The sequence below is a fragment of the Pandoraea terrigena genome, assembly GCF_902459705.1.
Taxonomy (GTDB): Bacteria; Pseudomonadota; Gammaproteobacteria; order Burkholderiales; family Burkholderiaceae; genus Pandoraea; species Pandoraea terrigena.
The window spans coordinates 1-42,064 of sequence record NZ_CABPRU010000019.1 but is presented as its reverse complement, the minus strand read 5'-3'; the positions used below and the strand labels follow the sequence as shown (position 1 = coordinate 42,064).

General features: G+C 59.5%; 51 protein-coding genes and 1 pseudogene. 9 read left to right on the top strand and 43 right to left on the bottom strand.

Features of this window, described 5'->3' with window-relative positions; translation table 11 throughout:
• Positions 1-184 precede the first annotated feature (184 nt).
• From PTE31013_RS24145 to PTE31013_RS24110, 9 genes are all read right to left on the bottom strand, one after another.
• Entirely contained in the window at positions 185-1,003 is an 819-nt protein-coding gene (locus PTE31013_RS24145) for a hypothetical protein (RefSeq protein ID WP_217426263.1), read from the bottom strand.
• Positions 990-1,484: a hypothetical protein gene (locus PTE31013_RS24140; RefSeq protein ID WP_150615155.1), complete on the bottom strand. Its 495-nt coding sequence runs from the start codon at positions 1,482-1,484 to the stop codon at positions 990-992. Before PTE31013_RS24140 ends, PTE31013_RS24145 begins: the two co-directional genes overlap by 14 nt.
• Before the next feature lie 246 nt (positions 1,485-1,730).
• Positions 1,731-1,967, bottom strand: coding sequence for a hypothetical protein (locus PTE31013_RS24135; RefSeq protein ID WP_150615154.1), 237 nt, complete (start codon positions 1,965-1,967; stop codon positions 1,731-1,733).
• Between the two features lie 58 nt (positions 1,968-2,025).
• Positions 2,026-2,244 carry a hypothetical protein gene (locus PTE31013_RS24130; RefSeq protein WP_150615153.1) on the bottom strand — a complete coding sequence of 73 codons (219 nt, stop codon included), beginning with the start codon at positions 2,242-2,244 and terminating at the stop codon, positions 2,026-2,028.
• A gap of 15 nt (positions 2,245-2,259) precedes the next feature.
• The gene (locus PTE31013_RS24125; RefSeq protein ID WP_150615152.1) at positions 2,260-2,523 is read right to left on the bottom strand and encodes a hypothetical protein; all 264 of its coding nucleotides are present in this window, start codon (positions 2,521-2,523) and stop codon (positions 2,260-2,262) included.
• A gap of 127 nt (positions 2,524-2,650) precedes the next feature.
• Positions 2,651-2,779: a hypothetical protein gene (locus PTE31013_RS25295; RefSeq protein WP_281351882.1), complete on the bottom strand. Its 129-nt coding sequence runs from the start codon at positions 2,777-2,779 to the stop codon at positions 2,651-2,653.
• Positions 2,780-2,789: 10 nt separating this feature from the next.
• The gene (locus tag PTE31013_RS24120) at positions 2,790-3,428 is read right to left on the bottom strand and encodes a hypothetical protein (RefSeq protein ID WP_150615151.1); all 639 of its coding nucleotides are present in this window, start codon (positions 3,426-3,428) and stop codon (positions 2,790-2,792) included.
• 16 nt (positions 3,429-3,444) lie between these two features.
• Complete coding sequence (locus PTE31013_RS24115) at positions 3,445-3,930, bottom strand: hypothetical protein (RefSeq protein ID WP_150615150.1); 486 nt, start codon at positions 3,928-3,930, stop codon at positions 3,445-3,447.
• A 252-nt stretch (positions 3,931-4,182) separates the two neighbouring features.
• The gene (locus tag PTE31013_RS24110; protein ID WP_150615149.1) at positions 4,183-4,452 is read right to left on the bottom strand and encodes a hypothetical protein; all 270 of its coding nucleotides are present in this window, start codon (positions 4,450-4,452) and stop codon (positions 4,183-4,185) included.
• A 437-nt stretch (positions 4,453-4,889) separates the two neighbouring features.
• Here PTE31013_RS24110 and PTE31013_RS24105 point away from each other — a divergent pair, with 437 nt between their 5' ends.
• Positions 4,890-6,239: an IS4 family transposase gene (locus PTE31013_RS24105; protein WP_425495596.1), complete on the top strand. Its 1,350-nt coding sequence runs from the start codon at positions 4,890-4,892 to the stop codon at positions 6,237-6,239.
• Here PTE31013_RS24105 and PTE31013_RS24100 read toward each other — a convergent pair.
• The 4 genes from PTE31013_RS24100 to PTE31013_RS24080 form a co-directional block, all read right to left on the bottom strand.
• Positions 6,218-6,475 carry a hypothetical protein gene (locus tag PTE31013_RS24100; protein WP_150615148.1) on the bottom strand — a complete coding sequence of 86 codons (258 nt, stop codon included), beginning with the start codon at positions 6,473-6,475 and terminating at the stop codon, positions 6,218-6,220. The two genes, PTE31013_RS24105 and PTE31013_RS24100, sit on opposite strands and share 22 nt — an antisense overlap.
• A gap of 174 nt (positions 6,476-6,649) precedes the next feature.
• Positions 6,650-7,012, bottom strand: a complete 363-nt coding sequence (locus tag PTE31013_RS24095; protein ID WP_150615147.1) for a hypothetical protein — start codon at positions 7,010-7,012, stop codon at positions 6,650-6,652.
• A gap of 12 nt (positions 7,013-7,024) precedes the next feature.
• Positions 7,025-7,645 carry a hypothetical protein gene (locus PTE31013_RS24090; protein ID WP_150615146.1) on the bottom strand — a complete coding sequence of 207 codons (621 nt, stop codon included), beginning with the start codon at positions 7,643-7,645 and terminating at the stop codon, positions 7,025-7,027.
• Between the two features lie 377 nt (positions 7,646-8,022).
• Positions 8,023-8,364, bottom strand: a complete 342-nt coding sequence (locus PTE31013_RS24080) for a hypothetical protein (RefSeq protein WP_048627737.1) — start codon at positions 8,362-8,364, stop codon at positions 8,023-8,025.
• A gap of 387 nt (positions 8,365-8,751) precedes the next feature.
• Between PTE31013_RS24080 and PTE31013_RS24075 the strand changes: the two genes are divergently transcribed.
• Positions 8,752-9,276, top strand: coding sequence for a hypothetical protein (locus PTE31013_RS24075; protein WP_150615145.1), 525 nt, complete (start codon positions 8,752-8,754; stop codon positions 9,274-9,276).
• A 216-nt stretch (positions 9,277-9,492) separates the two neighbouring features.
• Here PTE31013_RS24075 and PTE31013_RS24070 read toward each other — a convergent pair whose 3' ends face one another.
• The 25 genes from PTE31013_RS24070 to phnF all read right to left on the bottom strand — a co-directional run bounded on the left by PTE31013_RS24070 (position 9,493) and on the right by phnF (position 29,439).
• Positions 9,493-9,996: a hypothetical protein gene (locus tag PTE31013_RS24070; RefSeq protein ID WP_150615144.1), complete on the bottom strand. Its 504-nt coding sequence runs from the start codon at positions 9,994-9,996 to the stop codon at positions 9,493-9,495.
• A 71-nt stretch (positions 9,997-10,067) separates the two neighbouring features.
• Entirely contained in the window at positions 10,068-10,325 is a 258-nt protein-coding gene (locus PTE31013_RS24065) for a GTP-binding protein (RefSeq protein WP_150615143.1), read from the bottom strand.
• Between the two features lie 13 nt (positions 10,326-10,338).
• Positions 10,339-10,644 (bottom strand): hypothetical protein, encoded by a 306-nt coding sequence (locus tag PTE31013_RS24060; protein ID WP_150615142.1) that lies wholly within the window; start codon positions 10,642-10,644, stop codon positions 10,339-10,341.
• 17 nt (positions 10,645-10,661) lie between these two features.
• Positions 10,662-10,949 (bottom strand): hypothetical protein, encoded by a 288-nt coding sequence (locus PTE31013_RS24055; protein WP_150615141.1) that lies wholly within the window; start codon positions 10,947-10,949, stop codon positions 10,662-10,664.
• Positions 10,950-11,415: 466 nt separating this feature from the next.
• Positions 11,416-11,661: a hypothetical protein gene (locus PTE31013_RS24050; protein WP_150615140.1), complete on the bottom strand. Its 246-nt coding sequence runs from the start codon at positions 11,659-11,661 to the stop codon at positions 11,416-11,418.
• A gap of 307 nt (positions 11,662-11,968) precedes the next feature.
• Positions 11,969-12,274, bottom strand: coding sequence for a hypothetical protein (locus PTE31013_RS24045; protein WP_150615139.1), 306 nt, complete (start codon positions 12,272-12,274; stop codon positions 11,969-11,971).
• 24 nt (positions 12,275-12,298) lie between these two features.
• On the bottom strand, positions 12,299-12,493 hold the full coding sequence (locus PTE31013_RS24040) for a YqaE/Pmp3 family membrane protein (protein WP_150615138.1): 195 nt from the start codon (positions 12,491-12,493) through the stop codon (positions 12,299-12,301).
• A 68-nt stretch (positions 12,494-12,561) separates the two neighbouring features.
• Positions 12,562-12,924: a type II toxin-antitoxin system PemK/MazF family toxin gene (locus tag PTE31013_RS24035; protein WP_150615137.1), complete on the bottom strand. Its 363-nt coding sequence runs from the start codon at positions 12,922-12,924 to the stop codon at positions 12,562-12,564.
• On the bottom strand, positions 12,924-13,178 hold the full coding sequence (locus tag PTE31013_RS24030) for an AbrB/MazE/SpoVT family DNA-binding domain-containing protein (protein WP_150615136.1): 255 nt from the start codon (positions 13,176-13,178) through the stop codon (positions 12,924-12,926). The genes PTE31013_RS24035 and PTE31013_RS24030 overlap by 1 nt, the downstream gene beginning before the upstream one ends.
• Before the next feature lie 145 nt (positions 13,179-13,323).
• Positions 13,324-16,311 carry a Tn3 family transposase gene (locus PTE31013_RS24025; protein WP_034396199.1) on the bottom strand — a complete coding sequence of 996 codons (2,988 nt, stop codon included), beginning with the start codon at positions 16,309-16,311 and terminating at the stop codon, positions 13,324-13,326.
• 56 nt (positions 16,312-16,367) lie between these two features.
• Positions 16,368-17,702, bottom strand: a complete 1,335-nt coding sequence (locus PTE31013_RS24020) for a site-specific integrase (protein WP_003118403.1) — start codon at positions 17,700-17,702, stop codon at positions 16,368-16,370.
• Positions 17,703-17,781: 79 nt separating this feature from the next.
• The gene (locus PTE31013_RS24015; RefSeq protein ID WP_023121731.1) at positions 17,782-18,630 is read right to left on the bottom strand and encodes a DMT family transporter; all 849 of its coding nucleotides are present in this window, start codon (positions 18,628-18,630) and stop codon (positions 17,782-17,784) included.
• Complete coding sequence (phnP, locus tag PTE31013_RS24010; protein ID WP_003118405.1) at positions 18,627-19,394, bottom strand: phosphonate metabolism protein PhnP; 768 nt, start codon at positions 19,392-19,394, stop codon at positions 18,627-18,629. The genes PTE31013_RS24015 and phnP overlap by 4 nt, the downstream gene beginning before the upstream one ends.
• Positions 19,385-19,954, bottom strand: coding sequence for a phosphonate metabolism protein/1,5-bisphosphokinase (PRPP-forming) PhnN (gene phnN / locus PTE31013_RS24005; protein WP_003118406.1), 570 nt, complete (start codon positions 19,952-19,954; stop codon positions 19,385-19,387). The genes phnP and phnN overlap by 10 nt, the downstream gene beginning before the upstream one ends.
• A 13-nt stretch (positions 19,955-19,967) precedes the next feature.
• On the bottom strand, positions 19,968-21,122 hold the full coding sequence (locus tag PTE31013_RS24000) for an alpha-D-ribose 1-methylphosphonate 5-triphosphate diphosphatase (RefSeq protein ID WP_003118407.1): 1,155 nt from the start codon (positions 21,120-21,122) through the stop codon (positions 19,968-19,970).
• Positions 21,119-21,844 carry a phosphonate C-P lyase system protein PhnL gene (phnL, locus tag PTE31013_RS23995; RefSeq protein WP_003118408.1) on the bottom strand — a complete coding sequence of 242 codons (726 nt, stop codon included), beginning with the start codon at positions 21,842-21,844 and terminating at the stop codon, positions 21,119-21,121. Before phnL ends, PTE31013_RS24000 begins: the two co-directional genes overlap by 4 nt.
• Before the next feature lie 13 nt (positions 21,845-21,857).
• Entirely contained in the window at positions 21,858-22,688 is an 831-nt protein-coding gene (locus PTE31013_RS23990; RefSeq protein ID WP_034396209.1) for an ATP-binding cassette domain-containing protein, read from the bottom strand.
• Entirely contained in the window at positions 22,685-23,590 is a 906-nt protein-coding gene (locus tag PTE31013_RS23985) for an alpha-D-ribose 1-methylphosphonate 5-phosphate C-P-lyase PhnJ (protein WP_003118411.1), read from the bottom strand. Before PTE31013_RS23985 ends, PTE31013_RS23990 begins: the two co-directional genes overlap by 4 nt.
• Positions 23,587-24,708 carry a carbon-phosphorus lyase complex subunit gene (locus PTE31013_RS23980; protein ID WP_034396212.1) on the bottom strand — a complete coding sequence of 374 codons (1,122 nt, stop codon included), beginning with the start codon at positions 24,706-24,708 and terminating at the stop codon, positions 23,587-23,589. The genes PTE31013_RS23985 and PTE31013_RS23980 overlap by 4 nt, the downstream gene beginning before the upstream one ends.
• Entirely contained in the window at positions 24,708-25,295 is a 588-nt protein-coding gene (phnH, locus tag PTE31013_RS23975) for a phosphonate C-P lyase system protein PhnH (protein WP_079263529.1), read from the bottom strand. The genes PTE31013_RS23980 and phnH overlap by 1 nt, the downstream gene beginning before the upstream one ends.
• Complete coding sequence (gene phnG, locus PTE31013_RS23970; protein ID WP_003118414.1) at positions 25,285-25,764, bottom strand: phosphonate C-P lyase system protein PhnG; 480 nt, start codon at positions 25,762-25,764, stop codon at positions 25,285-25,287. Before phnG ends, phnH begins: the two co-directional genes overlap by 11 nt.
• 26 nt (positions 25,765-25,790) lie before the next feature.
• Positions 25,791-26,822: a phosphonate ABC transporter, permease protein PhnE gene (phnE, locus tag PTE31013_RS23965; RefSeq protein WP_080747452.1), complete on the bottom strand. Its 1,032-nt coding sequence runs from the start codon at positions 26,820-26,822 to the stop codon at positions 25,791-25,793.
• Between the two features lie 11 nt (positions 26,823-26,833).
• Complete coding sequence (gene phnC, locus PTE31013_RS23960) at positions 26,834-27,631, bottom strand: phosphonate ABC transporter ATP-binding protein (protein WP_034396216.1); 798 nt, start codon at positions 27,629-27,631, stop codon at positions 26,834-26,836.
• 87 nt (positions 27,632-27,718) lie between these two features.
• Positions 27,719-28,633: a phosphate/phosphite/phosphonate ABC transporter substrate-binding protein gene (locus PTE31013_RS23955; protein WP_423200970.1), complete on the bottom strand. Its 915-nt coding sequence runs from the start codon at positions 28,631-28,633 to the stop codon at positions 27,719-27,721.
• A gap of 77 nt (positions 28,634-28,710) precedes the next feature.
• Positions 28,711-29,439, bottom strand: a complete 729-nt coding sequence (gene phnF, locus PTE31013_RS23950) for a phosphonate metabolism transcriptional regulator PhnF (RefSeq protein ID WP_059414262.1) — start codon at positions 29,437-29,439, stop codon at positions 28,711-28,713.
• A gap of 413 nt (positions 29,440-29,852) precedes the next feature.
• Here phnF and PTE31013_RS23945 point away from each other — a divergent pair, with 413 nt between their 5' ends.
• The 6 genes and pseudogenes from PTE31013_RS23945 to PTE31013_RS23915 form a co-directional block, all read left to right on the top strand.
• Positions 29,853-30,953, top strand: coding sequence for a DNA-binding protein (locus tag PTE31013_RS23945; protein ID WP_034396223.1), 1,101 nt, complete (start codon positions 29,853-29,855; stop codon positions 30,951-30,953).
• Between the two features lie 629 nt (positions 30,954-31,582).
• A protein-coding gene (locus PTE31013_RS23935; RefSeq protein WP_086003188.1) for an IS3 family transposase occupies positions 31,583-32,670 on the top strand; the annotation gives its coding sequence in 2 pieces (ribosomal slippage) (positions 31,583-31,832 and positions 31,832-32,670; 1,089 coding nt in all).
• A 171-nt stretch (positions 32,671-32,841) separates the two neighbouring features.
• On the top strand, positions 32,842-33,069 hold the full coding sequence (locus PTE31013_RS23930) for an SRPBCC domain-containing protein (protein ID WP_121739573.1): 228 nt from the start codon (positions 32,842-32,844) through the stop codon (positions 33,067-33,069).
• 241 nt (positions 33,070-33,310) lie between these two features.
• Positions 33,311-34,561, top strand: a complete 1,251-nt coding sequence (locus tag PTE31013_RS23925) for an IS256 family transposase (protein WP_150564891.1) — start codon at positions 33,311-33,313, stop codon at positions 34,559-34,561.
• Positions 34,562-34,819: 258 nt separating this feature from the next.
• Positions 34,820-35,560, top strand: coding sequence for a class I SAM-dependent methyltransferase (locus PTE31013_RS23920; RefSeq protein ID WP_059414616.1), 741 nt, complete (start codon positions 34,820-34,822; stop codon positions 35,558-35,560).
• A gap of 42 nt (positions 35,561-35,602) precedes the next feature.
• A pseudogene (locus tag PTE31013_RS23915) lies at positions 35,603-36,118 on the top strand (tyrosine-type recombinase/integrase); the annotation flags it as partial.
• Between the two features lie 88 nt (positions 36,119-36,206).
• Here the strand turns inward: PTE31013_RS23915 and PTE31013_RS23910 are convergent.
• The 3 genes from PTE31013_RS23910 to PTE31013_RS23900 form a co-directional block, all read right to left on the bottom strand.
• Positions 36,207-36,542, bottom strand: coding sequence for a helix-turn-helix domain-containing protein (locus PTE31013_RS23910; protein ID WP_043355318.1), 336 nt, complete (start codon positions 36,540-36,542; stop codon positions 36,207-36,209).
• 461 nt (positions 36,543-37,003) lie between these two features.
• Positions 37,004-37,411, bottom strand: coding sequence for a DUF4345 domain-containing protein (locus PTE31013_RS23905; protein ID WP_043355321.1), 408 nt, complete (start codon positions 37,409-37,411; stop codon positions 37,004-37,006).
• 10 nt (positions 37,412-37,421) lie between these two features.
• Positions 37,422-38,486 (bottom strand): sterol desaturase family protein, encoded by a 1,065-nt coding sequence (locus tag PTE31013_RS23900; RefSeq protein ID WP_306418434.1) that lies wholly within the window; start codon positions 38,484-38,486, stop codon positions 37,422-37,424.
• A 16-nt stretch (positions 38,487-38,502) separates the two neighbouring features.
• On the opposite strand from PTE31013_RS23900, the gene PTE31013_RS23895 reads away from it, so the two are divergent.
• Entirely contained in the window at positions 38,503-39,501 is a 999-nt protein-coding gene (locus PTE31013_RS23895) for an AraC family transcriptional regulator (RefSeq protein WP_043355323.1), read from the top strand.
• A 230-nt stretch (positions 39,502-39,731) separates the two neighbouring features.
• On the opposite strand, the gene PTE31013_RS23890 is transcribed toward PTE31013_RS23895, so the two are convergent.
• Positions 39,732-40,070: an EthD domain-containing protein gene (locus tag PTE31013_RS23890; protein ID WP_052495067.1), complete on the bottom strand. Its 339-nt coding sequence runs from the start codon at positions 40,068-40,070 to the stop codon at positions 39,732-39,734.
• 327 nt (positions 40,071-40,397) lie between these two features.
• Positions 40,398-42,064 (bottom strand): GMC family oxidoreductase (locus tag PTE31013_RS23885; RefSeq protein WP_217426262.1); only part of this gene is annotated, 1,667 nt, incomplete at its 5' end.

Here is a 42,064-nt window from a genome sequence, read left to right as displayed (position 1 = left end):
CCCCCGAGGAAGCAATGGCCAAGGAATTGGAAACCGCTGGGTTAGCTCAACGTTGCACTTGACTCTTGAGACCGCCCCCGCTACCGCGACCAATGGGACCAACGTTTTAAACATTCAACCCTCGAAAATTCAGTAGAGATGTGAAATAGCTGACTTTATATAAGCGCTTCGGCCTTCGAATTAATCATTCCGAGCTGTTTCCATGGCGCCAAGCCGGAATCAGGTTTGGCATCCTTGTGCCTGCCAGCCATTGCTCATAGGTTGGCATGCTGTTCCACGAATCCTCCGGTGAATTGAACTGAATAGGGACCGTACTCATCATGGCCTCCCATCCAGCCAAAACAGACTTATCTGCATCTCCGAAAGCAAGTCGAACCTTCTGAGGAGCTTCATCGAACGCCTTCTCATCGGGGACAAACAGAGTACGAGTCTCTCCGGTGTCGACGAACGACACATCTCTAATCTCGTCACCGTCGGCCCAAACTGCATGGCGTTCGCCCTCGATGTAGAGAGGCTCGTTGTACCAGATGCGATAGCCGCAAATGACCCGGCCTCCGTGATCCTCAATGTAGCGGGCGACATTCATATCGCAACAGCTTTGACGGCTCCACGCTTCAGGCATGCAGTCGAGGAAACTCGGCGCTGCGGTGCTTAGGGTCCGAGCGAATTGCAGCACTTGTTCGTTGATCGAGTTCGGCGTGGTAAGCCTCGAAAACAGCACCCCGCATCTTGCCTCGATATCCATTGCTTCTTGCATTGATGCGGGAAGCATCGCTCTTTGCGCGGCCTCCGTCCGAGCGCGGTGCTCAGCTTGCGCAATACGGTCCGTCCGAGACCCGCGTCGTTTTGCTTCTCCCATATCCCAATCCTTCTTCCTATAGCTCCAGGTACGCAGACTCGCAGGAATTGAGTCGTCCCTCTGGACACCCACCGCGACATGTGAAATTTTCTCTGCGTGATCGCCGCCGGCGTCAATTGGTGCTTGGGTATCAGAAAATCCCATGCATGAATGCCATGCGAGTGCGGCGGTGCTCCATGCAGTGTTTAAGGACCGTCAGTGCGCTACGTACCAGTCTCTCGTCCCGGCCCCCCTCAAGCCGCCGTTCGGGAGACCAGATTTTTGCGCCATGAAAGAGGTTGTTCCGCACCCTGCGAACCATGAGAAGGGTTTGTTGTGCACTAGAATTTTTTGCGTTTGGTGGAGAGTCTTTCCACGACAGCCGACCTTCGTGGAGTACCTGCTTGCGTGGCGGCTCGGCAATGAGATACGCAACGGCACTCTTGAATTCGTCATCTTCAATGCGTGCGAAATGCTTGCCGACCTCCTCGGCAAAGTTATCCCAGTCCGCTTCGACGGAATTTCTCTTTGCTTTCGCAAATCCCGACGTCTTCAACGCATACTCGCAACGCGCAAAAGTGCCGAGAAAGTCATAAGCCAATTCGGGTGGAAGCGGCAACTGCGGGAAGATCTCTTCACGTTTCATTGTCTTTTCCTTGATTCAAGCGGGCAGAAGCATGTGCGGGTGAACCACAGCATCTGTGCACTCAAACAGGTCTGTCCGATTCACGAATTCGACAAGCGCGACATCCATACTATCTTCATCGTGCTCGTAGCCGACTACTCTGCACAACCTCACTGCATGTTTGTGTTCATCAACCCACCCGGCGATGCGCCAGCGATTGGAGACGCTATGCGGGATCGTGACATGGCTGACTGGCATGTGTTTTGCCTATCCGTTTGACTGCTCTTCGATAGCAGACTCAAGCTCGGAAATCCTATCGCAACGATAAATGATTTCGGTAGTGCTCTCGCGATAGACGATGAAGGCCCCATCGGCCTGGATAGTCTTTCGCGCCGCCTCGATCATGTCGCAAAATGGCTGTTCGTCGCTTCGCCCTTTGAGGGCATCCCAGCTTGCCAGCGGAACAAATAGATTTTTACCTTCGGTGTAACGTGGGAACGTCATGAAACATCCTTTCCTGTGTGGCCCGAGCATAGAGCGCGAGCGTTTTTCCTAGCCAGTCCTACCTGTCGAAATAGCCTGCATTTCGGGCCATCCATGCGCCGAAGATGAGCGCCGTTAAAGTTCCACCAGCCCATCGAGTTATTTCAATCGGCTGCTCAGCGTCAAAGAGCATAAACACGACCAACAGCATTGGGGCCGTCGCCCACAACAGCGTCATCGCAATGCCGGGGACAAGAGAACGAAGAAAGCTGGTTTGGTTAAGGTCTTTTGCAGTCATGGTTTTTCCGTCGTATCAGTGCGCTGCGGTGTAAAGCTCGCGAGCGGCCAATCGAATGCGTTTCGCGGCACCTCCCGCCGTATCCGAAACACTCGTCCAGTCGTGATGCCACCATTCGATGACCTGGGCCGCCTCAACGATCGTACGCGCTGCAACCACGTCACGCACTTCGTCCGCGACTTCGTCCCACCACGCAGCAGACTCGGCATCGCTCGCGCGAGGATCAATCGCGGTGCGGTAGATCGCTTTCGCGCAATCCAGGCTCAGTGAATGGGTCATGGCTTTTTCATTCTGCCGCGTTCGAGTCAATTTTCCGCTCCCTGCGTTCGTGCCGGACAAACGGGGCTGCGGTATACTTGTAAAACACGAGCGTTAGAGAGAGCGACATTTCGAATCTTTTCCGTGGTCAGTCGTGTTGTGTTTCGGCCCACTCACGAGCCTGCTCGTTGAGGTCCGAGACTGCGCGATGCGAGAGCACCACGCGAACGTCGGTGATGCCGATGACTTCGATGTCGCCTGTGAATGCAATCTTCATCGCGTATTTCCTATGCAATCTTTCTGCGAATCGCGGCCTTCAATTCGGCCACACTTTCCTGCCTACCTGGCGCGAACGAGCGGAGCTGCAATTGCCGCACCTGTTCCGCCAACTCGTCATTTCGGCGCGCCAACGCACTAGCACGAGCCTGCTCGTCCTTCAGGCGCTTCTCATACTGCTCGTCCGATCGGGTCAAGGATCGACGTCGCGCGATCGAATACAGAACGCCCCTCTCGGCACTTTCGTCGGGAGCATGCTGAAAGCGCTCCCAGTCTCCAACAGCAGTGCCGCACGGTGGCCAGAGGTTGCCGGTCGGGCGCAGCACTTCAATCACGCCACGACCGACCGCGTGCAACAGTCCCCATCGAGGTGGCAGGTCTCCCACCTCGATGATGCCTGGCAGGCACAGGTAGAAGCGGTACACCCCCAACCCGCCGGCCGCGCGATGCGGCTTGCTGGCGTCCGCCAGGAAGTCGGCACGCGAAGCCTTTGCCTCGACCAGTGCCGAGCAGGTTGTTCGGAAGCCAATTGCGTCCGCCTGCTCTGAGGAACCGGCCGTGACGAGCTCCGTGGCTACGACACCGAAGCCCTGGCGCTTCAGCCATTGTGCTCCGATCGTCACGAGTCTTTGGTGGAGTTCTCCGGGCATGTGTGCTTTTTCCGTCCTATTTGACCGATACTGCCTGCGTTACCGCGTCGCGATTCTCAGCTACGAACTCGTAAATCCGGTCCCGTACTTCCGTATCCGAGAAACCCCACGCAAGCCCCATCCCGAACACATCGGCAGGCAACATCATGAAAAGCATGCGCTGCTGCTCAACGGTCGAATCAGTGACGATATCGTCCAATGCGTTGACCAATGGGTACAGGTCAGAATCCGGATTTTCCGTGTTGTCCCAATACGCCTTGCGAACTGCGTCGAGCCGTACTGCTTCGCGACAATCCCTTTCTTCCTGCCTCATACGTGCCCGTGCTTGTTGTTCCGGTGTCGGTTCAAGACGGCGCTTCATTTCCTCGTAAGGGATTCCGAGCCGGTCCGCTTCCGCCTGAACGAGCACGCTTTTGCCCTTGCGCATCGGTGCCAACAACAACGTATGCTCAACGCCGCTACCGATGTCGAGTTCAATGCCGCCTGTGGATGCAATCTTCATCGCGTTTTTCCAGTCAGTTCTTGCGTTGAGTACTCGCGGGCCACACTTCCAGCATGTGGGCCATCGCTTCAGGGCCGACTCGTTCGACGGCGTAGGCGACGGAATCGCTAGGTGCCAGCTCGCGCATACGGCCTGAAGCCAGCGCCACGTACAGAACTTCCCCGGTCGACAACACGCCGACCCGCTGGCAGTTTCAGGCCCATGCTTCTCGGGCAATTTCGTCCAGGTGTTCCAGGTTCATATTTTTTCCGATTAGCTGGTGATCGCGGCGGCGACGCCGTATGACCATTTCGCAATGTAGTCCGAGTGCCCCATCGCTGCACGCTCAGCGCGCTCGACGTCTTCAAGGGAAGGAGCGCGCCGACCCATCTTCTGTGCCAGGAAGATAGCTTCACGCAGAACAGCGTCACGCTCTGCCGAAATCCAGTCTTCGGTGCGACGGCCCTTCCTCTTTGAAGCCTCGCTCAGCAATGTGTCGTAGATGCTCCGTGCAGGTTCTCGGGTAGGTCTGAAATGGTCCATATTTTTCCCATCAACTGCCAGAAAGATTGTCAGGCGTCAGCGTTCGTCTACAGCTCGGGCACACAGGCCGAAGGCGCTCGAAGACCTCGGGCCAGCCGGCCGCCGCCCCTTCCTTGTGGAACGTGTCACCGTCGAAGCCTTCCAGTGAGTAGCTTTCCCAGCACGTCGAATATGGCGCGTCGTTCTCGCTCATCCGCACTGCGCCCTTATGCCCGCATGGACAGATGAGGCTGTAGCTGGTTCGCATCGTCATGGTTCTTCCGATTAAGTACAGTGAATTTCGAAGCGACCGAGGCTCCCCTTAAGGCCATCGTCTTATACATAAGTCTGTCCTCCGCAACCGTAGGCTGGAACAAACGGTCGTCGAGCAATGAGATGGACCGGGGCTTGTAAACTTTCGGCGCGTCGCGTTTACTCTCGCTTTTTGCGTGAACGCCTTGGCCCTGGAAGCACCGTGCTGGACGGAAACCGAATTTGCTGACCTCGACCTTGGCGACGCGCGCCTGAACAAGCGAGCGAGGACATTGATGGAGCGATTGGCGGCCAAGCCGACGGCTGGCGTGCCGCAGGCGTGTCGGGGCTGGGGCGAGACGATGGCGGCGTACCGCTTCTTCGACAACGGCGAGGTCGAGTGGAGTGCGATTCTGGAGCCGCACTGGCGGCAGACCGAGCAACGAATGGCCGCTCAGTCGGTCGTGTTGTGCCTGCAGGACACCACGGAACTGGATTTCAACGGCCGGCAGGCCGCGGGCCTTGGGCCACTGTCTTACGAGATGCAGCGCGGGATGTATTTGCATCCGACCTATGCGGTGACGCCTGAGCGGGTGCCGCTGGGTGTACTCGACGCGTGGATGTGGGCGCGTGAGCCCAAGGACGCGCAGGGCAAGCGCGGCGGCCTCAAGGAAAGCCTGCGCTGGATCGAGGGTTACGAGCGGGTGGCGCAAACGGCATCGAGCCTGCCGCACACGCGACTGGTGTACGTCGCTGATCGCGAGGCAGACATGCTCGCGCTGATGGTGCGGGCGCAGGAGTTGGGCACGCCGGCTGATTGGCTGATTCGCTCGGCCCACGACCGCGCGCTGCCCGAGGGAGCGAGGCTGTGGGCGGCGGCGACAGAAGGTGCACCGCTCGGCGAGATTGCCTTCACGATGGGCTCGCGTCACGGCGTGAAGGCGCGCCAGGTGCGCCAGCACATATGGTTGCGGCGCATCGAACTGCCAGCAGGCGTTGGTCAAAGCGTAGCGGCCACGTGTCTGGTGGCGCGTGAGTTTGATGCACCAGGCGGCGTCAAGCCGATCGAATGGCGCTTGCTGACCAACCGAGAAGCCACGACGCTGCAGGAAGCGATTGAACTGATCGACTGGTATCGGGCGCGCTGGGAAATCGAGATCTTGTTCAACGTGCTGAAGAACGGTTGCCGTGTCGAGGCGCTGCAATTGGGTGCAATCGAACGGCTCGAACGCGCGCTGGCGCTGTTTCTGGTCGTGGCTTGGCGAATCGTCCATCTGATGCATATGGGCCGCAGTTGCCCCGATCTAGATGCCGAACTGTTCTTCGATGTCGATGAAATTCGCGGCGCGTATTTGCTGACCGACGTCAAGCAGCCGGCCAAGCCCAAGCTCAATGAGGTGTTGCGCTTGATCGCGCGCTTGGGCGGATTTCTCGGCCGCAAGGGTGATGGCGAACCCGGCGCGAAAGCAATTTGGCTCGGACTCAAAGAGGTTCATGTCGCTGCCAAGACATTGCAGAAGTTACGTGCCGGCGGTCACGCTGGAAATTGTGTATAAGACGATGCCTTAAGGCAGCGACGTTCGACATCAAAGACATATAGGCGCGCGCCCTTAATAGCCACATGCCGGAATCGTCCAAGATCCATGCCCCGGCGCTTAACGTTAATCGCGTCGTCTTCAAACGCGAGCTCGTACACAGCCAGATGTCCTGTCGTGAAGAGTGGCGTGTCGGCCACGGCCAGGTAGGCCCCAATGCCGAGCTGCGGCCAATCCAAGAGTTCAAGTTTTTGCATCGTGTTCCTACAGCTTTTTCCGATGCCTGTTAGCGGCGCCCAAATAGACCTTGTCTCACAGCCGCCACGAGAATCACGGCGACCAACGCACCGGCACTCACTCGGAGGGAAAAGTCGGCTGGTGCCGTTGAGGCCCATTCGGCCAATGCATGTACGTACGTCATCGCGGTTTTCCTAGATGAAGTCCCTAGCGTCGAATCGGTCCTCAAAAACAACGGGGACCGGGCCTGAGCGATCAACAACGACCAGTAGCATATGGTTCACTTCACGCACAACGGTGCCGACCAGAAGGGGCTTCAGTTCCTCTCCCCAAAAGATTCGGGTGTCGCTCGGCAATGCTTCGCCGTCTTTCGGGACAACATGACTTCGCACCTCAGGGTTCCACGGGTCCAACGCGCGTCCGCTCAAAGTCGAAACGCGCGCTACGTGCTCCGCAAATCGTGCATTGATCGCTTCCGATCGGCGATCCATCGCCGCGAACAGCTCCGATGTCGAAGCAGTGTCATACGCTCGGTCCTGCCATTCAGTGCGGTTCATAATTTTTCCGTCCTATTTCGCACTGCTCGACTTGATGCGATCAATCACATCGAGCGCGGTGCCCCACGCTGCCGTTGAATCGGCCTGCACGCGGTGCAAAGCACCCGTCCAGCCCGGCCACGTCATCAGATCGATCGCGCCCCCAGGCGATGAGGGATTTTGTTTGCGGCTCCATGAAAAGAGCGCTTCGCGCTCCTGCGGTGTTAGCCGTTCGAGCATCGACGGTCGTTCTTCACCGACGACCACCGTATGGACGACCTGATGCGCATCGGGGCGTGACGGCGCCTCGCTGCGTCGCAGGGTCGCGTTCTCATCGACCAAGTCTGAAACCTCGTAGCCGCGTTCTCTCGCAGCAGCCTGAAGTGCCGACACGTGTGAATCCATATCGATACCGTCACCGATGAGGGGCCACGACTGACCGAGGAGATGCAGGGAGATCGCATTTGCGATTCGACCACCGACCTCTGTGTCTTCGACGCCCCACTCCGAAACCTCTGCGATTAGCCGCCTATCAAGGACGTCGTGTAATTGGTCACGCGTGAGCTGGACGCCGCTGATGCCCTCGATGTGGTCGATGCATTCATTTGCATCGTCATCGCTCAGCCCATCAGGCGTACTGTTGATTCCATTCATAGCTGTATCCTGTTTTCCAGTTGCTAAAGTGAACTGATGCGCGCCGGGTCTGTACCTACAGACCGGATGGCGAGCCATACTTGCAAGCGCTCTTCCGGTTCAGCCACTGGATGGGCGAGATCAATCCCGAAGGGCTTCACAATAGCGAACACCCCGGGCGCAATGTTGTACAGTCGGTCGACTCGCCGCTCGGCTCCTATGACCTCGCGAATTCTCTGGAAAAGGCGCTGCCTCTCCCATCGGACTGGGGACCTAGCCCTAAACGGCAAACCCGATAGGTGCGCTAGGGCAGCGTCTATGTCTGATTCGGATACCACCATCGCCTGCGGTGATCTCCAGAGGGTTGCGAGACTCATATCGCCTTTTCCGCGGTTTTCCTAAAGCGCTGACGGTCGCAGATAGACCTTGTCACTGCTTCGATACTTCCGAAGGAATTCGGCCAAGAATGACCTCACCGCATCGTAGTCGTCGAGAAATGCCATGACCTCTGGATCGCTCTCATCGTCTTCAGGAAGGTCATGATTAACGAAGTACTGCAAGGCCATCTGCCACTTGACGTCCTCCTCCTCCGTGATTTGGTAGTTCGCTTCCAACCACTTGTACTCGTCTGACGTGCCGTCTAATCCCGGTTCTCCCCAGACGCGCTCCATCTCGCCGATGACGGAATAGAACATCGAAGTTTCAATTCCGTCGTCGTCTTCATCTACGGGCGTGGTCATGATTCTTCCTATTTGACGTCAGCTTTGCGATCGCGAAACTGCTTTGCGATTTCCCGCGCGCGCTCCGCGCCTTTCTTCGACGCCTCCGCGAGTTTCCCGTTTTCTGCCGACATGCGTCCTGCCGTCGCTCCGCCTCGCATTTTTGCTTCGAGGGGTTGTAGTGCCCCGATTTCGGCTGCTCCGCCGACAGTCATCCATGCCAACTGGTGCTCCTTATTGACGAAGACTCTCTGTCCCTTCACAGGCTCACCGCATCCACATTTGCAGTTCCGCATCACGGCCACTCCCGTCTAGTTGTTCGGATGTCCAACATAGCAACCAGCAAGCACGAACAGTGCCGTGAACTCATGCTGACAAGACTCGCACACGTACTCCTGGTGAACCGTCTTGGTGCCGATCGCGCAAGCACCCATCGTCACCTCTGTTGATTCGCAGGATGGGCACAGCGTCGTGCTGGACGCGATGACTCGGTCCTTCCATTCGTCAGTTCCAAGCATCCTGCTCTCCTGCAAATTTCATGGCAATCTTTCCGTTGTCAGCGGAGCCAGCCCTAATGCCGCATGGCTTCCTCGGGATCTGGATGTCCTTGTAGGTCGCCATAGCGGGCTTGTGCTTTCTGGCCTAAGTCACGATGAACGTGGTAGCGTTGGCAACCCGGCTTCTGAGCATCTTGTTCCACAGCTCGCGCCGACGGTGCTCATGGATTTCGCCCCAAGGCACCAGCTCGATCCCGGCCATTTCGTAGTCCCCGCGAGCGCGCATCGCGGCGTAGTTCTCCGCGCTCGTAACGATGTGGACGGACTCGCACTCAATCACAGTTCGCACGAACTCGTCAGGGTCCTGTCGCTGCTCCCGTCGATGTCGATCAACAAGCGCCGTGAGTGTCGTCTGAATTCTCTTGTGGTGCTCTAGTCGCAGGTCGCCGCTTTGACTCGCGATTGCCTCCATTGAAACTAGCCCAGAAAACTGCCTCACTCGACGTTTTACACTCTCGGCCATCACGTGCGTGTACCACGCTCTCGCTCGACTGGCCGTCACATTAGGGCGGCCTGACAGCCACATTACCTCTTCGTAAATCGAAGTGAGGGCGCGAAGATCGTCTAAGTGTCGGTCGTTCATTTTCCGTGGTTATCGCCGCATGCGGTCGTTCGGATTGGGATACCGTTGCAACACCTCCAACCCCGTTAGCGCGCATGGGTCGATTGTGTACTCTTCCTCGCCAAGCCATCTACTGTGTTTCCCAGGGCCGGAAATAATTGCCATTGCGTCAACATTCGCACTGAGTAGAACGCCACCGCCGGAGTAGTAAGCGTTCAGACCACTTCCGAACATTTCTGCGGTACGACGCTGCGACGACCAACAGAGGCCAATCCTCCCGGCATTGAAGCGCTCGGTGCTCTCGCCACGATACAGCGTCAACGACGGGCCTTCGTAGCGTGGTAACACGGCCAGCAGCAGCCGAACCAAGAGCTTGTCGTCGCCGATTTCTTCGCGAATGCGACCTGCGTACGTCACCCAACTGGTGAGGCAATTCTCGCGGTGCTGCCCGTTGGAGGAGCATTCGTCGGCGACTCGCTGAAGGGCGTCTACCCAGCTCAGGCCATTCGCCTTAGCCTCCTCTCGACTGGGCATATGGTGACCGCCAGAGAGAAACGATGACGTCAAAGAAGCAATGCACATTTGCGAGTAAACCAACCTTTTTCCTAGTGGCTCACGGCCGGATAGACGAAATCTTCATCGGGCGTAAATTCGTATCGGGCGGGATCACTCTCAAACATCACGTACCCATCGACGCCTTTCTCGCGGAGCACCTTCACTGCGCGTCTGGCGTTCGAGACCTCAAATTCGTGAAGCCTGCCCGGATCGACAGGGCGACCGCCGCTCGACGCTCCCTCGCCACTCAACAGAAGCTTCATTTCTGCGCCCGAACCTGCTTTGCGTCCGAAAATCTGGCTCTTCATCGAGGTTTCCCGATTATTTGTCGTAGACCGAGCGGAGGAAACCGGCGTACTCGCTCATGTTGCCCATCAGGATCGAGCGGCTGTCGTCTGCGCCGCGACTACGTGACGCGTCATTACATTCAATACATGCAAGCAGGTAGGCATTCAACGCGTCACGCGCCACCTCCAATTTCCGTGCGCACTCTACAGCGGCTTTCTTCCTGACTGCCTCGGCGCGTGCCTGCGCCTTGACGTCCTGATCGCTTCTCCAGTCGTCGCCGGTCATCGCAAGTTGCGTAGGCAACGGCTTGCGAAACGGAAGTGTTGGTTCGAAACTCATGGCTGCTTTCCGTGGTCTTAGTGTGCGACCGGCCCCAAGTCTCCGGCTTCGCGATCGCGGACAAACTGCTCAACCTCATCGTCAAACATCGCACTTCCACCGGCCTCGTGTGCCGCCGCACCACCAATCATCGACGCGACGAACCCCGTGCCAACGTCGTACAGCGTGTTGCCAACATGCAGAGAGAGTGACTCGCCCTTCGGCAACATGTTAGGACTGATGGCGCATTTCAGCCCGAGTGCTTCGAGCTTTTCGAGTGCCTCGGCCAAGATGTCGGCCACTTGCTGGTTCTCGTTGATTTTCATTCGCGTATTCCTTTTCAAACTGATTAAAACACTGGTCAGCGCCCGCGCCATCGCAACCTGCTGCCAGGGGCTATGCACCAGCCGCGTATGCTCGTCGATCCGAAGCCAGTACGTTGTTATACGAACCGGCGCACTGTCGGGTACCGGGAGTCTTTGCGGGTTCCTTTGCCGTCAATTCGGCCTAACAGGCGCTGACCACTATTCATCGCAACCCTAGCGGCAGCGATCGTTACTTACGTTTCCGGATGTCCTTGGTAGCAACCAGTGAGTGCAAAGAATGCCGTGAACTCGTGCTGACAGGACTCGCACACATACTCCTGATGAACCGTCTTGCTGCCGATCGCGCACGCTCCCATCGTCACTCGCGGTGACTCACAGGATGGGCACAGCGTCGTACTCGACGCGATGACTCGGTCCTTCCATTCGTCAGATCCAAGCATGTTGCCCCCCCGCAATTTCCCGGTGATTAAGCCTGCTTCGTTTCATCGATGATGCGGGCTCGTGCGAAGCACGCGAGGCCCGCAACCCACAACAGCAGCTCAGGTGACATCCACGTTTTCGCGCCGTCACTTGTGAGTACGGAAAACGACCAGCACATCGCCAAGCTTAGAAAGACCATCATCAGAAGCATCATCCCTTCGGTGCGCTTCCACGAATAACCCGCGATGACTAGACCCGTGACGAGCAGAATTCCGCAGCTGATCTCAAACATTGCTCATTCCTATGTGAGCAGGCCGGCTACGCCAGAAACTGTGGTTAGCAGCACTGCTATTGCAGTCAACATCGCCGCCCGCCTGTTCAACCGTGCTGACTCCGTCGATGCTTGCAACAAACCCAAGATCCACCCGGCTTGGGACATCACCGGGTCTCGCGGTTCGCTATCGCCCCACTGAGGGCTGACAAAGACGCGACTCGCTTGAAGCCAGATGACCGCAGCGAGGATGCCAACAACGAATCCAGCTAAAGCCAGTATCAATGCAGCCATGCGCATGTGGGTCATCACTTTTTCCGGTGCGTGGTCATGAAGTCAAGATGCGTATCGTGACCAATCGATGCACGGCCTTTCGCGCCTCAAAAATCGTCACGCCATAGAGGCGCGCGTACACGATTGAGGCTGCGCAATCTTTACCAGCAGCAAGAGCCAATTGAACGGCGAGTTGCTGTTCAGTCTGACCACTTTTCAACGGCTTCGATTTTGCTTGCCGGATGAATTCGTCGGCCTGTCGTGCCACACGGGGATTCGCTTCACTGTTGAAAAAATCCCAGACAAGCGACACCAACACCAAGACGAGGGCGAATGCAACGACGTTCAAAAGCAATTCCATGTGATTCCCCGTTTTCCCGTTAGGTCAGCCGCGATTCGCGAGCGCACGCTCGATCTTCTTGTCGGTCTTGTACTGGCTCAACGCATAGACTGACCAGATCGCGGCCGGAATCCAGCCGATGATCGTGAGTTGCAGCAGCAAGCAGATGACCCCGGCAATCGGTCGTCCGATCGTGAAGAATTGCAGCCAGGGAAGAATTAAAGCAAGCAGCAAACGCATGTCATTCCTCGTGCAGAAACTTGCCGACTTCCGGTCGGCGCAGGGCGCGTTCACGCCAGGCGAGATTCTTACTCGCAGATCGAAATGATCTGGTTCAGTTGCTCACACGCGGCCAGGAACACTTCTTGTGGAGCTTGCTTCCACGGATGAGGCTTCGCACCGCGAGCGCGCCAGTCGAATGACTTGGGCTGGTGGCCAAGTACGTAACTGGTGATGTTCTTCGGTCCCTTGAATTTGATTGCGAACGGATTGGTATCGTTGTACTCGGCCGTCGTCATGGGCAGACCAATGACAATGCTCGTTGTCTCGTTAAACGCCTTGGGCGACAAAACAAGCATCGGGTGCATGTTCTTCATCTCTCTGCCGACCTGCGGATTACAGTCGATCCAGATGATGTCGCCACGATCCGGTGCCCAAGCAACCTTCGACATCAAAGAACCTCCGCGCCAACTGGGGTTGCCGCCATAGCTTCGCCGCCATGCTTTAACAAGTCGAATTTGGCGAGCTTCTCAGCAAGCGTGAGCTTCCGAGGACCAACAGGCTTTACGGTGACGCCAACCTCATCGGTGGTCACCTCCACCTCAAGACCAACTTCGAAGTGTGCTGAGCGCGCGACTGCAGCGGGAATACGAACAGCCAGGCTGTTCCCCCACTGTTGAATCGTGAGTGTTGCCGTCTTTGCCATGATGATTACCTCCATTTAGTATCAACAAGTATATACGCATTTCTCTGGCGTTTCAACACGTATCTACTTCTTGGTAAACTCAATCCATGGAGAGGGTCGGCAGGGATTCATGTAAAAAACCGCAGAAACGAACCTAACCTTATGATTATATTGGAATAATGGTGACTTCGAAATCCAGCGGACCGATCTTCCGGCGGAAGTCGAGTGTGTAGTCTCCAAATCGGTTGATATGGGCCGTGCGGAACGGCGCAAGGCCGCCCAATATCTCCGGCGTGATCTCGGTGCCTTCGTCGCGAAGCTCTCGCAGTACACGTGTCATGCCCACCACGTTGTGCAGGATGATCATGTTGGCCACGAGGTGGTTGTACTTGATGACCTTGCGCTGCTCGTGCCGGATGTTTTCGGCAATGATCCCCTCTCCCCCGAAAAACGACCAGCCGGCAAAGCCGTTGAATTGTTCGCTCTTGTTGGTTTCGGCGTGGATCACCTTGCGCAGTCCGACGTCCCCGATGTAGCTCAGCAGAAACATGGTCCGGATCACTTTGCCGAGTTCGACGAAGGCGAAGTACAGCTTGTTCTTGCGGCTGTAAGTGCCAAGTCGGCGCAGGATGGCCGATGGCGTGATCTTTCCCGTCTTGATAGACACAGCCACCCGCAGCATCGCCGGCAGATGCAGTTCAATCAACTGCCAGTCGATCACGTCGCTGAACAGCGTATTGATGTTCTGGTACACGGTGCCCGCCTGCGGGCGATGGAATTTCAGGTCCTGGATGCCTCGGATGCGCGGCATGAGCTGGATGCCAAGCAAGTGAGCCAGCGCAAAAACCGGGTAGCTCTGTGCCTGCGTGTCACCGTGGATCGTGTCGGGCCGAATGTCGGACTCGTTGCTCATCAGCCCATCCAGGATGTGGATCCCCTCATAGGTGCCACAAGAAATGAAGTGACTGAACAGTGCGATGAACTTGTCGGAGACATGGTAGTAGCCGATGCCGCCGTAGCCGCCATAGCGGATGTGGTGCTCGGACAGTAGGTTCTGCTCGTACAGGTTCCACTTGGTGCCATCGGCCGATGCGTGTTTGCCGGTGCCCCAGTAACCGGGCAGTTCGAACTTGTTGTAGGCGTTAATCACCTTGACGATGGCCTTGTCCAGAAGGTCTTCGCTGACGTATTTCAGGTTCAGCCAGGAAATCTGACGCCGACTCAGACCTTTGATCGATTTGGCGGTCTGAACGGGTCCCAGGTTGCAGCCATAGCAGAACAAGGTCGTGATCACGCGCATGCGCAAGTCCTCAAGGCGACTGTCGGTCCCCGCCAGCGGACGAAACAGCTTGTGAAGGTCCAGCCACCGCTCGGTGTCGATCATCACGTCCACAATGCTGGCCGCCTCCATCCGCTCGGTGATCATGCCGTCGATGCGCGCGGCGGCCTCGACAATGTCTGAGCGAGGCGGTTTTCTGAGGATCAGGCGTCCATCGACGATTTCAGCATGGGCGTTTTCTGGAAATCCGGCATCGATTTCCATGGCTCGCAGCGCCATGGACGATTTCAGCTTCGACACGAAGGCGCCGGGCTCCGTCTCGATGCCCGTGACCTGCCCATAGTCGCCCAGCTCGCGTTCAAAGGTTTCGTCATCGACCAACTGCTCGCGGTAGTCGTCGTAGCGCTCCCCGAACTTGATGAAGAGGTCTCCGGACTTCAGATCGTCCTTGACGGCGTGCATGACGGCCAGCTCAAAATACCGGCGGCGGACGGACTCCGCGCGGCCCTTGCCTGCCGGTTTGACCAGCACAAGCTTTCTCCACTGGGCCGACATCCAGCGCAAATCCGTGTCTTCACTCAGGCCCAGCATGTCCAGCGGTACGGTGTCGGCACGGTTGTCGCGCAGTTTGGAGAGGGCTTCCATCAGCCGCTCCACCACCAGGTCCTCGCTGCTGGCCTTGGGCGACGCGATGTCGATGCAGTTGAGCAGCTGCGCTCGCACCATCTTGTACGGCTGCAGCAGGAACGGCAGGTGGTTGCGCCCGGCATAGGCCAGATGCTGTTCGCATTCGTTCAGCAGCTCGTCCACTTCGGCCACCAGGGTCGTGCTGATGGCTTCGACGCGTTGGGTGTCGGTCCCAACCAACTGGTAGGCACCCAGGATGTCCTTGAGCTGCCCGACCAGCATGTCGGTCTTGTGGACGCGCTCCTGCTGGAAGGACAACAGTTTCTGCCGGGCATTGTTCTCCAGGTTCTGCATGAGACGGATGAACAGGTCGGCAGCGTCGTCCAGCGATTGGGCATGCTGCGCCCGAATGAAGATCACCACCAGCGCATAGCGCTTTTGTGGCTTGAGTTCAGCCATCTCAGTGGCATTGAGCGCGCGCGCCAGCAGCCGGAACTGCTTGAGCTTGGGCACGGGCACGTCGGGCTTGGGAAGTTGCTCCACCAGGTGCTGCAGACGCCGGATGTGCTGGATGTAGGTCCGTGTTTCTTTGTTGGTGGGCCGCTTGGGCTCGCGCTTGAGCATTTGCCAGGGTGACGCCGACTCGCCCGTGGCCGTCTTGAGCAAGCCATCGATCAATGTCTTCGTCTGTGACGTCAGTTGCCCAGCGATGGCGGAGAAATGCTGGTTGTTGCTCTTTTCCCGGGCACGAAACGCCATCCGATCCAGCGTCGAGAAGGCGGGCAATTCGCAGCGATGGTGGACCAACTCCTCCAGCATCACGTTGATGATGTCGGCCACGGCGTGTTTCGTCTCGGCCGCGGTGTCCGCCACAACGCCCAGCCAGGCGTACCCCGCCGGGTTGAGTGGTTTGACGTTCAGATAGCGACGCAATGCTGTGAAGACCACCATGCGCGAGCCCGAGGCCTCAAAGCGCTTGAGGTCCGCCAGCGCTGGCGCCCGCGGAACACCCGCGTGCTGTGCAACGTGTTCCCTGATCACCTGCGGCACATCGGACAGTGTCAGAAAATACCCCAGGCGCTGGAAAACCTTCAGGTGAATGAGGGCGGCCACGCGAGGTAAAGGCCGTTTGCCGACTCCCGCCACCAGCGCCCGTTCCGCCTCGGTGGGTGTGAAGAGTTCTGCCAGCTCCCTCTCAGTGGGGTCGGGCTTCAGATGGGGATAGGCCGTCTCATGAAGCGTAGTCATTCGTGAGGCCTCCCCCGCTGGTGCGTCGTGCCATCCGCCGTCATCATCCCAGCCCTTCAGTCCCAATACGAGTCGGTGGCCGGCTCGTGAAACGCAGCCTCCAGCAGGCACTGGTTGTCCTCGGCGATGCGGTACATGTCATCGAGCAAAGCGGCAATCGCCTCTTCCAGTGAATCCCTGGATTCGTAGGGCACTGTCAGTTCGTACTGTGTGCCCTCGGTATTCAAGCGCTGCATGGCGTAGCGCTCGAAGCAGGTCTGCTCGATCAGCCGCCGGCCTCTCGTCAGCCCGCGCGATTGTGGGCTGAACCGGGCCAGCAACACTGTGACGCGCAGGATTGCCGATGGTGTTGCGAGCTCAGGCAGACGGGGCCTCTGGGCCTGTTCCTTGGTTTGCTCGGCCGGCGCGTGCATCGAAGGCGGTGGTGACCGATCCGCTCGATCTGCTGGGGCCAGTGTTGCGAGACCCGCCTCAAACCGGGCCTGAAGTGCGCTGCCGGAGGCATCCAGATAACGCATGGCCGATTTGACATCCTTCCAGCCCACGTACTCCATGAGTTCCTTGATGTCCCAACCGCTGGCGCGAGCCCAACCGGCAAATCCGCGACGCAGGGAGTGGCTGCTGTATGCCTCGGAAGCGGCGACCCCGGCCTCAGCCAAAAGGCTGCGCAACAATGGGATCAGGCTGTTGGCATGCAGCCCTTCTTGACCGATTCGCCCCCAGCGGTCGATCTTGCGAAACACCGGGCCTTGGGTCAGGCCGACCAGACTGACCCATGCCGTGAAAGCCGTCACAGGACACAGGCGGGACAGCGCCGGACATTTGTATACGCGGCCCAGCATCTGCCGATCGCCCTTGCTGCGGCTCAGGTAGCACGACAGCCCTTCGCCAGGCGAGACTTCCACGTTCTCCACCCGCAGGTTGACCAACTCGTCCGATCGAAATCCCCGCCAGAAACCCAGCAGCAGCAAACTGCGGTTGCGGGTGTGGCGAAGCAGCGCCAATCGGTCATCGCTGCGTTCTGCGTTGCCGATGGCCACCCCCAGCCATTGATCGATCTGCTGGACGACATCGATTTCAAGGGGGCGTGCCCGCTTTTCTGCAACCGAGTGAATGGAGCGAATGCCTTTGAGAACCTGGCGCACCAAGGGTGCCTTGGTCGGGTCTGCAAAACCATGGTCGATGTGCCAGCGCGAGAGCGCGGCGAGCCGCTGACGGAGGGTGCTGATCGCCAGCGTGGCCGCGTGGTCAGCCAGGTAACGGGAGGTTGCATCAGCGGTCGTTGGCAGCAAGCCTTTCCACTCCACCTCGAAATGGCGAATGGCTGCGGCATAGCTTCGACGCGTGTTGTCACGCTCGGCGGCCTCGACGTATCGGGAAATTTGGGACATATCGGAAGTCGCTTTTACTTCACCGGCAGGTCGCGAGCCGGGTTGGAATGCTGGTGTGCGATGGTTGGTATTGTGTCGCTCACCTCATGGCAAGCACCCCCAAACCACTCGTGATGATCACGACCCCCATGATTCTCTTTTGCCATCCGACTTTGTCATTGAACAAAAAAATGGAGAGAACTGCAGCGAGCACGATACCGGCGTTGGTGTACGACACGACCTCCGCCGCAGGCAACTGGCGCATGGCGTGGATAACCAAGGCGTAGGCGAGACCGATACAGGTTCCGCCAAGAGCCAGCGACGCGAGATCAATGCGCTGTGCCGGCACCCAACTGCGGGTGTGCCGATGCATGCGCAAGGTCATGCTGATCCAGGATGCCAGGTAGCCGACGGACAGAAAACCCACGAGCCCCATGAAGCTTGGGATGTGTTCGGTGGCCGCCTTGTCACTCAGGGAATAAACGCTTGTCGCCAACATGGCCAGCATGGCCCATCGGAATGCTCGTCGATCCGACCCCTGTTGAGCACTCGATGCCATGACGAGCAAGCCCAGCACGCTGATGCCAATGCCCAGCCAGGCAATGGGCGGGAGATTTTGACCGAAGAACAGCGTGCCCCAGATCGCAATGAAAAGAGGTGAACTGCGCACCAGAGGATAGACCAGTGCGACCGGTGCGTGCTCGTAGGCCCTGGCCAGACCGGAGAAATAAACCACATTCGCAGTGGCCGATACGATCAGTAGCAGCGTCATCTCCAGTGACCAAACGACGGTTGTCGCCAGCTCCCAGAACCCCCAGGGCGCAAACAGCACCAGATGGGCGAGCAACACCCACCACAGCGGGTTCGATTCCCTGGGCAAATGCCGTGCCATCAGGTTCCAGGTGACGTGCATGGCCACCGACAGGGCCAGTGCCAGCGGCGCGTTCATTGCGTTTGGGACGGTATGTCGGCCGTGCTGCCGTCCCGGGCCAGCCGGATATGACTTGCGACGCTCGGCGTCTCTTCCATCATCCAGTCGTCCAGCGCATGACCGGCATGGGTGAGCCAGGTGATGCGGGCACCAGATTCGATGGCACACCGATGTGCTTCGTCCCAATCGTTGTGGTTTTTCGGGGTCGGGTGCGGCGGATAGGAACAGTCGATGGCCATGTCAAAGTCGCCCCAGGCGCGCAGGAACTTGGCCGACTTCGGCGGCAAACCCAGGGTGTCTGTGAGGTAGGCGAAGCGTTGGCCCTGGGTGCCCTCGATGGCATAGCCCAGCGTGGGTTTGGAGTGAAGCAGCGGCAGGGGCGTCAGGCGCAGCGCCCCGACGGTGAAGGCCTCGAACTTGTGCACCGTCTCGAAGGCCAGTACACCAGGGTGCTTGAACAAATCGGCGCAGCCTTCGCTGTCTGGTGGGCCATAGACTGTGATGGGCGTCCCCTTACCCCAGCGCAGATGAAAGAGTCCCTGCACGTGGTCGGGGTGGTAGTGCGTGAGAACAATCGCGTCCAGGCTACCCGGCGCAAACCGTTCGTGAAGGTCCATCAGCCCGGCATCCAGTAGCACCCGGGTACCTCCGGATTCAATCAGGGCGCTGCAAGGGCGGCGGACGAAGTGTGGCTCGGTCCTTGCGCGTTCACAGGCCCGGCAGGTGCAACCGTAGAGCGGAACCCCGCCCGCAGCGCCCGTGCCCAGAAAACTCACACGCATACTGGCGCTCCTTGGGTGTGTTCTGCGATCAACCGGATCAGCGCTTCGCCGGCCACCTCGACGGGTCCGTTGTTCTGGATGAGCACACCGGGCACGGGCTGCAGGCGCAACGTTTCATGGCGGTGCAGGCGCTGCTCAATGGATTCGGCATCCTCGCGGCCACGGGCCAGCAGCCGATCACGCAGCACGGTGGTGGCCACGTCAATCGTCACCGGCAGCAGCTCCGGGTAACGTTGGCGGGCCTCGTCCAGGTATTCCCGCGAGCCGTTGATCACCACCGTGATGCCTTTGCCCAGCCACTGGTTGATCTCGATGCCGATTCCGTAATGCAGGCCGTGGCTGGACCAGTGCATGGCAAAGAGCTTGCCGTTCTGGCGAGCGGTGAATTCCTCCGTGGTCAAGGCCACATGGTTTTCGCCGCCTGCCGTTGCGGGTCGGGTGATGTAGCGATGGGCAAAACACACCCTGGGATCACCCGCCAGCTTCTGGCGGGCATGGCCCATGAGCGTGTCCTTGCCGCTGCCCGAGGCGCCGACCACGTAGATGAGGCGAGTTCGCATGTGCCAGTCCCTCTCAGGCGTGGTCAAAATGCGCGACCAGCGAAGCTTTACCGCCCGACCAGACCCGCTCGGCCTGTGGCAGTCCGCCCATGGTTTTGACCGCAATCAGGTCTGCGCGCTTGCCCACGGCGATCTCGCCCCGGTCGTGCAAACCTGCAGCACGAGCTGGGTTGCACGTGACGAGGGCCACAGCCTCGGCCAGGGGGATGCCGGCCAGATCGGGCAAGCGCATGACCGACGGCAACAGCGCCGCTGGCGAGTAGTCACCGCACAGGCAGTCGGCGACACCGGCCAGCACGGCATCGAGGGCACGCATGTTGCCCGACTGGGACTTGCCGCGCAGGATGTTGGGAGCGCCAAACAAGGTGGCCAGGCCTTGTGCACGGGCGGCCTGTGCCGTCTCCAGGTTCACCGGAAACTCCGACACCACAGCGCCCAGGGCCTTGACGGTCGCCACTTTCTGCGGGCTGTCGTCGTCGTGGCTGGCAATGGACACGCCGCACGCACGGGCCAGTTCCGCAAGCTGCTCCATGCGCCGCATGGCGCCCTGTGCGGCCCCGGCTTTGCGCGCCAGGATGTCGTCGATCTGCGCCTCATCGGTCTTGTAGGTCTTGGCCAGGTAGGCGCGGTACGCCTCGACATCGCGGAACTGACCCTGACCGGGGCTGTGATCCATGAAAGACATGAGGTGCGCATGACCGTCCTGCAGCAGCGCCGACAGCACCGGCGGCGCCGTTTCGTCCGTCACCTCGTAACGCACATGCACCCGGTTGTCGATCAGGGCATGGGCCTGCCAGTCGCCAATCGAACGGGCGATCTCGGCGGCGAAGGCGTTGTTGCGCACGCCCAGCTCGTGGTTGGCAAAGGACAGGGCATGAAACACCGTCGTGATGCCGGCCGCCGCATTGCGCTTGTCGGCCTGGGCACAGGCGAACTCCAGCGGGAAGTGCACGCCGGGCCGCGGCTCCACCTCTTTCTCCATTGCGTCGCAGTGCAGGTCGATCAGACCTGGCATCAGGGTGCGACCGCGCAGGTCGATCTCGGTGGCACCTGCGCTGCTGGCCGGGTCGATGGCTGTGATGGTGTCGCCTTCGATCAGGATGGCCACGTTGTCACGGACTTCGGTGGGGAACACCACGCGGGCATGGGTCAGCAAAATGGGATTCATGAGGCACAGGTCTCCAGCAATGCCGCCGCAGACACCGGGGGCGTGAGGGTTACGACGCGATCGGCCAGGCGTCGGACAAGTTCGGGGTCGTGGAAGATGGCCAGCATGGCCACGCCTTCGGCCTTGATGGACTTCAACAGCTCCACCACGCGGTCGGTGGTGGACGGGTCTAGGCTGGCCGTGGGTTCGTCAAGCAACAGCAGCCGAGGCCGGGCGATCAGCCCGCGTGCCAGGTTGACGCGCTGTTTCTCGCCGCCCGAGAAGGTGGCGGGTGGTACCGCCCACAAGCGTTCCGGCACGTTGAGCAGGGCCAGCAGTTCGCGCGCGCGCTCGGCAGCAGCTTCGCGCGGGCTGCCCCGCTGCACCAGCGGCTCGGCCACTACCTCGACCGCCGACTTGCGCGGTAGACAGTGCAGAAATTGGGTGACGAAACCCAGGTCCTGCTTGCGCAGCTCCAGCATGCGGTGTTCGCTGGCCTGGGCCAGATCGGTGATGGCACCGTTGGCGTCCCGGTAAAGGATGCGCCCACTGCTGGGCAGGTAGGTGCGGTAAATGGCCTTGAGCACCGACGATTTGCCGGCGCCGGTCGGGCCGATCAGCGCGGTCAGCTCGCCGGCAAACACCTCCAGTTGAACCTGTGCACACGACGGGATCAGTTTGTTCTGGTCGTGCAGCTGGAACTGTTTGGAGAGACCTTCGATTTTGAGGATGGCTTCTTGCATGATTCAGGTTTCCTCAGAGAGCCGACGCGACCAGGCGCTGGGTGTAGGCGTGCTGGGGGTCTTCGAGGATCTGGTCGGTCAGCCCGGACTCGATGACGCGGCCGTATTTCATGACGATCGTGCGTCCGGTCAGCAGGCGGATGACACCCAGATCGTGGGTGACCACGATCATGGCGGTGCCCAGCTCCTGCTGGATTTCCAGAATCAGGTCCAGGATGCGCGCCTGCACCGAAAGGTCCAGGCCGGTGGTGACCTCGTCGAGGTAGAGCAGCGGCGGCTGGGTGGCCAGTGCCTTGGCGATCTGCACGCGCTGCTGCATGCCGCCCGAGAACTTCTTGGGCGACTCGTCCATGCGTTCTGCCAACACCTCAGTGCGCGCCAACAAGCTGCGCGCCCGTTCGCGGATTTCGCCGTAGTGGGCCAGGTCGCTCATCAGCAGGCGCTCGGCAATGTTTCCGCCGGCCGAGACGTTGAAATTGAGTCCCAGATGCGGGTTCTGGTACACCATGCCAAAGCGGTGGTTGCGCAGCCAGCGCTGCTGCGCGGCGTTGAGCGCGAACATGTCCCACTGGCGCTCGCCGTCAAAAAACAGGGCTTCACCAGCGGTGGGCGCATCGTCGAAGAACAGCGTCTTGACCACGGTGGACTTGCCGCTGCCGGACTCGCCCATGATGCCGAGGATCTCGCCCTCGTGCAGGTCCAGGCTGATGTTGTGGCAGGCCACCACCGAGCCACAGTGTGGGCAGATGTTGGTGTCCATGTCGGGGCCAGTGCTCTCCAGGCAGAGTTCGCAACCCCGGCCGTGGATCTTGGTCAGTCCGCGTACTTCCAGAATTTTTTTCATACCGTGGTCTCCTGAGCTTGTTCAGCCTGGCGGGCCATACGGCTATTGCAAAAATCCGAGTCCGAGCAATGCCAGTGCTTGCCGCCATCGTCGGCAATGAGCTCGTCGAGGAAGCTGTCGGTGGCGCCGCACCGTTCGCAGGCGCGGCGCTGGCCGTGTTCGTTGGTGAAGTCTTCGGTGCGGAATGGCACGTCGTCGAACGCCAGCGGGTCGGCGCGGGTGTACGGCGGCACCGCATAGATTTTTTTCTCGCGCCCCGCACCCAGCAGGATCAGCGCCGGGCTCTGGTGCAACTGCGGCACGTCGTAGCGCGGGATCGGGCTGGGGTCGATCACATAGTGGCCGTTGATGCGCGTGGGGTAGCGGTGCGAGATGGTGATCTCGTCAAACTGCACGATGTCCTCGTACAGCTTGGTCAGCAGCCGCGAATAGTCGCCTTCGCCGTGCATGACCTTGCGTCGAGCCTCGGAGGGTTCCACCACCACCAGTGGGTCCGGATACGGCACTTGCAGGATCAACACCTGCGCTTCGGTCAGCGGCGTTTCCGGAATGCGGTGGCGCGACTGGATCAGAGTGGCATCAAGCGTGTGTTCTGTGGTGTCCACGCCCGGGCAGGTCAGTTCCACAAAGTGACGCAGGTTCACCGCGTTGACGGAGTCGTCCGCGCCCTGGTCGATCACCTTCAGGGTGTCGCCCTCGCCAATCAGCGACAGCGTAACCTGCAGACCGCCGGTGCCAAAGCCGCGCCCCATAGGCATTTCGCGTGAGGCATAGGGCGTCTGGTAACCGGGGATGCTGATCGCCTTGAGGATGGTGCGGCGCACCTCGCGCTTGGCGTATTCGTCCAGGAAGCCGAAGCTGTAGCCCGCCTCGTCCAGGGGCAGTTCGTAGCCCGGGTTCATGATGGCGCTCCTTCTTGGGTCGGTTGTGCGGTTGCCTTGTCCTGCGTGGTGCGCAGCCGGTCCATGTCGGACTGGAAGGTCACGTAGTGCGGCATCTTGTAGTGACTGGCAAAGCCCATCGAATCCACGCCATCGACGTGCAGCAGCACGAATTCCGGGTCTTCCGACGGGTTGCTGGGACCGTCGCGCATACCCTTTTGCAGGGCGCGGTCGAGGATGGCCATGGCGATGGCCTTGACTTCGTTGTGACCGAAACAGGCGCCATAGCCTAGGGTGAAAGTGGGTGGGCCGTCGGTAGCATCACCCTCAAACATGGCCACCACTTCGCATTCGGTCATCAGTACCTCACCGGCTTCGATGGGCTCGCCTGTCACCGGGTGCGGCAGCATCACCGGCACATAGCCCACGCGCAGCTCGGCGATGGTGGGGTGCACGTCGCCATAGCCACGCATGTTGGAATACGCAATCGCCAAGAGCGAGCCGGTTTCGGCGCGTGCCATGGTGGCCAGGGCCGCCGAACGCGGCACTGGGAAAACCAGCGGGTCGCGGGTGATGTCGAACGCCGCATGGGCGCGCCGGGTCAGCGGCGGCAGCAAGCCTTCGTCACGCAAGGCATCGACCACCTTGGGGAAGCTGTCGGGCAGGTCGGTGTCGGCCACGCCGTCCAGAAACCGCCGCGAGACCGCGCGAAAGTCCTCGGGCGACTCGTTGGCCAAATCCAGACGCATCAGGCGCAGCGCGTAGTCGGTGGTCGGGCCCAGCATCTGTCCGCCGGGGATGTCCTTGAAAGCGCTCGAAATCCGGCGGATTAGGCGCATGCGGCTCGTGTCCTGCACCGGCACATCCATCAGGCGTGGCTTGGTGGAGCGGTAGGCGCGCAGAGCGAACGCCGCTTCCAGTGTGTCGCCCTGCATCTGTTTGATGGCCAGAGCGGCCAGGCGTGGGTGGTAGAGGCCCCCTTCCGACACGACGCGCGATGTCAGCAACCGCAACTGCTGTTCGATGGCCGACAGCGTGAGCGGCGTACCCGCTGGCCCTTCGGCGCAGCGCAGGGCTTCGACGGCGGCTTCGGCACCGGCGATGGCCCGGCCACCGCCCTTGATGGCAACGTATCCCATCAGTGGGCTCCTTTGAGGTTGATGTGGGTGGTTCGGGGCAATACCGCGACCTCGTGCCCGCTCACCAGAATCAGGTCCACGCCCAGCGGGAAGTGGGCATTCCATTCGGACCGTTGCTTCCACCAGCCCGGATCGATGCCGCTGACCTGCAGCACCTGCTCGTGTTGAATACCCGGCCCGGTGAGCCGCAGATGGGGACCCTCACCGAAACGGGAGACGCGCATCACCACGGTCGCGCCTTGTTCGGGGTTTTCCAGCGATCCCAGGCGCGGCGTGGCCTCCAGCAAACGGTTGCCATCGGCCAGCACGAACTCGGCCGCCTCCACACTGGCCGAGCGCACGCCCAGTCGGCGCAGATCGTCGCTTGATAGCGCGTGCAGCGGATCGGCCAGCGCACAGGCGCTGTCCACCAGGGTGGTCAACACCAGCAGGAGCGCCGATTCAGCGCCATCGGCCAGTGGCACCACGCGGCCCGGATAGGAAAACGCGGTCATCAACTGGCGAAACGCCGTTTGCTGGCGCGGCGCTTGCCAGATGCGCCACGCGGCTTCTGCCGGTGCCGCCGCCATCCCAGTCTCATTCATCATCGTCCTCCTCGTTCGTTCCCAGCAGGGCAAAGTCCACCCGCGTGGCCGCGAGTAAGGCGCGGCGCTGGCGGCCTTGTTCCGCCACGGCGGTCGCACCCTGGGTGAGCAACCGCAGGGCCGCTTCACAACCTGGCATGCGGGCCGCCAGCACCGCGTCCAGGATGGCCATGGAACGGGCCACACCGGCACGGTCGTCCACCAGAATGGCCGCGCCTTCGATCGACTGCCCTTGGGTGGTCGTGACCCGCACATGCGCTTGTGCCAAGGGAATCTCACCGATGAAATAGGTATCGCCCAGGGCGCTGTCGGTCAGCGGCAGCAGGCCCAGACCGGATTGCGGCAACGCCAGGTCTTCGACCCGGTGCTGGCCCGCCAGATCGGCCGCCAGGGCCTTGACCGCTGCGGCCGGCAAGGCCGACCACAGCCGCAGCCACTGCGCACGATCCGGTGCTTCAGAAGTGTTTGTCATGTTGTTCCTTGTTGTCAGCGGTCGCCTCAGATCAGCTTGGCGCGGATGCGCGCCTGCAACTGGTCCAGCACGAACACAAAGACGAAGATCGCGATCAGGATGGTCATGACATGGCCGTACTGGAACATGTCAAAACGGCCCTTGAGTTCCTGGCCGATGCCGCCCGCGCCCACCAGACCGATGACGGTGGCCATGCGCAGGTTGCGGTCCAGGATGTAGGCGGTGTAGGCGATGTATTGCGGCAAGACCTGGGGGATGACGCCGTACCACAGCGTCTTGAGCTTGCCCGCGCCGATGGCCTCCAGCGCCTCTTGCGGCTTCTTGTCGGCGTTCTCGATGTCCTCGGCGTAGAACTTGCCCAGGAAGCCGGCCGCATGCAGGCCCAGCGCCAGCACGCCAGCGATGGGGCCAAAGCCGTAGGCCAGCACCAGGAACAAAGCGACGATGAGTTCCGGCGCTGAACGCAGCAGACTGATGGTGCCGCGGGCAGCGGTGTAGGTAAAACGGTTGGGGCTGTAGTTGCGGGCCGCGAAATACGCCAGGGGAATCGACACCAGCACCGACAGGATCGTGCCCCACAGCGCAATCTCCAGGGTCTCGATCATCTTGATGAAAACCGTCCAGACATAGCCGACCGGCTTGACCAGCACTTCGACGGTTTCCGTCGTGGCTTCCATCTTCAGCGTGTCCAGATTCATCTTCTGCTCGACGCGCTCCTGGGTCTCGATGTGCGAGAACAGGGGCAGCTTCTGGCGATCCAGGTCCTGAATCCGGCCCACCTCTTCGGTTTCTGCGATGGCGGGTGGCCACATGGCTTGACCGACGCGCGACAAGCCGCGCGCGACTTGTGAATCGTCAGCCAGGCCCACGGTCTTGGCCACGGCCTGTGCCGTCATGGCCACCATGCGGTCCATTTCGGTGCGTTGTCCGGTCACGAACAACAGCACCATGACGGCGATCAGCACCAGCAGATGTTTGGCGTTGTAGGGCGCGCTCAGGTGCCAGTGCAGTGCGGTGCCCTGGGGCGGCACGGGTATGGGGCGTGTGGATGTGGTCATCGCTTCGCCCCTCATGCCACAGCCAGACCGGCCACCGAGTGCTGCGCGTCGCTCTCGGCCGCTGGTGCATCTTCCCAGCGGGCACCCTGGTAAAGCGCATGCACGCGCTCGTCGGTGAATTCCGCTGGCGTGCCGTCGAAAACGACACGTCCGTCGCGCATGCCCACGATGCGGTCGCCAAACTCACGGGCCAGATCGACCTGGTGCAGGCTGCACAACACGGTTGCGTTGCGCTCGCGCGCAGCGTCGCGAATCAGGCTCAGGATGTCACGCGAGATCTTGGGGTCCAGGCTAGCCACCGGTTCGTCGGCCAGCACCACTTCGGGGTCCATCATGAAAGCGCGGGCAATGCCCACCCGCTGCTGCTGACCGCCCGACAAGTCGCCCGCACGGCGCTGGAGGTGTGTGGGTGACAAGCCGACGCGGTTGAGCAACTGGCAGGCTTTCTGGCGCTGCTCAGGCTTGAACCAGCCGGACAGGGCACGCAAGGTGGAGACCGTGGGCAACAGGCCGGACAGCACATTGGCCGCAACGCTCATGCGGTTGGTCAGGTTGAAGTGCTGGTGGATCATGGCCACGCGCTGGCGCAACGCGCGCTGCGTGGCAGTGTTGAATTCGATGCCGTCGATCAGCACCCGGCCCGAGGTCGGCCGCATGAGTCCGTTGACCGCGCGCAACAGCGTGGATTTGCCCGCACCCGAAGGGCCGAGGATCACGCAGAACTGGCCCTGCGGGATCTCCAGCGACACCTCGCTGATCGCCCGGGTGCCATCGGGCCAGATTTTTTGGAGAGATTCAAAGCGGATCATGTCGCTTCCTTTCTTTCATGCAGCAGCCCGACCCAGTGACCTGGGCCTGACTGTCGTGCACGGGGTGCTTGAGTAGCGCGGCGCTGCTTAGCGCGCGCTGGCCTTTTTCATGATGTCCTGCTTGACTGGGTCGGTGACCATCTCAAACAGCTTGCCGGCATTGGCCATGTCTTCTTCACTGACATTGGCGGTGTAGCCGTCCACCTTGCCACCACCGTAGCCGCGGATCTGGTCTTTGGTGATGCCGGGCAGTTTGTCGACGTTGTTGAACGCCTCGCGCAGCTTGGCCTTGACGGCACCATCTACCTTGGGGTGGATGGCCAGCGGCGGATAGGGAATGGCCGCACTCTTGATGATCACTTTGACCTTGGAGGGGTCGATCGCTTTGCCGTTGACGGCTTTTTCGAAGGAGTCGAACGACGCACCACCGGCATCGACCAGCCCCTCGGCCAAGGCCTTCAGCACATTGGCATGGCTGCCGGCCATGTTGATGGTGCCCAGATCACGCGCAGGCAGTACGCCACCGGCCATCATCATGGCCACTGGCACGGCAAAGCTGGAGGTGGAATTCACGTCGCCCAAGGCCACTTTTTTGCCTTTGAGGTCGGCGACGCTGTTGATACCACTGTCGGTGCGTGCGAACAGACCTGAGTAGTACACCGACTGGCCCTTGCTGACAGCCAGCGCCAGCAATTCGGAACAGCCTCGGCTCTTGGCTTGAAGGTAAGACAGCGGGCCGTACCAGGCAATGTCTGCCGCGCCGCTGCACATGGCCTCCACCACCGAACCGTAGCTCTGACCGACCTTGATGTCGAACTTCAGGCCCGTCGATTGTTCGATGGCCGAGAAAATGGGCTGGAAGTCCTTCTTGGTGCCGTCTTCGGTGCCGCCGTCGGCGGGCACCAAAATTACGCGCAGCGGCTTGGCGGCCGTGCCGTCGTTTTGTGCGGCCACGGCAGCAAACGGACTGGCCATCAGAGCCAGGCCGGTGGCCAACAGCATACGGCGGATGGATTGTTTCAGATACATTACAAAGGCTCATGTGAGTGGGAAGACAAAGAGATAGGTTTGCGAGACCGTCAGGGGTTGATGCGCAGTTGGATCCGGTCTGCACGGAACCGGGTAATGGCGTATTCGACCGGGGTACCATCCCGGTCGTCCACGTTCACACTCTTGACCCGCAGCACCGGTCGGTTCTGCGGCATCCCCAGCGTCTTGGCGTCGTCCCCTTGCGGGAGCACCGCTGTCACTAGGCTTTCTGTTCGGCGTAACTTGCAGCCATATGTGGCACCCAGCAGCGCATGCAGCGATCCGCTTTCGAAACGCTCGAAGAGGTCTGGGAATTTTTCGGCGGGCACGAAGTGCGATATCAAGCACATGGGGCGTTGCTCCACCATGCGTAACGTCTCAATCCAGTGCACTGCATCCCCTTCCTGAATGGTCAGGCGTTGTGCCACCCTAGGCAGGGCGCCAATGGTCTGCTTGCGAAGGATGCGGTTCTCGGTCATGAACCCAAGTGCGGCCAGGTTTTCGGTGAAACGCGTGCCTTTGCCAATCTGGTAGTCCAGTTGTGTGTCGAGCACAAAGATGCCCAGGCCGTGACGGCGTTCCAGTAGGCCTGCCTCGACCAGCTCGTCTATTGCGCGGCGCAAGGTATGGCGGTTGACACCAAATTGCACTGCCAGATCCCCCTCCGACGGCAAGCATTCCCCGGATGCGTATTGGTTGTGTACGACCAGCTCCAGTTGTTGAGCGATCTGTGCGTACAGGGCCAGACCAGAATCACGATTGACAACGTAGAGGCTCATGTTTAGTTATCTAGATAAGCGGATGAGCGTGAGCTTACGAGGTGCCCATGTCCGTTTCATGACACCCTGGCGTTACGACTATCCGGGGTTTTTCGAGATGCCAGGACGTAGCGCTACAACATCATTAATGTTGTAGCTCGAACATGAAGCTGCGGTCGAGCCGAGCACACGGATTCAGGTGAAGTTGCGGCCTGGATGAGGGAATCTCACCAAAGCATTGCAGGTATTGCACATCGACTCGAATCCACAGCCATCCGTACCCACGCCATCGCGGAAACGGGCGAAAACCAGCATCACATTGAATAATTCACCATTACCGAATGTTAGAAATGGCAGAAAACCCAATTTCTTGACTTCATAAATAGTATGTAATATCATAATACATACTATGGTACGAAATAGAGAGGTGAGCCATGGCCAGAGCCGGGATCTACAAATCAGAAGTGCTGCGCGCCCGCGATAAATTGCGGGCCACCGGGCGGAATCCGTCCATCGATGCGGTGCGCGAAGAGCTGGGCAGCGGCTCCAAAACCACGATCCACCGCTATCTGAAGGAGATCGAGGAAGAGGAAGGCGGAGCCACCGGCACCCGCGTGGCTGTCAGCGAGGCGATCCAGGATCTGGTGGGGCGGTTGGCCACCCGGGTGAACGAGGAAGCCGAAGAGCGGGTCATTTCGGCGCAGGCCAGGCACGCGGAGCAGCTGGCGCAGTATCAGCACGCCGCCGCGGCCCTAAATACCGAGGCCCAGTCCGCCCGCCAGCAACTGGAACAAACCCAGCGGGCGTTGGCCGATGAAAAAGCAGCCCATGCAAAAACCAGCGAGTCACTGCGCGGCAAGATCCTGGAAGGCACACAACTCACGCAACAGGTAGTCGATCTGCAGGAGCGCATCGAGGCCGAAGAACGCCACCGGCAATCCCTGGAGGAAAAGCACCAGCATGCCCGCCAGGCACTGGAGCATTTCCGGCAGTCCACCAAAGAGCAGCGCGATCAGGACCAGCGCAAGCATGAGCAGCAGGTGCAGTACCTGCAGGCTGAGTTGCGCACCGTGAATGAAGCCTTGGCAACCAAGCAGCAGCAAGCCGTCCACACCCTTCAGGAAAACGCGCGCTTGTTGGGTGATCTATCCCGTGCCCAGGGCGATCTGCACCAGCTCCAGGAAGAGCTGCGGAGCCTGCGGCCGCTCAAGGATGAACTTGGGTTTTCACAACGGCGCACCGAGGAGTTGGGTCGGCGCCTGGTTGAGCAGGAGGCGGCCGTCAAGCAACTCAACGCCTCGAACGAACAGTTGGAGGCCAAGGCCAACGAACTGCTCACGGCAAAGCAACAGCTGGAACTGGCGCTGACCGCAGCCAAGTCATCCGTCACGGCGCAAGAGCAGGTCGTGGTCAGCATGCTGGAGCGTTTCAGCGCTACGGTGCCCAGTCCTGATGCGTCCGCGAAAGACCCTGTTGAAGGGGCAGAAAAAATGACACAGAGGAATGATAAAAACCCAACTGTGACAGGGACTTAAGCCTGTTTCTGCGGTTTTTTACATGAATCCCTGCCGACCCTCGAATTCGGTGTGTGTATCCATGATTACACCATGGCTCCCTGCCAGCTACATGCTGACTGCCTCAATTGTTCTGAGCAGGTCTGCGTAAAAGGCGATGAGGTTCGGTCAGCCAGGATTCGGGATGAGCTGGTGACTGCTAGAGAGAATCTAGAGGCAGCCAAGCAGGCTCATGCTGACGGTTACTTTGGAGCTAGTCGGTGGGTAGACCATCACGAGCTGACGGTAAAAAGGCTGGCTCAATTGTGTGCCCTTCTTGATGACCCCAGTATTCCTCATGGTGCGGTCATCCAACTGTCAAACCTTCCTGTCCCGTCAAGAATCGAGCAAGCCAAAGTAGCTCGGGCCGCTTTAACGCACCGGCCGGAGCCCTCTCCTAGTGCGATTATATCGACTGAAACCATGCGCAACCTGATGCTCGCGATGGAGAAAAATGATGGCTAGAAATAGGCCGAAAGTTCGAGCACGTAACTTGGAAGACCAGGATATAGAAGCCATAGTTAGCATTCTCGACGGCTGGGAGGGGTAATACCCCCTGAAATCCACCGCTGGGAGAAGTAGAATTTTCTCGTTAAGAGGGAGTTCTGCAGATGAAGAAGTCGAGATTCACAGATAGCCAGATATTGGAGGCGCTCAAGCGCGCGGAGGCTGGGCTTGCGGTGCCGGAGCTATGCCGGGAACTGGGCATCAGTTCGGCAACGTTCTACAAATGGCGCTCGAAGTACGGCGGGATGGACGCGTCGATGATGTCGCGCATGAAGGAGCTCGAGGCGGAGAATGCCCGGCTGCGCAAGATGTACATCGAGGAGAAGCTCAAGGCTGAGATTGCCTCGGAGGCGCTGCAAAAAAAGTTCTGAAGCCATCTCGCCGGCGCGAGATGGCAAAGCAGGTTGTGCAACAGCGCCGCGTGTCAATTCGTGTGGCGTGCACAGTGTTCGGCATCAGCGAGTCGTGCTACCGATACGAGGCGAAGTTGAACACGGAGAACGAAGAGATTGCAGACTGGCTGATGCGTATCACGGGCTGTCATCGCAACTGGGGCTTTCTGCTGTGCTATTACTACTTGCGTAACGTGCAGGGATTCGGGTGGAACCACAAGCGCATCTACCGGATTTATCGGGAGCTGGAGCTGAACCTGCGCATCAAGCCGAAGAAACGCTTGGTGCGCGAAACGCCGCAGCCGCTGTCGGTGCCGCATGCCATCAACGAAGTGTGGTCAATGGACTTCATGCATGACCAGCTCGTTGACGGGCGCAGCATCCGGACGCTGAACGTGATTGATGATTTCAACCGCGAGGCGCTGGGCATTGAGGTGGATTTCTCGCTGCCGTCCGAGCGGGTGATTCGCACGCTGGAGCAGCACATGGAATGGCGTGGCAAGCCGAAGGTAATTCGTTGTGACAACGGCCCAGAATACCTGAGCACAGCCATCGTGACTTGGACGCAGAAGCTAGGTATACGGCTGGAATACATTGAGCCGGGCAAGCCGCAACAGAACGCGTACATCGAACGGTTCAATCGGACCGCGCGATACGAATGGCTCTCGCAATATCTGTGGGAAGACCTGGAGCAGGTTCGGCAGGCAGCGGCCGACTGGATGTGGACTTACAATCACGAGCGCCCAAATATGGCATTGGGCGGCTTTACCCCGAAGCAGCGGCTGGCCATGGCCGCTTAGTTTCTACTTCTGCCGACTGTGGAAAACGGGGGCATTACCGCAGCGCCTGGCAAGCGCCGCCCGTGTCGCTTTCTGCCTACGTCACAATAGGCCTTTGCACGATAATATCTGCTGTTCACCCCCGCAAATGGCAGTGAACAACCCGCTGCCACCAAACTGGAGAGAGCCGCTATGCAACTCACCGTCGAGACGAACGTACGAGCCCCGATTGAACGGGTGTGGGAGGCGTACACCACACCCGACGAGATAATTCGCTGGAATGCGGCCTCAGATGACTGGCACACCACCAGGGCCATTGTGGAGGAGTGCATGCGGTGCCATCAGTGGCGGTCGCTCAGAGGACGGCGCCGAGTATGTGACAGAGGCCATCCTTTACTTGGAGGATTCCAATCCGCATGACAATCGAGCCGTTCGAGTGACTATTGAAGGACAGAGAGTAGGGTATCTGTCGCGACAGAATGCGCGCCTTTATCGAAAGCAATTAAAACAATTGGGCCATGCGCAGATCGTCTGTAAGTGTGATGCAATGATAGTCGGCGGGTGGCACCGTTCACCTGCGGATGCGGGGCACTTCGGTGTCAAGCTTGGGGGCTGTCATTAATTTCGTGTTTGAGGCATAACATGTCGCCAAGGAGTGACGATGCCTCGCAAACCGAAAACCCCACCGGCAGAGCTGCCGACGATCCCGGCCGAGCTGCTTGAGCAGTTCGGCCACGGCCCGATGACGGCCGACGCCATCAATGCCGCATCGCTGGCCTTCAAGAAAGCGTTGATCGAGCGTGCGCTGGGCGGCGAGATGAATCACCATCTCGGCTACCCGTCGGGCACGGCCAAACCGGCCAGCGTGACGAACCAGCGCAACGGCCGTGGTGCCAAGACGGTCCTGACAGAGGACGGCCCGATCCGCATCGAGGTGCCGCGCGACCGCGACGGCAGCTTCGAGCCGCTGTTGATCCCCAAACACGGACGACGCTTCACGGGCTTTGATGACAAGATCATCGCCATGTATGCCCGTGGCATGACCGTTCGTGAAATTCAGGGCTTCGTACAGGAACAGTACGGCACGGAAGTCTCGCCCGAGTTCATCAGCTCGGTCACCGACGAGGTGATGAGTGAAGTCACCGCCTGGCAGTCCCGGCCGCTCGAACCGATGTATCCGGTCGTGTTCTTCGACGCGCTGCGTGTGAAGATTCGCGAGGATGCCGTCGTACGCAACAAGGCGGTATATCTGGCGCTGGGCATCCTGCCCGACGGTACGCGCGACATCCTGGGCCTGTGGATCGAAAACACCGAAGGCGCCAAGTTCTGGATGAAGGTGTTTAACGATCTGAAAACGCGCGGCGTGAACGACATTCTGATTGCGGTGACCGATGGCCTCAAGGGCATGCCCGAGGCGCTGGCTGCCGTATTTCCGGCAACAACGCTGCAAACCTGCATCGTTCACCTGATCCGCAATAGCCTCGATTATGCGAGCTGGAAAGACCGCAAATCGCTCGCTGCCGCGATCCGGCCGATCTACACCGCACCGAGCGCCGAAGCCGCACAGGCCGAACTCGATAGCTTCGCCGCTGGACCATGGGGCCAGAAATTTCCGCCGGTCAGTGCAGCCTGGCGTAATGCCTGGGATCGCGTGATTCCGTTCTTTGCGTTTCCACCGGAAGTGCGCAAGGTGATCTATACAACCAACGCCATCGAGAACATCAACTCGCAACTACGCAAGATCATCAAGACCCGCGGGCACTTCCCGAGCGATGATGCCGCAACCAAACTTATCTGGCTGGCGCTGCGCAACATTACGGCCGATTGGGGGCGAGCGGCCAAGGACTGGAAGACAGCAATGAACCAATTCGCTATCCTTTACGCGGATCGATTCGTTCGACCGTCCGTGTAATTCTCAACTCGCCTTGAACACGGAAATTCTGACACCCCCCAAGCTTGATCTGCCAGTTGTATAGTTCCTGCCTGTCCATTCAAGCCTATACGCTTCACGGGTTCGTGGAGGACTGTAAACAACCTCGTTGGTCGGTCGGCATTTGTTTACATAAACTTTTTCTCAGTGCTCTCCCTATTGAGAAAAGCCCCATTGTTGCTGGGGAAATTTAGAAGTTTACAAACTTAGGTATACATAACCCTTCTGAGTGACCGCTCCATGGACGCATCGACGGCTCGCTTCTACGAAGACAACGCCCAGGACATAGCCACCCGGTACGAATCGGTGGGCAGCCCTGTGGCCAAGTACTTCCCGCTGGCATTTGTGCCAGGGGCCCGGTTGCTTGATATCGGGGCAGGATCTGGTCGTGACTTGGCGCACCTCCTCAAGAGCGGCTACGAAGCCTACGGCGTGGAGCCCACGGACGGTCTGCGCGCGGCGGCCAAGGTCGCCCACCCCGAGCTTGAAAACCGGCTTGCTAGCGCAGCGCTGCCCGAGCTGGGCATGCCCTTTGATGGCAAGTTCGATGGGATCCTCTGCAGCGCAGTCCTGATGCACGTTCCAGACCACCAACTGTTCGATGCTGCGCTGGCCATCCGTGCGCTGCTCAACCCGCACGGCCGCCTGCTGCTGTCCCTGCCACTGACCCGTGGAGACAACCTGGTGGAGCAGCGCGATACCAGTGGTCGGCTGTTCCAGGGCTACACCGCCGAAGAGATCCAGCTGCTGTTCGAGCGCTTGGGATTTCAGTGCATCGGCCGCTGGGATTCCGACGACGCCCTGGCCCGGGCTGGCACCAGCTGGTACACCTTGCTGCTGGAACTGCGCACCACCGGCAGCATGCTGGAGCGTTTCAGCGCTACGGTGCCCAGTCCTGATGCGTCCGCGAAAGACCCTGTTGAAGGGGCAGAAAAAATGACACAGAGGAATGATAAAAACCCAACTGTGACAGGGACTTAAGCCTGTTTCTGCGGTTTTTTACATGAATCCCTGCCGACCCTCTTCTTCTGCCGGCGCGATGGCCAGGGCATCGAGCGCTGGTGGCTCGAGGTGACCGGCAAAGGCAACAAGACCCGGCTGGTGCCGGCGACCGACGAACTGATTGCCGAACTCGCGCGCTACCGTCGCGCCCACGACCTGCCGCCTACCCCGCAGTTCGGGGAGACGCGGCCACTGGTGCTGCCGGTGATTGGCAGAGAGGGTGGCGAGAAACCCCTGTCACGCGGCGCGCTGCACCTGATCCTGAAAGAGGTGTTTGGCATGGCCGCGGAGCGCCTGCGGGCGCGCGGGCCCGAGTGGGGGGCGCAGGCCGCGGTGCTGGCCAGCGCCTCGGCCCACTGGCTGCGCCACACCGCCGGCTCGCATATGACCGACCAGCAGGTCGACCTGCGTTATGTGCGCGACAACTTTGGGCACAGCTCGCTGTCGACGACGAGCGGCTATCTGCACAGCGAAGAGGATGCGCGGCACGAGGCCACGCAGGAGCGGCACCGCATCGGATGGATCAGGAAAGCATAAGGCGCGTCAGCACACCAAGCGAAGTGCATTTCCGCACCGATCTGGGATCGCATCAGAGATTGATGCCCAGCCTGATCGCAGGCCTCTACTACTCTTCCAGCCAGGCGTGCTGTCGCCTGGCCGCGTCCTCGCCGATCTTGGCCGTATGGGCCGCTGCCTGTTCAAGCCAAGGCGCATGCGCCCTGGGAACGACCAGCATCGCCAAACCCAGTCCGTCCAACGCACGCAGGGCGTGCTCGAGATTGACGCCCTTGCCGTTCTCGAGCTTGGACAGCATGCCGACCGAGACCCCGCAATGTCTTGCCGCCTGGTCAATGGGCATCCTTTTCCCTGCCCGCGTTGCTCGAATGCGGTCGCCCAGTTGGTGAATGGTGCGAATCGTCGCACGCGACGGTGGCTTCGGATCAGGTAGTGGTCGTGGCATGGAGGTCGTTCTTGCAAAAGGAACACCAGCGTGGAGAGCGGTTTTCTGTGTTGTTTCACTATCGTGAAATTATACTCTCACAATGGCGGCCGGATGCCGGCAAAGATCTGCGCCTGCTAATAAGCACTTCGCAGAGGGTGGCAATTGCAGACACGGCATCGAAAGACCCCAGAAGAGACCGAACACTACGGTCCTGGACGCAACCTCCGTAGTCTCTACTGGGGCCAGGCCCCAACACCTTGACTGCTCTCGGGAGAGCTAGCGTTCTCTTCGCTGCGTCGGACCCGTCGCGATGAAAGGATGCTTAGAAAGCGGTGAAGCCCGTCAACGCGGATATCTCGCGCGTTGTCCGCAAGACCGGTATCAGGACAGGTGGAGGTTGATCGGTGCGAGTTTAACTTGATAGGACTGGGTGAACGATGACCTCATGTCCACGCGTCGCGGGCGCTCAAAGTGAGCGCTCATCTCATGGAAGAGCGCGCATCATGTTTGTTGAGGAAGCACAACAGCGCTAGGCCGGTGAATGCCGCTGCTGCTTCGATTCCAAGCAACATTCGAACGAGATCATTTGGCCACCCGTCAGCGGAAATGCTGACCAGCCGCCCGAGCACCAGGCCGCTGGTGAACACGACGTTGATCCACATCGAGGGCTTTCGCCACGCCTTCGAGAGTAGACCCAGGGCCAGCAACAGACTGATACCGAGATGCATGCCACCGTAGTTGGCACGGATCTCATTGAAGGCATTCACCGAATGGGGTTGCATATCGAGGCCCGCCATTGCCGTAGCGGGGTCGTGAAACGTATGCAAGCCAATTAGCAGGAAAGCCAGTGCCGAAACGGCCAGGTATATTTGAGAGAGGCGATGCATGAGTTGGCTCTCAGGTAGCGGACGTTGACGGAGTGGGTGTCGACTCACTGCCGGTCGGCTCGTTCCTGTCCACCGTCCATGTGTGGATGGGTTCATGACCACGGCGCACCCATTCCGGCGGCCGCCACAGGTGTTGCAGTCGCTGCCACACGGGCCCCGGTGACATCACGTCACGCCACATGTCGACAAACTCGTGGAGATTCAGCACCAGGATATTGTAGGACTTAATCTGTTGGGTGATGCCGTATTGCACCGTCTCCCGTTCTTCTTCGAAAGTGCCAAACATGCGATCGAAAATGATCAACATGCCACCGTAGTTCTTGTCGATATATTGGTCGTTTCGGCCATGATGGGCACGGTGATGGGACGGTGTATTGAAGATGTACTCAATCCAGCCAGGAAGGCGGCGGATCAGTTCGGTATGAATGAAATACTGATAGGACAGATTCACGGCCAGGATGAGTGCGACTGCGGCCGGCGGCACACCGAGGAGCACGGGAGGAAGGAAAAAGATGAAACTCCCAGCGACCACATTGAGCATCGATTGTCGTGCCGCCGTAGTGAAGTTCATGTTCTCGCCGGTATGATGAACGACGTGCGCCGCCCAAAACCAGCGGATTCGATGGCTGGCGCGATGAAACCAGTAGTAGCAGAACTCGACCGACAGAATGATTGGGAGAATGGTCCAACCGTCCACCGGGATATCAAACAAACGTTTTGAATATACCCACGCATAGATGGATCCTGTCACAAGAGCCACTCCCAGGGGCTCCATGATCTGGTAAGTGGTGCCCAATGCGATGTTCGCCCACACCTCTTTCCAGTTCAGTGTCGATTCGGCTCTACGCCTTCGATTGATCAGGGTCTCGAGACTGAATGCAATGATGAAGAGAGGAACCATGCTGAGCATGAACGCCTGCTTCCAATCCACGGACTTCCCAAATATGGAATGCAGCCAGTTCATCATATCGGACGGCAATTTAGACTCCTGTTCGCTTGGCTTGCCGACAGTTTGATCAAACTGGTGACCCTCCGCATTGACAGTCCTCGACACTTTCTTGACACTTCGCGACATTGTTCATTGTCATCCCATGTCCGCGCCCACCGCTTACTACGCCAGCACCTACGTGAACCTGCTTTTCGACTACTTGCAGGACCAAGGGCTGGATGCCGTGCATGTGCTGGGGGAATCCAGCCCTAATTGCCAGGAAGTGCGACTCTACGCGCTCGATCACTGGCGGCGTTTGCTTGAGCGTGCCGCCGAGGTTTGCAATGATCCGCTCCTCGGATTGCACGTTGGCCAGCGCATTGCGCCTGCGCATCTCGGCGTGCTTGGATACGCACTTGGGGCTTGCCCTGACGTCGGGGCTGTCTTGCAACGCTGGCAACAGTACGACCGTGTGGTTGCAAACGTTACGCCGGCGGAGCTAAGAACCGAAGGTAAGTCCGTCGTGATGACGTGGCCCCGTTCGACGGAACCAACGGGGCCGCTCGTTGACGAAACGGCCTTGGCTGCGATGACCCGTTTCACGCGAGCCATGACAGATGGTGATGTGAGGCTGGAGGAGGTGTGCTTTGTTAACGCAACACCTCAAGACACCACCCCTTATCTTGCATACTTCGGCTGCCCGGTGAAGTTCGACCAACCGGAGACGAGTCTGCGCTTCCCCGTCGACCTTTTGCAGGCGCCTCTGCGTCAACCTGATGAAGCGCTACTGCGAATCATGGAGCTTCAGGTACAGGCTCTGCTGGGTGCCATGCCGAAGATGGATGACATGGAACATGCCATCAGGCAAGCGGTAGCCGGGCTCGCGCGTCAAGGCGAAGTGAGCCTTGAAACAGTGGCTTCCTCCATGCACATGACCCCCCGCACGTTGCAGCGGCGACTCGACAAACTGGGTCTGAAATTTCGCGAGCTACGTGACGACACGAGACGCCGGATTGCAGAGAATTACCTAAAAGATCCACGGCTTTCGCTCGCTGAGGTGGCCTGGATACTTGGGTACTCGGAGCACAGTGCATTTACTCGCGCATTCCGGAGATGGACATCGCAGAGCCCGCAAGCCTGGCGCCGCGAAATGGATGCGTGATCCGCTACGGGCAACAGCGCAGTCGCCCATGTGATTGCAGCGCTGAAGGTTTTAGGCTGGCCTCCTCGGCCCAAGTCCCAAGCTCTCGCACCGGGTTGCATGGCCTTCCATCGCCGCTACGGCGGAGTAAGCGACCCGCCCTGGCCCGTCGCCTCACGTGGCGGAGAAGCTGTTGAGCTTCTACCCGACTCATCTTTGAGACGACGGGAAAGCAGGTACTTCCATGCCGTCTACTTACTGCGAATCACCTCGGTGATTGGCTCGAAATAGCAACCATATTTGACATCGCCCACCGTGTCACTCATTTGCATCTCCGCTGTGTTGACGCGAGCCTGGATCCCATCTGTGACGACCTGCGGGTCAGCGGCCTCGCAGTTATAGAGTGCCAGGTACTGCCACGGATGAGGCCCCGCTTTTCGCTGCTGCTCCGTGCGACTGAAGCGCTGTGCGCTCACCACGCCCGGTACGCGCAACACGTCTGGAAGGTGCTGCTCGGTATACCAGCGATTGAACTCTTCTTCACGCCCCGGAACCGCGTTCGTGAGTACCAGATAGGTGAACTTGACCATTCTTATCTCCTTAAGGTTATTGAAGTACAGGGAATGTCCAGCGGCCGATGCCCTGTGACGCGCCCGTGATGGGTATGTGTTGACTGGCGAGTCCCTTGTTCACGTGGTCCTCTTTGCTGGAACCCGCGCTTTGGCATTCCGGCGGTTTCGGCGCTTGAGAGAAAGGGTGTGGCCCAACGCTTCCATCAAACGACGCAAGCCCGTAGACGTTCCCATTCGATGCTGGGAAATCTATGCTGCAACCTTTCGTCCCCGTGTAAGGGGACAACCGGGAAGAAGGCGACGGAGCAAGCTCGAAACGCCAGTGAACAGAGTTCTCCGAAAACTTCAACGAGCGGATGTGCGTGAATTTCGTATCAAGTCTGCGGCCTTCTCTGCCATGGCCATAATGGGAAGGTTCGTGTTCCCACTGATGATCGTTGGCATCACAGATCCATCAATTACTCTCAAGTTCTCAACCCCGCGCACTTTCAACTCCTCGTCAACAACAGCGTTGTCGTCGACTCCCATGCGACACGTGCCAACCGGGTGATAGATGGTTTCCGCATGCGAGCGTATCCATGCCTTACGGGCTGCACCGGTGGAGAAAGCATCGATGTCGAGCCTTCGTTTGATGTACTTCCGGAGCGCCGGCTGGTCGACAATCTCGCACGTGCGTTCCACGCCGCGCACCAAACTCTCCAGGTCAGACTCGTCTGAGAGGAAGCGAGGGTCGATTCGGGGAGAATCGGACGGATCTGAAGAACGCAGTCGCAGCACGCCTCTACTTTTTGGACGCAGCTGGCATACGCGGACTGCAAATCCGTGGGGAACTTTTTCGTTAGGCGGTGGATTGCGCAGCGCAATGATCAGATGGGCCTGCCACTCAGGCAGATCCGGATTTCTGTCGGAGTTGTAAAATGCTCCTGCCTCAACGCCTTGAGAGGAAGCCGGCCCGCCTCCTGAAAGAAGATAGCGAGCTCCTGCCATTCCGCCTCTTACCAGGCCGATATAGGGCGTGAGCGTATTGGGCTGCGACGCTTCTAAGCGAATCGCGCAATCAAGATGGTCCTGAAGGTTCTCACCGACGCCTTGCAGATCGACCACGGGAGCGATACCAATCGACTGCAGATGTTTGGCCGGTCCGATCCCCGAAAGCATCAGGAGTTGCGGTGAGGCAATGGCCCCTGCTGTCAGAATCACTTCGCGGTCCGCGCGAAGCTCCACCTCCTCCCATCCATCCTCAATCACTACGCCTTGCGCTCGCTTTCCGGCAAGGAGAATCCTGCGGACTTTACAGTTCGCCATCAATGTCAGATTGGATCGGTTACCTGCTCGATCCAGGTAACGATAAGCACCGGATCGCTTTCCCTCGGCAATCGTAAGCTCGTAGAATCCTGCGCCTACCTGCGACGCCCCATTGAATCCGTTGTTCTCCGGCATACCGGCCGATACTGCGCTCTCTATGAACGCAGTCGATATGGCGTTTTGCTGCGTGCCGTATGACAGGCGAATCGGACCCGCGTACCCGCGATCGTCATTCCTCGCCTTCGTTACCAGTGATGCATCCTCAATCTTTCGAAAGTACGGACGAAGGGATTCATAGTCCCAGCCCGACAGGCCCTGAGATGCCCAGTTGTCGTAATCGGATCGGTTCCCCCGGATAGCAATCATGGAATTGATCGAGGATGAACCGCCCACCACCTTGCCCCGGGGTATATAAATATTCCGATTGTCCAGTTGTGTCTGGGGCTCCGTCCAATAGCGCCAGTTGAATTTTTGGCTCTTATAGAGAACCCGGATCCCTGCCGGCATCTGAACAAAGATGGATGACGCGGGAGCGCCCGCCTCTATCAGCAGTACCTTGACGCTGGGATCTTCACTCAGCCGAGAAGCGAGAACACACCCTGCCGAGCCGGCGCCGATAACAATGTAGTCGTATGTAGCGGTTTTCATAATCAGGAGATCACTCAACGCGAGCCGATGCCTTGAGCGCCATGCGCACGCGGCGAATG

What these genes read in the sequence shown, in the direction of transcription:
- PTE31013_RS24080 (WP_048627737.1), bottom strand. Translation starts at nt 8,364, where the DNA reads ATGACCACGCCCGTAGATGAAGACGACGACGGAATTGAAACTTCGATG.
- phnG (WP_003118414.1), bottom strand. Translation starts at nt 25,764, where the DNA reads ATGACAAACACTTCTGAAGCACCGGATCGTGCGCAGTGGCTGCGGCTG.
- phnH (WP_079263529.1), bottom strand. Translation starts at nt 25,295, where the DNA reads ATGATGAATGAGACTGGGATGGCGGCGGCACCGGCAGAAGCCGCGTGG.
- PTE31013_RS24125 (WP_150615152.1), bottom strand. Translation starts at nt 2,523, where the DNA reads ATGACCCATTCACTGAGCCTGGATTGCGCGAAAGCGATCTACCGCACC.
- PTE31013_RS24000 (WP_003118407.1), bottom strand. Translation starts at nt 21,122, where the DNA reads ATGAATCCCATTTTGCTGACCCATGCCCGCGTGGTGTTCCCCACCGAA.
- PTE31013_RS23925 (WP_150564891.1), top strand. Translation starts at nt 33,311, where the DNA reads ATGCCTCGCAAACCGAAAACCCCACCGGCAGAGCTGCCGACGATCCCG.
- PTE31013_RS23945 (WP_034396223.1), top strand. Translation starts at nt 29,853, where the DNA reads ATGGCCAGAGCCGGGATCTACAAATCAGAAGTGCTGCGCGCCCGCGAT.
- PTE31013_RS23895 (WP_043355323.1), top strand. Translation starts at nt 38,503, where the DNA reads ATGTCCGCGCCCACCGCTTACTACGCCAGCACCTACGTGAACCTGCTT.
- PTE31013_RS23905 (WP_043355321.1), bottom strand. Translation starts at nt 37,411, where the DNA reads ATGCATCGCCTCTCTCAAATATACCTGGCCGTTTCGGCACTGGCTTTC.
- PTE31013_RS24045 (WP_150615139.1), bottom strand. Translation starts at nt 12,274, where the DNA reads ATGGAATTGCTTTTGAACGTCGTTGCATTCGCCCTCGTCTTGGTGTTG.
- PTE31013_RS23990 (WP_034396209.1), bottom strand. Translation starts at nt 22,688, where the DNA reads ATGAAAAAAATTCTGGAAGTACGCGGACTGACCAAGATCCACGGCCGG.
- PTE31013_RS24035 (WP_150615137.1), bottom strand. Translation starts at nt 12,924, where the DNA reads ATGTCGAAGGTTGCTTGGGCACCGGATCGTGGCGACATCATCTGGATC.
- PTE31013_RS24140 (WP_150615155.1), bottom strand. Translation starts at nt 1,484, where the DNA reads ATGAAACGTGAAGAGATCTTCCCGCAGTTGCCGCTTCCACCCGAATTG.
- PTE31013_RS23980 (WP_034396212.1), bottom strand. Translation starts at nt 24,708, where the DNA reads ATGGGATACGTTGCCATCAAGGGCGGTGGCCGGGCCATCGCCGGTGCC.
- PTE31013_RS24030 (WP_150615136.1), bottom strand. Translation starts at nt 13,178, where the DNA reads ATGGCAAAGACGGCAACACTCACGATTCAACAGTGGGGGAACAGCCTG.
- PTE31013_RS23955 (WP_423200970.1), bottom strand. Translation starts at nt 28,633, where the DNA reads ATGCTGTTGGCCACCGGCCTGGCTCTGATGGCCAGTCCGTTTGCTGCC.
- PTE31013_RS24020 (WP_003118403.1), bottom strand. Translation starts at nt 17,702, where the DNA reads ATGTCCCAAATTTCCCGATACGTCGAGGCCGCCGAGCGTGACAACACG.
- PTE31013_RS24065 (WP_150615143.1), bottom strand. Translation starts at nt 10,325, where the DNA reads ATGAAGAGCCAGATTTTCGGACGCAAAGCAGGTTCGGGCGCAGAAATG.
- PTE31013_RS24070 (WP_150615144.1), bottom strand. Translation starts at nt 9,996, where the DNA reads ATGCCCAGTCGAGAGGAGGCTAAGGCGAATGGCCTGAGCTGGGTAGAC.
- PTE31013_RS24055 (WP_150615141.1), bottom strand. Translation starts at nt 10,949, where the DNA reads ATGAAAATCAACGAGAACCAGCAAGTGGCCGACATCTTGGCCGAGGCA.
- phnF (WP_059414262.1), bottom strand. Translation starts at nt 29,439, where the DNA reads ATGAGCCTCTACGTTGTCAATCGTGATTCTGGTCTGGCCCTGTACGCA.
- PTE31013_RS23930 (WP_121739573.1), top strand. Translation starts at nt 32,842, where the DNA reads ATGCAACTCACCGTCGAGACGAACGTACGAGCCCCGATTGAACGGGTG.
- PTE31013_RS24040 (WP_150615138.1), bottom strand. Translation starts at nt 12,493, where the DNA reads ATGCGTTTGCTGCTTGCTTTAATTCTTCCCTGGCTGCAATTCTTCACG.
- PTE31013_RS23890 (WP_052495067.1), bottom strand. Translation starts at nt 40,070, where the DNA reads ATGGTCAAGTTCACCTATCTGGTACTCACGAACGCGGTTCCGGGGCGT.
- PTE31013_RS24145 (WP_217426263.1), bottom strand. Translation starts at nt 1,003, where the DNA reads ATGGGATTTTCTGATACCCAAGCACCAATTGACGCCGGCGGCGATCAC.
- PTE31013_RS23920 (WP_059414616.1), top strand. Translation starts at nt 34,820, where the DNA reads ATGGACGCATCGACGGCTCGCTTCTACGAAGACAACGCCCAGGACATA.
- PTE31013_RS24015 (WP_023121731.1), bottom strand. Translation starts at nt 18,630, where the DNA reads ATGAACGCGCCGCTGGCACTGGCCCTGTCGGTGGCCATGCACGTCACC.
- phnC (WP_034396216.1), bottom strand. Translation starts at nt 27,631, where the DNA reads ATGATCCGCTTTGAATCTCTCCAAAAAATCTGGCCCGATGGCACCCGG.
- phnN (WP_003118406.1), bottom strand. Translation starts at nt 19,954, where the DNA reads ATGCGAACTCGCCTCATCTACGTGGTCGGCGCCTCGGGCAGCGGCAAG.
- PTE31013_RS25295 (WP_281351882.1), bottom strand. Translation starts at nt 2,779, where the DNA reads ATGAAGATTGCATTCACAGGCGACATCGAAGTCATCGGCATCACCGAC.
- PTE31013_RS24090 (WP_150615146.1), bottom strand. Translation starts at nt 7,645, where the DNA reads ATGAATGGAATCAACAGTACGCCTGATGGGCTGAGCGATGACGATGCA.
- PTE31013_RS24120 (WP_150615151.1), bottom strand. Translation starts at nt 3,428, where the DNA reads ATGCCCGGAGAACTCCACCAAAGACTCGTGACGATCGGAGCACAATGG.
- PTE31013_RS24050 (WP_150615140.1), bottom strand. Translation starts at nt 11,661, where the DNA reads ATGTTTGAGATCAGCTGCGGAATTCTGCTCGTCACGGGTCTAGTCATC.
- PTE31013_RS24025 (WP_034396199.1), bottom strand. Translation starts at nt 16,311, where the DNA reads ATGACTACGCTTCATGAGACGGCCTATCCCCATCTGAAGCCCGACCCC.
- PTE31013_RS24130 (WP_150615153.1), bottom strand. Translation starts at nt 2,244, where the DNA reads ATGACTGCAAAAGACCTTAACCAAACCAGCTTTCTTCGTTCTCTTGTC.
- phnP (WP_003118405.1), bottom strand. Translation starts at nt 19,394, where the DNA reads ATGCGTGTGAGTTTTCTGGGCACGGGCGCTGCGGGCGGGGTTCCGCTC.
- PTE31013_RS23910 (WP_043355318.1), bottom strand. Translation starts at nt 36,542, where the DNA reads ATGCCACGACCACTACCTGATCCGAAGCCACCGTCGCGTGCGACGATT.
- phnL (WP_003118408.1), bottom strand. Translation starts at nt 21,844, where the DNA reads ATGCAAGAAGCCATCCTCAAAATCGAAGGTCTCTCCAAACAGTTCCAG.
- PTE31013_RS24115 (WP_150615150.1), bottom strand. Translation starts at nt 3,930, where the DNA reads ATGAAGATTGCATCCACAGGCGGCATTGAACTCGACATCGGTAGCGGC.
- PTE31013_RS23985 (WP_003118411.1), bottom strand. Translation starts at nt 23,590, where the DNA reads ATGAACCCGGGCTACGAACTGCCCCTGGACGAGGCGGGCTACAGCTTC.
- phnE (WP_080747452.1), bottom strand. Translation starts at nt 26,822, where the DNA reads ATGACCACATCCACACGCCCCATACCCGTGCCGCCCCAGGGCACCGCA.
- PTE31013_RS24095 (WP_150615147.1), bottom strand. Translation starts at nt 7,012, where the DNA reads ATGAACCGCACTGAATGGCAGGACCGAGCGTATGACACTGCTTCGACA.
- PTE31013_RS24060 (WP_150615142.1), bottom strand. Translation starts at nt 10,644, where the DNA reads ATGAGTTTCGAACCAACACTTCCGTTTCGCAAGCCGTTGCCTACGCAA.
- PTE31013_RS23900 (WP_306418434.1), bottom strand. Translation starts at nt 38,486, where the DNA reads ATGTCGCGAAGTGTCAAGAAAGTGTCGAGGACTGTCAATGCGGAGGGT.
- PTE31013_RS24135 (WP_150615154.1), bottom strand. Translation starts at nt 1,967, where the DNA reads ATGACGTTCCCACGTTACACCGAAGGTAAAAATCTATTTGTTCCGCTG.
- PTE31013_RS24100 (WP_150615148.1), bottom strand. Translation starts at nt 6,475, where the DNA reads ATGCAAAAACTTGAACTCTTGGATTGGCCGCAGCTCGGCATTGGGGCC.
- PTE31013_RS24110 (WP_150615149.1), bottom strand. Translation starts at nt 4,452, where the DNA reads ATGGACCATTTCAGACCTACCCGAGAACCTGCACGGAGCATCTACGAC.